This window comes from Streptomyces sp. NBC_01775 (assembly GCF_035917675.1).
In the GTDB taxonomy this organism is placed as follows: domain Bacteria; phylum Actinomycetota; class Actinomycetes; order Streptomycetales; family Streptomycetaceae; genus Streptomyces.
Genome location: NZ_CP109104.1, coordinates 4,489,177 through 4,545,192 on the forward strand (window position 1 = coordinate 4,489,177; position 56,016 = coordinate 4,545,192).

The following is a 56,016-nucleotide window of genomic DNA, read 5'->3' on the forward strand; positions in this document are numbered from 1 at the left end:
AGCAGGTACCCGGCGGCGCCCGTCACCACGGCCACCGCGAGGGCGAGCAGCAGCGGCCACCAGCGGTCGTCGACGAAGGGGTAGCTGCGCTGGGCCCAGCCGATGGGCGAGAGCCAGGAGATCGCGTCGGTGCCCACGTCGCCCGCGGCGCGCAGCGCGTAGGCGGCGCCGAGCACGCTCAGCGCCATCCCGGAGGCGGCCCTGGCGTGGGCGCTGAGCTGCACGGTGACGGCGGCGACGCCCGCGAAGACGAGGCCGACCGCGGTGTGGGCCGCGCCGTAGAGCAGCGCGCCGCCCGCCGTCGAACCGTCGAGCCCGGCGCCCGGCAGCGTGCCGGCGAGCAGCAGCCCGAGGACCACGTTGGCGCTCGCGACAGTGGTGAGGGCCGCGGTGAGCGTGGCGTGCCGGCCCACGACCCCGGAGCGGATCAGCTCGGCGATGCCGGTCTCCTCGTCGGCCCTGGTGTGCCGTACGACGGTGAGCACGCTCATCAGACCGGCCAGGATCGCGCCGTAGCCGAGCATTTGCAGGCTGAGGGCCGCGGCGGGCGTGAAGTCCGAAAGGTAGTGCTCGGGCCCCGTCATGGCGAGCATGGCCGGGCCGCTCAGCGTCTTGATCATGTCGGCGGCCTTGGCCGGGTCGTCGGGCGCCATGGTCTTGGCCTTGCTGATGCCCGACAGCGAGACGAGGAAGATCGCCAGAACCCATACGGGCAGGCGCACCCGGTCGCGCCGCAGCGCGAAGAGGACGAGGGTGCCGGTGCCCGCGAGGGCGTGCCTGCCGGAGGATTCCCGGCCGCGCACGGCCCCGGTGCGGGGTGCGGCGTCGGTGACGGTGCTCATCGCGAGGTGGCCTCCGCGTCCGGGCCGGTGTCCACGGAGGTGTCCGCTTCGATGCCGCCCATGCCGTGCCTGTTGGCCGACAGCTCGTCGCCGTAGTGGCGCAGCATCAGCTCCTCCAGAGTCGGCGGGTGGCTGACGAGGCTGCGTACGCCGAGACCGCTCAGGTGCCGTACGGCGGCGTCGAGGTGGGCCCCGTCGACGGCGAAGTGGACGCGGTCCCCGTCGGTGCGCAGGTTGTGGATGCCGGGCAGCGTGTCGAGCCCGGTCATGGGTGCGTCGGTCTCGGCCTCGATGGTGGTCCTGGTCAGGTGCCGCATCTCGCTGAGCGTCCCGGACTGGACGATCTTGCCGAGCCGGATGATGCTCACCCGGTCACAGAGCTTCTCGACCTGGGACAGGATGTGGCTGGAGAGCAGGACGGTCCGGCCCGCGGCCTTCGCCTGGAGGATCACGTCCTGGAAGATCACCTCCATCAGCGGGTCGAGGCCCGCCGTGGGCTCGTCCAGCAGCAGCAGCTCCGCGTCGGAGGCGAGCGCCGCGATGATGGCGACCTTCTGCCGGTTGCCCTTGGAGTAGGTGCGGCCCTTCTTGGTGGGGTCGAGGTCGAAGCGCTCGATCAGCTCGGCCCGCTTGCCCCCGTCGAGCCCACCCGTCACCCGCCGCCGCCCCGAGTGGAGACGCTTCGCGCCGCCGAATCCATTGCGTAGCCGGGCGAGGAGGTCGATGGCCTCGCCGCCGGTCAGGTTGGGCCACAGCTCGACATCGCCGGGGACGTAGGCGAGGCGCTGATGGAGGGCGACCGCGTCGTCCCAGGGGTCGGCGCCGAGCAGCCGGGCCGTGCCCGTGTCGGCGCGCAGGAGTCCGAGCAGGACGCGGAGGGTGGTCGACTTGCCCGCCCCGTTGGGGCCGAGGAAGCCGTGAACCTCACCGCTGGCGACGTCCAGGTCGAGCCCGTCCAGTGCGCGGGTCCTGCCGAAGGTCTTGACGAGTCCGGAGACGGAGATCGCCGTGGTCGTGGGGGCGGTCGCGGTGGTAGCGGCGTTCATGTTTGGGAAGCTACGCTAGTTTCACAAATTTGTGAAGTTAAGGAAGCGTTAGGGTCTGTGACGGGACCATCGAGCAGGGAGAAGCTGAACGACGTGGCAGATCAGAGGGCGGAGACCGGCACGAACGGTGGGACCGAACCGGGCGTAACGGATGACGAAGAAGCCCGGCGGCACTACGCCGAGAAGATCTCGCCCTTCGTCGAGCGCTTCGCCGCCGACCTCACCGAAGCGGGCATGCAGCGCATGGCGTCCCGCGTCTTCGCCTGCCTGCTCGCCTCCGAGGAGGGCGCCTTGACCTCGGCCGAGCTGAGCGAGCGCCTCCAGGCCAGCCCCGCCGCGATCTCCGGCGCCGTGCGCTATCTCGCGCAGGTCAACATGATCAGCCGGCAGCGCGATCCCGGCTCCCGGCGCGAGCGCTATCTGCTGCACCACGACGTCTGGTACAGCACCCTGCTCAACCGCGACAACGTCCTGACCCGCTGGACGGCCACCCTCCGCACCGGGGCCCGTGCCATCGGGGAGGCCACCCCCGGGGGGCGCCGCGTCAACGAGAGCGCCGAGTTCCTCCGTTTCATGCAGGTCGAGCTGGAGGCCCTGCTCAAGCGATGGCAGGAGACCCACGGCGCCTCCGACCACCACCCGCCGCCCCCCGGCACCGGCATGGACACCGGCACCGCTCCGGACACCGGCGAGAGCCCCGGCTGAGGCGCGCGAGAGCCCCGGCCGAGGCGGCGAGGGGCCCGGCTGAGGCGAGCGAGAGCCCCGGCCGAGGCGGCGAGGGGCCCGGCTGCGGCGAGCGAGAGCCCCGGCCGAGGGCTGAGTCCTCAGCCCCTCTCCGGCAGGACCAGCCGCCAGGCGTGGGGCAGGACCGTCCAGGTGCGGGTCCGCACCGGGCCGCCCACCCGGGTCGTATCGGCGCGGTAGCGGAACTCCCCGCCGGAGACCGTGACCGCCCGCGCCATCGCCCGCACCGGAGCGGGATCGGCACCCGGACCGGCAGCGGGACCCGCACCGGCACCAGGTCCGGCACCCGGCCGTACGGTCACCTCGGCGAGGCCCCCGTCGTCCGTCGTGCGGACCGAGACCTCCTCCACCGGCTCGTCCAGGTCGGCCAGCAGCTTGCCGTCCGCCTCCACCCGCAGCAGCTGCGCCGACGGCGGTACGGGCGCGGACCGCGGCGTCCCGGCCAGCGGCTCGGCCGCCGCACCCCGGCCCGCCACCGCGCCCCCGCCCCGCCCGGCGGCGGCGCGCATGCTCTGCGGCAGCACCGTCCGCACCAGCGAGTGGCACACCCGGCGCAGCGGGGAGCCGGGCTCGAACCCGGGCACCCGGCCTCTGAGGGAGTCCGGGACGTCCGGCCCGGGGCCGCTCCCCTCCCCGTCATGGCCGTATTCGTAGCCGCCGTACGCGTAGCCGTAGCCGTAGCCGTAGCCACTGCCGTCGCCGTTGCCGCTCACCGGGGGCGCGGCGAGGGGCGGGACAGCCGGGATGCGCAGGCCGCCCAGCACGACGCCGCCGCAGTCGTCCACCAGCAGGTCGAGCCGGTGCTCGGCCCCGTTGAACACGGTGCGCGCCGCCGAGACCGCGTCCAGCGGCAGCCCGAGCCCCCGGGCCAGCGCCACCGAGGGGCCGTTGCCGACCGGCACCACCGACAGCGCGGCCTCCTCCAGCTCGTGCTCACGGTGCAGCAGCTGCACGGCGCGCAGCAGGGCGCGGTCGTTGCCCACCAGCACCGGGCGCCGGCTGCCCCGTCTGGCCAGCGCGCGGGCCGTCTCCTCCGGGTCCTCGGGCAGGCACACCTTCACCCCGGGCGACCCGGCGCGCAGCACATCGCGCGCGATGCGTACGGACTCCCCGTCCGTGAGCCGGGCGACAGGGTCGATGACCACGAGGAGCGGGGCCGGGGCGATGCCGTTCGCCCTCGCGGGATCTGGAGCCGACACCTCGGTCCTTCCATGTGTCCACTGGTCTGGGCCGTACATCCGTCCGGCGCGAGGCACTCCCCTGTTCGTCACCCGAGAGAATTGTTGGGTAATCTCTCGGTGCAAGAGCCCCTGTCGCTGTTGCGCCAGGGGCTTCCTCTATCTGGGGCACCGGTCCACGGCTCTTGCGATGGCGAAAAGCGCCATGCACGTGGGACATGCCCCGCCCGGAAGGGGTGTACGCCTGTGCCCGCACTTGTGCTGCTCGGTGCTCAGTGGGGTGACGAAGGCAAGGGAAAGGCCACCGACCTGCTCGGCGGCTCGGTCGATTACGTGGTGCGCTACCAGGGCGGCAACAACGCCGGCCACACGGTCGTCGTCGGCGACCAGAAGTACGCGCTCCACCTTCTCCCTTCCGGAATTCTCTCCCCGGGATGTGTCCCGGTCATCGGCAACGGGGTCGTCGTCGACCCGTCGGTCCTGCTCTCCGAGCTGAGCGGACTGAACGAGCGCGGCGTCGACACCTCCAAGCTCCTGCTCAGCGGTAACGCTCACCTGATCACGCCGTATCACGCCACCCTCGACAAGGTGACGGAACGCTTCCTCGGCACGCGGAAGATCGGTACCACGGGCCGCGGCATCGGGCCCTCCTACGCCGACAAGATCAACCGGGTCGGCATCCGCGTCCAGGACCTCTTCGACGAGTCGATCCTGCTCCAGAAGGTCGAGGCGGCCCTCGACTTCAAGAACCAGATCCTCGCCAAGCTCTACAACCGCCGCGCGATCTCCCCGCAGCAGGTCGTGGAGGAGCTGCTGGGCTACGCGGACCAGATCAAGGGCTATGTCGCCGACACCACCTTGATCCTCAACAGGGCCATCGACGACGACAAGGTCGTCCTCTTCGAGGGCGGCCAGGGCACGCTGCTGGACGTCGACCACGGCACGTACCCCTTCGTCACCTCCTCCAACCCGACCGCGGGCGGCGCCTGCACGGGCTCGGGCGTGGGCCCGACGAAGATCAGCCGCGTGATCGGCATCCTCAAGGCGTACACCACGCGCGTGGGCGCCGGCCCCTTCCCGACCGAGCTGTTCGACGAGGACGGCGAGGCGCTGCGGACCATCGGCGGCGAGTTCGGCGTCACCACGGGCCGCAACCGCCGCTGCGGCTGGTTCGACGCGGTCATCGCCCGCTACGCGACCCGCGTCAACGGCCTCACCGACTTCTTCCTCACCAAGCTGGACGTGCTCACCGGCTGGGAGCAGATCCCGGTCTGCGTCGCCTACGAGGTCGACGGCGAGCGCACCACCGAACTCCCCTACAACCAGAGCGACTTCCACCACGCCAAGCCCGTCTACGAGTACCTCCCGGGCTGGAGCGAGGACATCACGAAGGCCAAGACCTTCGCCGACCTCCCGAAGAACGCCCAGGCGTACGTGAAGACCCTGGAAGAGATGTCCGGCGCCCCCATCTCCGCCATCGGCGTAGGACCGGGCCGCGACGAGACGATCGAGGTCAACTCCTTCCTGTAATTCCCGTAGCCCCCGTAATTCCAGGAGAAAGCCGCCGACCCGGTCCGGCACGGCGCGGCACGATGGCCGCCAGAGTTTTCAACAGCCTGTGGAAACCGCCGGCCGCCGTTCCGCGCCGGGCCGGCCGCTCCCCGCACTCCGGCTCTCACTCGCTCGGGTGTCCCGAGGCCGGAACACCGTTCGGGCCGGGGGACCGGCAGGAGAAGCCGGCCGCCTACGCCGCCGTGGGCATCCCCGTCCACCTCCTGATCGACCGGGACGTGTGCGAACTCGTCGTGCACACCAACCCCGATCCGAACACCGGCCGCTACCGCGATCTGCACACGGCCCCGTTCGGCGAGCAGGTGACCCTCCCCGACCCGGTCGGGATCACGCTGGAGACCGAGATCCTCAAGAACTACGTGCGCTGATCCGCCGCGCACCGGCCGCGCGCCGAGGGGCGGTCGTAGTCCGGTGGGTGGGGCGGCTCGCGGGCAGGGCTCTGTCATACCCGCCTGCGAGGATCCGGGCATGGACGACTGCGCGCCCGGCGAGCGGGCCGATGACGAGACCGTGATCCCCATTCTGCGGACGGCCGACGCGGCGCGGGCCGTGCGGTGGTACGCGCGGCTGGGGTTCGCTCCGTGCTGGGAGCACCGCTTCGCGCCGGGCCTTCCGGCGTTCGTCGAGATCGGGCGGGGCGCGGTGCGGCTGTTCCTGTCGGAGCACGAGGGGGACGCGCGGCCCGACACGCTGGTGTATCTGCGGGTGCGGGAAGTCGACCCGCTCGCCCGGGAGTTCGGCGTCGAGGTCGAGGAGGCCCCCTGGGCCCGCGAGATCGAGCTGCGCGACCCGGACGGCAACCGCCTCCGGGTCGGCACCCCGCGGGAGTAGCCCCGGGCCCGCGCGGTTCTCAGCGGTGGCGCAGCCGCCGGGCCACCGCGTGGGAGAGCCCGGTGGCGGCAGCGGCGAAGGCCAGGCCCAGGACGGCGTCGCGCGGACGGGTGGGGCGCAGGGCTCCGGCGTCGCGCAGCCGGCCGCGGGCCCAGGCCGTGAAGGGGATGACCAGCAGCGGGGAGGTGACCGAGCCGGGGGTGTAGCCCTGCACGGCCGCCGCCTGGGCGAGGTGCCCGAAGCCGTGCAGCCCGAAGCCGTTCAGTGCCGTCTGGTAGAAAGCGGAGCGCCCCCCGGTGCGCGCCCCCTCGGCCGCCGCCGCTGCCACCACAGCGCCCATCACGGCGACGGCGGTGGAGAACTCCGCGCCGTCCAGCGACTCCAGCCGGGCCCATATCCGCTCCGGCACCCACGGCAGCCGCTCCCGCAGCTCGGGCACGCGGGTGCGCGTCCAGTGCGGCATCGCCGCGACCTCTTCGGCGTCGTGGAGCGCCCACGCCGCGAACAGCCCCAAGGTGACACCGGCTCCGACCGTCCCGGTCGTACGCTTCGCTTCCATGCCCGCAGTCTGTCCTGGGCCCCGCCGCGGACGCGCACCGCCTCCCGCCAGGGGGAGGGAGGACGGCCCCGCCGTGCACGGCCGGGCCGGGCGGGACTCGACCGAGCGGAGTAGCGGCTCGACACGTGCGGACGAATACTGATCGTTTCCGTGTCCGGCGTGGAAGAGGTTCCGACGCAAGCGCAGACCGCGCGTTCGAACCTCCAAGGAGCACTCATGCGCATCCGCACCGCGACCGCAGCCGCCGTTCTGGCCACCGCCGCCCTTCTCGGCTCTGCGGGGACCGCCTTCGCCGGCGGCGGCGACCACTACTCCGAGACGAAGAACAGCAACAACCGCGTGCACTGGGAGAAGCGCGTCAACGACTTCACCCAGGCGGTCCTGTCGCGCCGCACCAGCGTCAGCGACAACGACACGGCGCACAGCCAGGACTGGCGGATCACCAACATCTCGGACAACTTCGTCGGCAACTTCAGCGGCGGTGTGCGACAGGGCGACTTCGTGCAGCGCTGAGGTCCGCCGCAGTAACGCCCCGGTCCGTCCGGCCCCGCACACGGGGGCCGGACGCCCGCGTCATAAACCTCGCGGGACCGCACGCCCCCGGTGTGGGCCCCGCGGAGCCGGACCTCAGCGCAGGGACGAGGCCAGCACGTCGAAGGCGGGGGTGCGCGGCGTCAACGGCGCGTAGTGGCCGACGCCGGGCAGCAGATGCAGCCGGCCGCCCCAGTTGTTCGCGTAACGCCGGGACAGCTCGATGGGCACGTCCAGGTCGGCCGTCCCGTGCAGGATCTCCACCGGGATACGCGGCAGCAGCCGCATCGGGTCCGCGTCCGGCATGGCCGCTGCGACCTTGTCCTCGCCGCCGAGGAACTCGGCCACCGAGCCCTCGCTCAGCGACAGATCGTGCGCCCGCTCCAGATCGGCGACCGGCGCCACGGCCACCACCCGGCCCGCGGCCCGCGCCCGCTTGGAGGCCGCCCACAGCGCCAGCTGGCCCCCCGAGGAGTGCCCCACCAGCACGCTCGGCGGCGCCCCCAGGTGTTCGAGCGCGGCGTCGACGTCCTCGACGGTCGAGGGCCAGCCCCCGTCGCCGCCCACCCGTCGGTACTCGACGAGCGCCACCGACATCCCCTGGCCCGCCAGCGCGGCGGCGAACGGCGACAGATGCGTCCTGTCCCACCCCTCACGCCAGAAGCCGCCGTGCAGGACCACGATCCGCTTGCCCGTGCCACCCACTCCGTACAGGTCGATGACCTGTGACGGGTGCGGTCCGTACCGCTCCTGGCTCTCCGGCCCCACCGGTTCGAGTGCCAGCAGCGCCTTGCACTCCGCGTCGCTCATCGTGGCCCCCCGGTCACTTCGCCCAGGACGCGAGCAGCCCGCTCGGCGTCCTCGAACGAAGTGTAGAGCGGGGTGAATCCGAAGCGGAGTACGCCCGGGTACCGGAAATCCCCGATCACCCCGCGTGCCGCCAGCTCCTCCATCACCCGCCCCGCCTCCTGCGCCGGGTCGCACAGCAGCGCGACCTGGCTGCCGCGCCGCGCGTGCTCCTCGGGGGTGAGCGACGTCAGCGAGACGGCGGCGTCCGCGGGTACCAGCTCGCGCACCCGGCGCAGGAAGTAGTCCGTCAGCGCCAGCGACTTGGCCCGTACGTCCTCGATGGCCACCCCCTCCCACACGCGCAGCGCCTCTTCCAGCGCGGACATGGACACGATGTCGGGCGTGCCGACGCGCCCGCGCCCGGCGCCGTCGACGGGCTCGTAGCCGGGGGCCATGGCGAACGGCTCGGCGTGCGAGTTCCAGCCGGGGAGCGGGGAGTCGAAGCGGGCTTGGAGGCCGCTTCGCACATACAGGTAGGCGGGCGAGCCGGGCCCGCCGTTGAGGTATTTGTACGTGCAGCCGACGGCGAGGTCGACGCCGTGCGCGTCCAGCCCCACGGGCAGGGCGCCCGCGCTGTGGCACAGGTCCCACACGGACACCGCGCCCGCCGCGCGGACGGCGGCCGTCAGCGCGGGCAGGTCGTGCAGTTCGCCGGTGCGGTAGTCGACGTGGTTGAGCAGCACCGCCGCCGTGCGCGGCCCCACGGCCGCGGGTACCTCCGCCGCCGCCACCGGCCGCAGGGTGCAGCCGGTGAGCCGGGCGGCGGCGGAGGCGATGTACCCGTCGGTGGGGAACGTCGCCCGGTCGACGAGCAGTTCGGTGCGCTGCTCAGCCTCCCCGGCGGCGCCCGCGTCCCCCGTCGCTCCCGCGTCCCCCGTGCTCCCCTCCTGAGCTATGCGGACGGCGCCCACGACGGCCTTGAAGATGTTCACGCTGGTGGAGTCGCCCACCACCACCTGCCCCGGCGCGGCGCCCAGGATCGGTGCCACCAGCTCGCCCACCCGCTCGGGGGCCGTCCACCAGCCGGACTCCGTCCAGGACCGGATCCGCAGCCGCCCCCATTCCCGGTTCACCACGTCCGCGACCCGCGCGGGCACGGAGCGGGGCAGGGCGCCGAGGGAGTTCCCGTCGAGGTAGACGGTGGCGGGGTCGAGGACGAACAGCTCACGGAGGGCGGCGAGGGGGTCACGGCGGTCGAGGGAGCGGGCGGGCTCGGTCCCGGCTGCCCGGTTCGGCTCAGACATGGCTGCGCGCCGTCCACAGCTCCGGGAAGACCTGCTTGGCGGCCCGCTTCTCCAGCCAGGCGACGCCCGAGGACCCGCCGGTCCCGGTCTTGGCGCCCATGGCCCGCCGCGTCGCCACCAGGTGGTCGTTGCGCCATCGCCACACCAGCTCGGCGACCTCGGTCAGCCCCTCCCCCAGGCGGTGGGCGAGATCCTGCGGGGCGCCCGCGTAGATCCCGGCCCAGACGGCCTCCACGCCCGCGTCCGGCTCGTACCGCCCGGAGACGTCGCGGTCCAGCACGGCCTGGGGGACGGGTGCGCCGTGCCGGGCGAGGAAGCGCAGGGCCTCGTCGTACAGGCTCGGCTCCTGGAGCGCCTTCTCCAGCTCGGCGTGCACCCGGGGAGAGCCCCGGTGCGGCACCAGCATCGAGGCGGACTTCTCACCCAGCAGGAACTCCATGCGCCGGTACATGGCCGACTGGAAGCCGGAGCCGTCACCGAGCGCCGAGCGGTAGGCGTTGAATTGCGCGGGCGTCAGGTGCGCCAGCGGCTCCCAGGAGGCGTTGAGGGCGCGCAGCTCGTACGTGGAGCGCGTCAGCGCGTCCAGTGCGCCGGGCACGTCGTCGTCGCGCAGACAGCCGCCCGCGGTCTGCCACTCGTGCACGATGACGGTGAACCACAGCTCCATGACCTGGGTCGTGACCAGGAACACCAGCTCGCCGGGGTCGTCGGAGAGCGGGTGCTGGAGGTGGGTGAGCAGATCCGCCTGTACGTAGTCCTCGTACGGCGTCGTGCCCGCGAAGTCGAGTTCGGGGAAATCGGTCGGCTCGTGCGGCATCGCTGTCTCCACTACATGAGCTTCCGGGTAGCGGTCCGCCCCTTCCCGATCGACGTCGGAGCCCCGGTCCCCTCGGGCCACCAGGTCATGCGGCCCACAGCGATGATGCGGGCAACGCGGCGGCGACGGCAAGGCCCCACGCCCTCCGGGGATCCTTACCGCCGCCGTACCGCGCTGACCGGCGAAAACGCTAGCCGAGAGTGGAGGCCGCCGTCGGCGAGCTGTCCTTCAGGAAGGCCGAGCACCGCTCGTACTCATCCTGCTCCCCGATGGCGCCGGCCGCACGCGCGAGCGCGTGCAGGGCCCGCAGGAAGCCGCGGTTCGGCTCGTGCTCGAAGGGCACGGGGCCGTGCCCCTTCCAGCCGCTGCGGCGCAGCGAGTCGAGCCCCCGGTGGTATCCGGTGCGCGCGTAGGCGTACGACTCGACGGTGCGGCCCGCCTCGAAGGCGTCGTCGGCGAGCTGCGCCCACGCCAGCGAGGACGTGGGGTACTTCGCGGCGACCTCCGCGGGTGCCGTCCCGGACGCGAGCAGGTCCCGCGGCTCCGGGTCTTCGGGGAGGTGGGTCGGGGTCGGTCCCCCGAGCAGGTTTTCGTGAATGCCCATGGGCTCCAGTGTGCCTCTTCCTGGCGGGGGCCTGTGCGGTGCGGCCCCGCGGGCCGGGACGGTGCTGCCCTGCGGGCCGGGACCGCCACGGCCTGGCCGGCGGATCTTTCTGCCGGCCTCTTTCCCGGTGCTGAGCAGGGGCTGCCCCTGCCCGTGCGTTGCGGAGGGCGGGTGTGTTCGGGGCTGGTCGCGCGGTTCCCCGCGCCCCTTCGGGACGGCCCCCGCCGCCGGAGGCACCCGCGGTACGGCGAACAGGCGCTGGAAGTACTGGATCAGCGGCCCGATGGCCAGCGCGTAGACCACCGTGCCGACGCCGACGGAGCCGCCGAGCAGGAACCCCGTCGCCAGCACCACGATCTCGATCGCCGTGCGCACCATCCGGGTGGAGCGGCCCGTCACCCGGCACAGGCCCGTCATCAGGCCGTCCCGTGGGCCGGGGCCGAAGCGGGCCGCGATGTAGAGGCCGGTCGCCGCGCCGTTGAGGACCACGGCCACCAGGAACAGCGGGACGCGCACCGCCAGCGGCTGCGGAGTGGGCGTCAGGCGCAGCGTCGCGTCCATGGCCAGCCCCACCAACAGCACGTTGGAGACGGTGCCGATGCCGGGCCTCTCGCGCAGCGGCACCCACAGCAGCAGTACGGCGGCGGAGGCCAGGATGACCACGGTGCCGATGCTCAGCCCGGAGTGCTCGGCCACGCCCTGGTGGAAGACGTCCCAGGAGTTGAGGCCCAGACCTGCGCGCAGTTGCAGGGCGACGCTGACGCCGAACAGCACGAGCCCGGCGTACAGCTGGAAGATCCGGCGCGGAAGGTTCGCGTGGGGCGGGCGGCCAGGGGAGAGGCGGGAAGAGGGCACCCGCCCATCCTGGGCCCGGCCCGTGCCGCCGGAAGGCCACTAGCGCCGGGCCCGCGAGCCCGCAAGCCCGCAAAAGCGGCCACCCCCCACCGTCCCGTCCCGGCACCCTTCGCCACGCCCGCCCCACGGTCCCCTGCTCACCTGGCCTCCCACCCGGTGGGCATGCCCCTGGCACCTCGCCACGATGACGGAGAACGGCCTGCCGGGGGCGCTTGTCATGCGGTGATTCTTGCGGCATGGACACACGGGGCAAGGACACACAAGGCGGGGGGCGGGCCTCGCCGCAGGGCCAGGCATGGCGTTGGTTCGAGGACTTCCTGTGCCGGCCGCACGGCGAGATCGGACGGGGCGGGCAGGTGTGCCCGTTCGTGGGCCCGGCCATCGGCGCCGGAACGCTGCGCGTCGAGCAGTGGGAGACGGCTCCCGAGCCCGGGGCCGACGAGCTGACGGCGCTGGTGCACCGCATGGTCGACACGTTCGAGCACACCGAATGGGCGGGCCGCAACCGCACCCTGCACGCGCTGGTCATCGTCCTCGACGGCCTGGACGCCGCGGCGCTCCCGCAGATGGACGAGGCGCACCGCAGAGCCAAACCGGAGCTGGTACACCGCTACCTGATGCTGGGTCAGTTCCATCCGGCGTGCGACGAGCGCGCGGCCCGCAACCCGAGCCTGCGGGTCTCGCGCGCTCCGGTCCCGCTGTTCGCGCTGCGCAACATGGCCTTCCACGACGTGCTGTTCCTCGATGAGAACCCGGAGTGGTTCGGCGCCTACGACGCGCGATTCGGCCGCCGGTACGCCTCCGCCTCGCTGCCCGACCCGCTGTTCGCCGACCGCTACGCGCGAGCGCGCCGGAAGTGGCTCGCGGGGTGCGGCGCGTGAAGGACCTGGGCCCGGGCAGCGACGCGGAACGCGCCCGCCTCGTCGCCAGGGGCGAGGGCTGCCCCCTGGTCGACTTCGACGGCGGCTCCACCCCCTACATCGACTACCAGAGCATCACCGTGTTGCTCTCCCTCCAGCAGCCGCGCTCCGAGGAGCCGGCCGAGCTGTCCTTCTACGTCCTCGGGCAGGTCAAGGAGCTGCTGTTCAAGCTCCTGTACGAGGAGTTGACGCGGGTCCGCTCGCTGCTGGACACGGACGAGGTGCCGCAGGCGATCTGGGTGCTGCGCCGGGTGCGCAAGGTGGCGGAGCTGCTGTGTTCGACGTGGGACGTGCTGGGCTCGCTGGCACCCACGGAATTCAACGCCTTCCGCGACAGCCTGGGGCAGGCATCGGGCCTCCAGTCGTACATGTACCGGATGGTGGAGTACGTCCTCGGCAACAAGGACCCCGTCCTCGCCCGCCCCCACCAGGGCGTCCCGGGCGTGGCCGAGCAGGTGCGCCGGGCGCTGGAGGAGCCCAGCGTGTACGACGCGGCGGTGGCGCTGCTCGCCCGGCGCGGAGCGCCGATCGGCACGGCGGCGCTGCGGCGCGACCCCGGACAGCCCTACGAGCCCAGCGACGAGGTCGAGCGCGCCTGGGCCGGGGTGTACGCCGCTGGAAAGGGCCCGGACGACGAGCTGTTCCGGCTGGCCGAGGCGCTGATGGACGTGGCCGAGGCGATGTGCCGCTGGCGGGCGCTGCACCTGCTCACGGTGGAACGGATCATCGGCACGAAGCCGGGCACCGGCGGCACCCACGGGGTGGCCTGGCTGCGCCGGGTCAGCGAGCACCGTTTCTTTCCCGAACTCTGGTCAGCGAGGGGGCGGCTATGACGACGACGGGGCACACCGGGCCGTACGGCACGGCACCCGTGGGCACTGAGCTCGACGAGGTGCGGAAGCTGGACGCGGACGATCCGCTGGCCGCCTTCCGGGCCCGCTTCGCGCCCGTACCGGAAGGGCTGATCTTCCTCAACGGCGCCTCGCTGGGCCGCCTGCCCGCCGACACGGCCGACGAGACCGACGCGCTGGTGCGCGGCCAGTGGGGCGAGCGGCTGGCGCAGGCCCGCACCCAGTGGCTGGACCTGCCGCAGCGCGTGGGCGACGAGCTGGCCGCCACGGTGCTGGGCGCCCGGCCGGGCGAGGTGGTGGCCTCCGACTGCACCAGCGTCAACCTCTACAAGCTCGGCGCCGCCGCCTTGCGCGAGCGGCCCGGCGCCGTGGTGATGGACGACGACAACTTCCCCACCGACCAGTACGTCCTGGCCGGGCTCGCCGAGGAGTACGGCCGCGAGCTGCGCTCGGTGCGCACCGACCCCGACCTGGGCCCACAGCCCGGACAGCTGCGCACGGCAGTCGAGGGCGGGGCGGCGCTGGTCTCCCTGTCGCTGGTCTCCCACCGCTCGGGCGCGCTCAAGGACATCCGCGCCGTCCAGGAGATCGCCCACGCGGCGGGCGCGCTGGTGCTGTGGGACTTGAGCCACGCGGTGGGCGCCGTGCCGCTCCGGCTCACCGACGACGGCGCCGACCTCGCGGTGGGCTCCACGTACAAGCACCTGTGCGGCGGGCCCGGCGCGCCCGCGCTCCTGTACGTCCGTGAGGGGCTCCAGGCCCGGCTCACCCAGCCCGTCCAGGGCTGGTACGGGCACCGCGAACAGCTCGCCATGCGCCACGACTTCGACCCCGACCCGAGCATCCGCCGCTTCTTGACCGGCTCCCCGCCGGTGCTGTCGCTGGCGGCCCTGCGGCCCGCGCTGCGCCTGCTGGGCGAGGCGGGCATGGAACGGGTCCGCGCCAAGAGCCTCGCCCTGACGGGCCTGTTCCAGCGCCTCGCCGCCGACCTGCTGGAGCCCCACGGCTTCCGCCTCGCGGGCCCGGCAGACCCGGCAGCGCGCGGCGGCCACCTCACCTACGCGCATCCGAGGGCCCGTGCGCTGGTGCCGCTGCTGGCCGAACGCGCTGGGGTGCTCGTGGACTACGGCGCCACGGACCGCCTGCGCGCCTCGCCCGCACCCCTGTCCACCCGCTTCGAGGACGTGTACGAGGCCGTGCACCGCATCCGGCACGTACTGGACCACCTACCGGACGAGGAGGAATCCGCGTGACCGCAACCACCGGTACGAGTACGGGCCCCCGCAGGAGAGTGCTGGTCACCGGCGCCTCCCGCGCCAAGGGCATCGGCGCGGCCGTCGCCGCCGTGCACGCCGAACGCGGTGACGCCGTCGCCGTGCACTGCCGGGCCGACACGGCGGCCGGCGAGGCCGTCGTCGCGAGCCTGCCGGGCGAGGGCCACGCGCTGGTCACCGGCGACCTGGGCGACCCGGAGTCGGTCGCCCGGATCTTCGACGAAGCCGTCACCGCACTCGGCGGCGTCGACATCCTCGTCAACAACGCGGCCGTGCACGTCGAGCACCCGATCGCCACCACCTCCTACGAGGAGTGGTGCGCCCTGTGGGAGCGCACCGTGAACGTGAACCTCCTGGGCGCCGCCCACCTCTCCTGGTGCTTCGCCCGCCACCTCCTGGACCGGCCCGAGGGCCCCGCGGGCGGACGCCTCGTCATGGTCGGCTCGCGCGGCGGCTACCGCGGCGAGCCGGAGGTACCCGCGTACGGCGCGAGCAAGGCCGGCATGCACGCCCTGTCCCAGTCCCTGGCCGTCGCCCTGGGCCCCCACCGCATCGCCGTAGCCGCCATCGCCCCCGGCTTCACCCGCACGGACCTGACGGAGGAGCTGCTGGAGAGCCCCGAGGGCAAACGCATCGTGGCCCAGCACCCCATCGGCCGCATCGCCGAGCCCCGGGACATCGCCGAGGCGGTGGCCTGGTTCACGACCGACTCCCCGGGCGCGGAGTGGGCAACGGGCGCCGTCCTCGACCTGAACGGCGCGTCGTACCTGCATTGAGCCCCGCCCCACCCCCGCCATGGGGGTGGGCCGCGAAGCCGACCGGAGGGGCTGTCCATAGCCACCTCCGAGGCTTGAGGAGCAGGAGCGGGGCCCCCGCAAGAAGCGGAAGTGGGGCCCGGCCGAAAGGTCAGTCATAGGGACCAGGTGAGAAGGATCAGGCGGCAAGCGGGGTGCCCAGGGCGGTGGCCAGGCGGCGGGCCTGGTCGTGGGCGTTGGCCATGGACGCCTCGTGCTTGGGCAGGAGCGAGGCGAGGGCGGGGGTGTGCGGGGCCGCGGTCAGCTCCGGTGTCACCGTGGTGAGGTCCAGGCCGAGCAGCTCGTCCCGACCGAGTATGGCCTCCAGAGGGGGGACAACGTAGTCCAGACCCTCCCGGGGCGCGCCGGGGCCGTAGGCGCCACCGCGGGCGGAGATCAGCACGGCCGGGCGACCGGCGGCGGGCGAGGGGCCGCCGTGGATCACGGTCCGGTCGAAGACGATGAGCTGATCCAGCCACGCCTTGAACACCGAGGGCATCGTGATGTTGTACATCGGCACGGTGAAAAGGTAGGCGCCGGCACCGAGGAACTCCTCGATGAGTTCGTCCTGAACAGCGGCGGCCGATGCCTGCTCCGGGGTGTGCTGGGCCGGGTCGGTGTCGCGGGCTGTGATGCCCGCGGCGCTCAGATGCGGCACGGGAGCGGCAGCCAGATCGCGGTGGACGACCTCGCCCTGCCAGGCGTCACGGAAGGACCGGGCGACCTGACGGGAGACGGACGCCTCGTCGAGCGAGGAGGAGTCGATGTGCAGCAGGTACGACATGGTGGAGCCTTTCGAAAGTTGATGTGCGTGATGGTGCGGTGATTCAGGGGCGGGTGGGGACGGCGCAGCCGTCGGGGCCGCAGGCCGGCGCGTCGCCGCCGGGTGCCACGGCGACCGGGCGGGTCTCGTTCCACGCGGTCCGTAGCAGCCCGAGCAGGGCGTCGGTGCCCTGAGCACCTGGCACGGCGTGCCGGCCGTCGATGACGGTGAAGGGGGCACCGGTTGCCCCGAGCCGCTGCGCCTGGTGTGCGTCTTCCTGTACCTGACGGCGGTAGCGCCGGTCGGCGAGCACCTGGCGAGTCTGTTCGCGGTCCAGGCCGAGCTTGTCGGAGAACCCGAGCAGGTCGTCGAGCGTGAAGATCGACTCGGCCTTGCCGAAGTAGGCGCGGAAGATCATGTTCCAGGCTTCGCCGTTCTTGCCTTCGGCGGAGGCGTGAGCCAGGAACTCGTGGGCCAGGTCGGTGTTCCCGACCCGGTTGTCCAGGACCCGGTAGGGGGCCAGGCCCTCGGCGGCGGCCATGCCTTCGATATCCGGTACGCCGGCCTGCCCGGGGAGGACGCCGTACTTGGCCAGCACGAATTCGCGGGCGCTGAGCGTGCGGTCCTCGGGGAGGCCACTGCCCAGAGGGAACGAGCGGTGGATCACTTCTACGTGGCCGCTGTGCTCGAATCGCTCCACGGCCCGGTCCAACCGATGGCTGCCCAGACCGCACCAGGGGCAGGCGATCTCAGACCAGATCTCTACCTTCATGGCCTGACCTCCAATTCCTACTCTTTGTTCGTAACGCCATGATGGGCCAGTATGGAAGGCGATACAAAAGGCACACCGGTGTGCGCGACGGAGAGGAACGGGCGCTATGCAGGACAGCGCGGATATCGGGATGGCGGCTGCGGTCGGGCCGTGCGCGAGCATCCCCGCCGATCACATGGACTTCATCCGCCAGGTGCTCGACCGGGTGGGCGACAAGTGGAGCATGTTGATCATCGCCGTCCTGGAGGGCGGCCCGATGCGCTACACCGACTTGCAGCGCCAGATCCCGGGCATCTCCCAGCGCATGCTGACCCACACCCTTCGCCAGCTCACAGAGGACGGGTTGATCAGCCGTACCGCCTACGCCGAGGTGCCACCGCGCGTCGAGTACGCGCTCGCCCCGCTCGGCGGCGGCCTGAACGAGATCGTCAAGCAGCTGATCGGTTGGGCGGCCGACCACCACGACGAGCTCCGCGCCAACCGTTCCCGTGCCGGCACCGCCGCCTCCTCCGCGTCCCGGTCCTGAACTGCGGCGGCCACCGATACTCGGGGGTGCTGGCCGAAAGCGCGACGGAACCCCGTCTCGCCACTCCATTGCACTCCCTCATTGAGCTGCGAGAAGGGGCGCAGTGAAAGCAGCGGAGCGTTGCAGCAGATGCGATTCCGCTCGTTTTTGATCTTCAGCCAATCTCCGGTGCCGGGGTGGCATGAACCCCGAGGGCTCTTGATCACCGGTCCTTCCACTGTGACCGCCTCTCGGGACGGAGCCCCGAGGAACCGGAAAGGGGTCCCTGGCCAAGCGGGAGAGGCCCCGGCCAAAGGGGGACGCGCCGGGGCGAGAACCACTCAGCGCAACCGGCGCAACGCCCGAACCAACGCCCCCACCCCGGCCACCGCCTTACTCCGCGGACACCCCACATTGAGCCGCACGAACCCCGCCTGGCCGTACGCGGTACCCGGCATGATCGCCACCCCCTCCTCCTCGATCAGCTCCCGCTGAAGCGCCTCGTCGTCCACACCCAGTGGACGAAGGTCGATCCACGCCAGGTACCCGGCCTCGGGCGGAGCCCAGCCGAGGCCGGGGAAGGCCGCGTCCAGCCGCTCGGCGACCATCTCCAAGTTGCCCCGCACATACGCGCGCAGCGCGTCGAGCCAGGGCCCGCCTTCCCGGTAGGCGGCGATGTGGGCGACGACCGAGAGCACGGCGGGGGAGGAGAGCCCGTCGGCCTCCTTCAGCGCACGCAGGTACGCGTCACGGGATACGGGGTCTCCGACAATCCCGTAACTCCCGGTCAGCGCGGGGATGTTGAAGGACTTCGACGCCGAGGTGACCACGGCCCAGCGTCCGTCCTGCGCGCCGTGGAGCGCCCACGGCCGGTGGACGTGCGGCGCGTGCGCCAAGTCCGCGTGGATCTCGTCGCTGATGACGGCGACCCCGTGCCGGGCGCACAGCGCAGCCGTCCGCGTCAGCTCGTCCCGCGTCCACACCTTGCCCGTGGGGTTGTGCGGCGAGCACAACAACAGCACCGACGTGTCGGGCAGCGCGAGCAGCCGCTCCAGTTCGCCGAAGTCGCCCACCGGGCAGCCGCGCAGCTCGCGCTCGTGCGCGGCGAGGACCTTCGGGAACGCGTCGTAGGCCGGCGTGTGCACGACGACCCCGTCCCCCGGCGCCGACCACAGCCGCAGCAGCTGCGACACCTGGTAGATCACCGAGGGTCCGTAGACCACGGAGCCGGGGTCCACGGCGGTCTCGTACCGGGCCACGTACCAGTCGGTGACGGCCGACAGGAAGTCCGCGTGACGCCAGCGCGAGTACCCCAGCACGCCGTGCTCCAGGCGGGCGCGCAGCGCGGCCAGCACCTCGGGCGCGGTCTCGAAGTCCATGTCCGAGATGGTGAAGGGCAGCAGGCCGGGGACACCGAAGCGGTCCTCGACGTAGTCCCACTGGGTGCACCAGGTGCCGTGCCGGTCCACGACCCGGTCGAAGTCGTAGCGCTGGACGTCATAGCGGTCGGCGTCGTCGCGGTCGGCGTCGTCGCGGTCGGCGTCGTCGCGGTCGGCGTCGTACGCCATGGTCACTTCACCTGGACGAGGGTGGCCAGCGCGTCCTTGACCGACTGCACCTGCGGTCCGATGACGACCTGGACGGTGTGCGCGTCGAGCGTGACGACGCCGACCGCGCCGAGCTTCTTCAGCCGGGCCTCATCCAGCCGCTCCGCGTCCTCGACGGTCATCCGGAGGCGGGTGATGCAGTTGTCGAGGGTGCGGATGTTGTCGGGGCCGCCGAGCGCTTCGAGGATGGCGACGGGGTCGTACTTGCCCGCGACCAGCTCCCTCTTGGGGGCGTCCGGCGCGGCGTCGGCGTCCCCCGGAGCGCCCTCGCCCCCGCCGGAGGCCGACTCCTTCTGCCCGGCCCCCTTCTGCTCGTCGCCTTCCTGCCCGTCCTCCGGGTCCTCGCGCCCGGGGGTCTTGAGGTCGAAGCGGCGGATCGCCCAGCGGAAGAGGAAGTAGTACACGGCGAACCAGACCGCCGCGATCACCGGCACCAGATACCACTTGGTGGTGGTGCCCTGGAGGATGCCGAAGACGAGCCAGTCGATGACGTTGCCGTCGGTGTTGCCGATGAACACGCCGAGTACGGCGGCGACCAGGAAGCCGAGGCCGACGAGGACCGCGTGGATCAGGTACAGCCAGGGCGCGATGAACAGGAACAGGAACTCCAGCGGCTCGGTGATGCCGCCGACCACACAGGCGACGACGCCGGAGACCAGCAGCGCCTTGATCTCGGGCCGCATCGCGCGCCGCGCGCAGTGGTACATCGCCAGCGCCGCGCCCGGCAGCCCGCCGAGGTAGGCGGCCATCTTGCCCTGGGACAGGAAGTGGGTGGCGCTGGTGACGTCGCTGTTGGCGGGAGCGTCGCAGTTGAGCTGGGCGTAGAACATGTTGAGCGCGCCGCTGACGTGCTCGCCGCACACCGTGCCCGCGCCGCCCACATCGGTGAAGCGGAACATCGCGACCAGCACGTGGTGCAGGCCGATGGGGCGCAGCAGCACCTCGCCCATGCCGAAGAAGAACGGGCCGAAGACCCCGGTGTGGCCGATGGCCTCGCCGATGTCCTTGATCCAGCCGTTGAACGTCGGCCACAGCAGCGGGATGACGAGCCCGACGACGCTCAGGGCCAGCGCGGAGATGATCGGCACGAAGCGCAGTCCGCCGAAGAAGGCGAGCGCGTCGGGCATCCGCTGGGTGCGGAAGCGGCGGTGCAGCAGGGAGACGATGATGCCGACGGCGACGGCGCCGAGCAGTCCGGTGTCGATGGACTGGATGCCCAGCACATCGGCGATGCCGTAGTGGGCGATCGCCTTCTTGTCCTCGAAGTCGACGTCCTTGGCGGTGAGGAAGAAGTTCACCGCGAGATTCATCGAGGCGAAGCCGACGAATCCGGAGAAGGCGGCGACGCCTTTGTCCTCGCGGGCGAGACCGAGCGGAATGGCCATCGCGAACAGGACGGGCAGGAAGGTGAAGGCGACCCCGCCCGTGTTGGCCATCCAGGTGAAGACCAGGTGGAAGGCCTCGCCCTTGAGAAAGGTGAGGTTGTCCGTGACGGCGTCGCTGGAGAGCGACGAGCCGATGCCCAGCATGATGCCGCAGAACGCCAGGAGGGCCACCGGGAGCATGAAGGTCTTGCCGAGGCCCTGGAAGAATTCCCAGAGGGAAGACTTGGCCTGCCGTATTCGCGCGCTGTTCCGCGACCCACTGTTCATCGGGCCAGTCTGCATGTCAGGACATGGATGTTTGCAGGGGGAACCGATCACGAATTCATAGCGAAAGGCCGCTCGGATCCCCCTCGGGCCGGCGTCGGACGCGGGAGTGGCCAGTGACCCACGGCCCTCCCTGGCCCCAACTGCCCCTCGCCGGACGGGCGGACGAGGCCGCGCTGTAGGTTGCGTTGCCATGGCTGACGACACGGTGGGCGCCCTCCTCGTCCAAGCGCGCCGCACGCTCGGCAAGTGCGAGGAACTGTTCAGGTACGACGGCGGGCCCGACGGGGACTTCCACCAGCTGACGGAGGCTCGGCGGTACTGCGACGAAGCCGAACGCCAAAGCTCCCCCGGCGACGCCGAGACCGCCGCGACGCTCGCCGTCCTCCGCTCGACGGCAGCGGCCTTCGCGCTGCGGCACTGCGCGCTGACCAAGGTCCGCAGCGATTTCGGCGAGGACGGCACGCTGTTCAACGGCATGGGCGAACACGACCCCGAAGGACTCAGCCATCCGGCCGCGGAGGAGGCTGTTCGCACGGCACGGGCGGCATTGCGGGTCGACGCCGAGGACGCCCTGGTGCCCCTGTACCTGGGGCACGCGCTCACCTGGACCGGCGATCGCGACGGCGCTGTCGCCGCCTACGAGGAGGCGCTGCGCCGCGACCCGTGGGAGGCCCCCGCCCGCCACTGCCTCGCGCAGTTCGACGCGCTGCCGACAGACCAGGCATGGCCGAACGAGATGTCATGGGACGAGGCGAGGAGCTTGGGCGAGGAGCCCGAATTCCCCGACCTGAGCCACGGACGTCACGGATTCGCGCTGCTCCGCGTCTTCTTCTGGGTCACCAACAACGAGGACGACCACAGGTTCCTCCTGTTCAGCTCCCTGGCCGACGCGCGCGCCTACGCCGATGAGGCACTGCGCGACGCCTACCCGCGCACGTCGGCGGAGGACGGTGAGGACGGGGAAGAGGACGAGGACGAGGACGAGGACGAGGAAGAAGACTACGAGTACGAGGACCCGGACGACGGGATCGTGCTCCAGATCCACCGGCCCGGCCAGCCGGTCGCCGAGTACGACCTCGGCGCACGAGTGCGTGCGGGAGTGGACGACGGGCCCTCCCGTGTCGACTGGTCGGGCATACCCGTGGACGAGCCGCTGGAGTCGCCGCTCCCGCCCGGACGCCCCCTCCGTATCGGCACCAGAAACTGCTTCTGAGAGGACGGATGCGGCGATTTCGCTCTGCCGCACTTCCCGAAACAGTGGATTCCCGAGCTCGCCGAGGTCATGAGGAATCAGTCGGCACTGCTCCACGGGCCGCACAGCGAAGTGCCCGGATCCTCCGCGGAGGATCCGGGCACTCGTCGTGCTGTGTGCCGCGCGGCGGACTACTTCAGCTTGGTGCCGGTCGAGCGCAGGTGGCCGCACGCGGCCTGGACCCGCGCCGCCATGCCCTTCTCGGCGGCCTTGCCCCAGCTGCGCGGGTCGTAGACCTTCTTGTTGCCGACCTCGCCGTCGACCTTCAGGACGCCGTCGTAGTTGCTGAACATGTGGTCGGCGACCGGGCGGGTGAAGGCGTACTGGGTGTCGGTGTCCAGGTTCATCTTCACGACGCCGTTGCCCAGCGCGGTGGCGATCTCTTCCTCGGTGGAGCCGGAGCCGCCGTGGAAGACGAAGTCGAAGGGCTGCGAGCCGGCCGCCTTGCCGAACTTCGCCGCCACGCCCTCCTGGAGGTCCTTGAGCAGCTCGGGGCGCAGCACGACATTGCCCGGCTTGTAGACGCCGTGGACGTTGCCGAAGGAGGCGGCGAGCAGGTAGCGGCCCTTGTCGCCGAGGCCGAGCGACTCGGCGGTGCGGATGGCGTCCTCGACGGTGGTGTACAGCTCGTCGTTGATCTCGTGGGTGACGCCGTCCTCCTCGCCGCCGGTCGGGGTGATCTCGACCTCAAGAATGATCTTGGCGGCGGCGGCCTGGGCGAGCAGTTCCTGGCCGAGCTCCAGGTTGTCCTTGAGGGTCTCGGCCGAGCCGTCCCACATGTGCGACTGGAAGAGCGGGTTCTCACCGCGCTGCACGCGCTCGCGGGAGACCGCGATCAGCGGGCGGACGTAGCCGTCGAGCTTGTCCTTGGGACAGTGGTCGGTGTGCAGCGCGACGTTCACCGGGTACTTCTTGGCGATGATGTGCGCGAACTCGGCGAGCGCCACGGAACCGCTGACCATGTCCTTGCTGTACTGGCCGCCCAGGAACTCCGCGCCGCCCGTGGAGATCTGAACGATCCCGTCGCTCTCCGCCTCGGCGAACCCGCGAAGCGCGGCGTGCAGCGTCTGCGACGAGGTGACATTGATGGCGGGGTAGGCGAACTTGCCTTCCTTCGCCCTGTCGAGCATCTCGTTGTAGACCTCGGGAGTTGCGATGGGCATCAGACCGCTCCTTGGGTGTGCGATTCGATCCGGCTCTGGTTCAGCTTCAGCTCATACGGCTCAACGGAACGACGTCATCGTCGCGCCTATCCTCCCAGAAGAAACCGGATGCTCCAGACTCGTGAATTCACAAATTCACGATCGTTTTTCGGGCGTGGTTTCACGTGAAACAAGGACCATTTGGCCCAGTTCGGGGCGACTCTCAGTCCAGCCCGAGGCCTGCCAGATCGAACGCGTGTACGTACGGCAGACCCGCGCGCTCCATGGCGGACGCGGCACCGCGCTCCACGATCGTCGCGACGGCGACCACCTCGGCGCCCGCCTGCCGTGCCGCCTCGACCGCCGTCAGCGGCGAGTTCCCCGTCGTCGAGGTGTCCTCGACGATCAGCACCCGGCGGCCCGCGACATCCGGCCCCTCGATCCGGCGCTGGAGACCGTGCGCCTTGCCCGCCTTGCGCACGACGAACGCGTCCAGCCTGCGGCCACGGGCGGCGGCGGCGTGCATCATCGACGTCGCCACCGGGTCGGCGCCCAGCGTCAGGCCGCCCACCGCGTCGAAGTCCAGGTGCTCGGTCGCGTCCAGCATCACCTGACCGGCCAGCGGTGCGGCCTCCCCGTCGAGGGTGATGCGCCGCAGGTCGATGTAGAAGTCGGCCTCCGCCCCCGAGGAGAGAGTCACCCTGCCGTGCACCACGGCCTTGTCCTGGATCTGCCGCAGCAGTGCGGCGCGCACGTCGTCAGTCATGAGACCCCAGCCTATGTTCCCGTGGGGCCCCGCCCGACTGTGCCCCGCTGCGGGGCGAGGCGCGAGCCTACAGGCGCTGCCAGCTCCACGTGGTGGTGATCTCCAGGGGGTCCAGGGGGGTTACCTGGCGGGGGTGGGAGTTGAGGCCGTTCGGCGGGCCGGACTGGGGCTCGACGCAGACCGCCTCGGGCTGCTCGTCGTACACCACGACGTACTCCCCGCGCGAGGTCACCCGCAGGGCGAGCTCGCCGGGCCACGTCAGCGTGACGTCGACGCCTTCCGGCATCCCGAAGCAGTCGTCCCACGGCCCGGAAAGCGGGGAGATCCGCTTGCCGGTGGGGATGTGGTCCGCGCCGCGCTCCTCCTGCCACTCGGGCGAGAAGTCGAGCGCGACGTCCTCGCCGCCCTGGCCGAGGTTGCGCAGGAACCACGGATGCCAGCCGGCCTGCGCGGGGAAGGAGACGTCGAAGGTCTCCACGGCGAGCTTGAGCGTGAGCGAGCCGCCGTCCCCGGCCAGCTCCACGACCTGGGTGACCCGGCCCTCCCAGGGCCAGGGATCGGTCAGGTCGTAGGTGAAGGACGCCTTGGTGTCCGAGCCACCGGGCGCCGTGCGCCAGACCCCGTCGCGAGCGGTGCCGTGCAGGGCGTGGGGGCCGTTGTTCAGGGGGAGTTGGTACATCTCCCCGCCGTTTCGGAAGCGTCCCTCCGCCGTACGGCCGCACCAGGGCACCATCACGAACGAGCCGTACTTCGGCCCCTGGCGCAGGAGTTCGGTGCCGCCCACCTGGAGGGAGGCGAGCCGGCATCCGTGCTGGGGCTCGACGGTTACCTCGGTGCCGCCGGCACCGAGCACGACGGTCGTGGCTTCTTCTGCGGGGGTGGGCAGATCAGTCATACAGCGACCATAACGGCGCCCTCAACGGCGCCGCCGCAGGACCCGGCCGAGGACCACGGCCCCGGCGACCACGACGGCCGCCGCGGGCGCCGCCCAGCGCAAGGTGGCGGTCGCCGTCGTGGGCTCGGGCGTGGGCACCGGCGCGTAACGCCCGCGCGGCGGCGCGTGGTCCACCTCTTCGGCGCTGCGCCCGATCATGGTGCGCCGCGCGTGCGCCGCCTCGGCGCCGAGCGGCCCCGAGCCGCCCTCGAAGGCACCGCTGTCGTACTCGCCGGGCGCGCCCTGGGAGCCCTCGGGACCCGCGGCGTCCGCCGGCTCGCCGGGGCCCAGGGACGAGGGCGGGACATCGGTCTCGAACAGGGGATTGCGGCCCTCCTCCGACTCCTCGGGCTCGGGGATGCCGGGGATGGCGCGCTCGTTGTCGCCGGGGGCGCCGATGCCGCCGGCGACCGGGCCCGCTGCCCCCTCACCGGTGCCGGCCGTGCCGTCGGTGCCCGCCTCGGCCTCGGGGGTGCCCGCGGGCGGCTCGTCGCGGATGCTGTCGGCGAGCGCTGCGGCGAAGCGGTCGAGGAGGCGTACGCCCGCCGAAGTGGCGGCCTTCTCCTCGATGTCGGCGAGCCGCCCCGTGCCGGTGACGGTGCCGGTGCACAGCAGGTCGGTGCCCTCGCCGTCGTCGGAGGAACGGGGCTCGACGGTCAGTGCCAGCTCGACGGCGCCGTCGCCGCGCGCCTCGCTGCCGGAGCCCGTCACCTCCAGCACCCCCGCCTCGCCCGCCGGTCCGCCGTCGGCGGGGCGCGGGGTGAGGGTGAGGGCGCCGCGATAGGTGATCGTCGATCCGGCGATACGGACCCGCAGCCGGCCCGTCAGCCGGTCCCCGGGCGAGGGAGCGGCCTGCCCCTCGCCCGCGTCCGTGGCCGTCTCGTCGCTCTCGGCCGTCTCGTCGTCGGACCGCTGCAACCCGGGGACGCAGCGCGCGACGCGCTCGCTGTCGGCAAGTGCGGCCCGCACAGAGCCGACGGAAAACGGAACGTACACCTCGTGCTCCATGGGGCGGAGCCTATTACCCATGAGTCCGCACACATATGACTGGGCCGGATCTTTCACTTCTCTGCCGGGTAGCGCGGGTGCGTCAGCGTGGAGGGCGGCAGCCCCTCGATCCGGCCGCGCTCGGCCCGGCGCGCCGCCCTGAAGGGCACGCTCGTCAACGAGCAGCGCGCCGCGTCCTGTCGGGCGAGCCCCCTGCCCCGATGGGCCAGCAGGAAGCCCCACTGGCGGCCGGTCCGTGAACCCGCGTTCAAGGTACGCGTCGAGGGGCCGGGGCCCGAGGCGGCGGGCTCGGCGGCGCCGTCCACCGCGTACGGACAAGTCCGCAGGCCCGCGGCCCGGAGCGTGGCCTCCACCGTCCAGAAGTCGCGCGGTCGGCCGCGGGGCGAGCCCGCCTGCACGGCCAGCCGCCCGTCGGGCGCCGTGACGCGGGCGACGAGCCCGTAGAACTCCTGCGAATACAGCTTGGCGCTGGGCGAGGTACCGGGGTCGGGGAGCCCGGAGAGGACCACGTCGTAGGGCTCGGCGCCCGCACCGGCGTGGACGCGGCGGCGCAGCCAGCTGAAGGCGTCCTCGGTCTCCACCCCGGCCCTCGGATCCTCCAGAGAGCCCCCGTTGAGCGCCCGCAGGCCGGGGTCCTCGCGCGCCAGGCGGACGACGCCCGGGTCGACCTCGACGACGGTGACCTCCCGCACGTCCGGATGGCGCAGGACCTCGCGCAGCGCCAGCCCGTCACCGCCGCCGAGGATCAGCACCCGGGAGTGGCGGCCCGCGGCCATGGCGGGGCCGACGAGGGCCTCGTTGTACGCGCGTTCGTCCGAGCCGCGCACCGCCAGCCGGCCGCCTCGGAAGAAGCGCAGCTCGCCGGTGCGCGGCCACTCCCGGCGCGCCACGCCGCCGGTCAGCACCAGTTCCTGCACCCCGGTCCGCACGGCGACCCGCACCTCGTCCCCGTATATCTGCTCCCGCGCCGCGCGTTCGAACGGGCCGACGAACACGGTGCCCGCCAGCAGCAGGAGCAGCGCCGAGCCGTTGGCCGCCAGCAGCCGCCGGCGCCCGCGCGCGGTCAGGTCCCCACGGAAGAGCCACAGCACGACGATGCCGCCCGCCAGCGCGTTGACGACCCCGGTGAGCAGCCCGCCGGTCAGCTGTCCGAACAGTGGCAGCAGAAGAAAAGGGAAGGTCAGCCCGCCCGCCAGCGCGCCCACGTAGTCCGCGGCGAACAGGTCGGCGAGCGCGCCGCCGGGATCCTGCTCGCGGATGCGCTGGATGAGGGTCATCAGCAGCGGCATCTCGGCGCCGATCAGCACGCCGATCGCGAACGACATGACCACGAGCGCGATCCGCGCCTCCCCCAGCCACGCGAAGGACGCGTACAGCGCCACCGCCGAGCCGCCGCCGACCAGCGCCAGCAGCGCCTCCACACAGCCGAACCCGGCGGCGGCGCAGCAGCGCAGCCGCTTGGCCAGCAGCGAGCCGACGCCCATCGCGAAGACCATCACGGACAGCACGACGGAGGCCTGGGTGACCGAATCCCCGATCAAGTAGGCGGCCAGCGCGACCAGTTCCAGCTCGTAGACGAGGCCGCAGGCCGCGCACATGAAGACCGACGCGAGGACGAACCCCCGCCCCAGCCCCGCCGGAACGGGCAGCCGTGCGATCTCCTCGCGGGGCTGGGAGTGTTCGATCATGCGGGGAACGGTACGTGACAGAGATAGCACCCTCGGTCACTCACATGGGTGGCTTCGTATGGCGCTTCAGGCCAAGGCGGGCCCGCGTGCGGAGGAACGGGTGGCACCCGGGAGAGGCTCCAACGGATCGCGCTGGCACCGGTTTCCGGCCGCCACCCGCGTGCGCGTGGAGACCAGACGGCCCTCCTGCGGATAGGAGTGCCAGGTACGCCAGCGCACCTGGCCCTCGTGTCTTTGGACCAGCAGCGCGGTGAAGGCATGGGGGGCGCCCGGGAAGGTGCCCGCGAGCCCGTTCGGATGGTCTGCCACCAGCGCGAGCAACTCTTGCGCGCGCCCCGTGAACGAGCCCGGCGAGAGCGTCTCGACGCGCGCCGCGAACTCGTACTCCCACGCGCCGAAGCGTTTGGAGACGCCCAGCGGCAGGGGGGTGCTGCTGCCCGGCATACAGGCGACCGTCTCCGAACAGCTTCCGTACCCCTCGTCCAGCAGCACCTGGTGCGAGGCGCCGAGCAGCCGCAACTGCACGTGAGCGCCGTCGAGTTCGAGGTCGCGACAGGCGAGCGCCGGGAGGGGCTCGCGGCCCAGGGCCCACGCGAGGTCACCCGCGCGGGTATCGGTGTAGGCGGTCTTCAGGATGGTGAGCATGGGTCGGCTCCGCAAACACGCAGGGAGGGTGGGCCGGCCCACCCCTCGATGTCCCGAGGCTCCGGGGGCGCTCGGGGACGCCAATTCACGATTCACCGAATCACGGAATGCTCTGCGTCCCCAGCGTTTTTACCCAACATCTCCAGATTTCCATCCCATAGGTATGGAAGAGGTCAGGTGTTCCCCTGTCCGCGAAGAAGAAGGGACAGCCGACGGGCGCACGCGCCGCCAACTGCCCCTTTCTGACGAGGAGTCAGGCCTCAGCCGCCCCCGCCGCCACCGCCACCGCCGCAGCCCCCGCCGCCGCCACCTCCGCCGCCGCACGAGGAGCCACCGCCGCAGGACGAGCCGCCGCTACAGCCGCTGCCTCCCCCGTGGTGGTGCCCGCCGCCCGAGTCGCCGCCGCCGGCCCACCAGGAACCGCGGGATCCGCCGCGCGAACCCATGCCCCCGCCGGACCCGCCGCCACTGACATTGCCGGCGATGATCAAGATCGCGAAGATCAAGAACACCCCCACGATGATCAGGGAAATTGCCATATCCGTATCCCCCTTGGAAGCGCTTGTGCTCTATCGCCAAGTACTGGCACGCCACTTGGACGTAGGCGGCTCCTGCCCGGCTCCGCGCGGGGCAAAGCCGAGTTGAGGAAGATTAGAGCTTGCCGGAGGATGACGGCCATGACTGCTGGCCAAGCTGCTGCCCCGGGCGCGCGGGGAGCCGGGGGTGCCTCCCGGACGGAGTCCGGGGCCGGGCGCCCGCTGCTCAACCGCCGCCTCGCCGAGTTCGGTACCACCATCTTCGCCGAGATGTCCGCGCTGGCCGTGAAGACCGGCGCCCTCAACCTCGGCCAGGGCTTCCCCGACACGGACGGCCCCGAACAGGTCCGCGAGGCCGCCGTGCGCGCCCTGCGGGACGGTCGCGGCAACCAGTACCCGCCGGGCCCCGGCGTCCCCGAGCTACGCGCCGCCATCGCCGACCACCAGCGGCGCTTCTACGGGATGACCTACGACCCGGACACCGAGGTCCTGGTCACCGCGGGCGCGACGGAGGCCATCGCCGCCTCCCTGCTCGCGCTGGTCGAGCCCGGCGACGAGGTGATCGCGCTGGAGCCGTACTACGACTCCTACGCCGCCTCCATCGCCATGGCCGGCGGCACGCGGGTCCCCGTCATGCTGCGCCCGGCCACCGGGGGAACGGCCGACGGCGGGGCGGTCGGCAACGAGTCAGCCGACGGCGGGGCGGCCGACGGCAGGGCGGCCGACCGCACCTACCGTCTCGACCTCGACGAACTGCGCGACGCGGTCACCGACCGCACCCGCCTCATCCTCCTCAACACCCCCCACAACCCCACGGGCACCGTACTGAGCCGCGCGGAGCTGGCCGCCGTCGCCGAGCTGTGCGTCGAGCGCGACCTGCTGGCCGTCACCGACGAGGTCTACGAACATCTCGTCTTCGACGGCGAGCACCTCCCCCTCGCCTCGTTCCCCGGCATGCGCGAGCGCACGGTCACCATCAGCTCCTCGGGCAAGACCTTCTCCTTCACCGGCTGGAAGGTCGGCTGGGTCACCGGCACCCCCGCCCTGGTGACCGCGGTGCGCTCCGCCAAGCAGTACCTGACGTACGTGTCCGCCGGGCCCTTCCAGTACGCCGTCGCGGAGGCGCTGGCGCTGCCCGACGACTACTACACCGCGCTGCGCGAGGACCTGCGCGCCAAGCGGGACCTCCTGGCGGAGGGGCTGCGCGCGGCGGGCTTCGGGGTCTTCCGCCCCGCGGGCACCTACTTCATCACCACCGACATCCGCCCCCTGGGCGCCACCGACGGCACCGCCTTCTGCCTGGACCTGCCGGGCCGCGCCGGAGTCGTCGCCGTCCCCACCCAGGTCTTCTACGACCACGAACCGGCCGGCGCCCCGTACGTCCGCTTCGCCTTCTGCAAGCGCCTTGAGGTCCTGGAGGAAGCGGCGGCACGGCTGCGTCACCTGTCCGGCAGGTGACGGGCCGGCCGGGAGCCGGGGGCGAACGCACAGAGCCGGGCAGCCCGTACGAGACGGCTGCCCGGCCTTGCTGGTGCTGCCCGGCTTCGTTCGTGCTGCCCGGCTTCGTTCGTGAGGGCCGCGAGCGGGACGAGTCAGGCGTTGTTGTTCTCGCCGTTGCCCTCGCCGTCGCCGCCCTCGGAGGAGTCGACGTCCTTCTCCAGGCCGAACTGCTCCACGAGCCACTTGTCGAACTCGATCGAGGCGCGGACCCAGCTGACCGTGCTGGAGACGAAGTGCTCCAGGGAGACACCGGTGCCGACCAGCATCTGGGCCTCGCCGATGAGGCGGACGCTGCCGTCGTCGTGGGTGTGGCTGTAGACCTTCGGCCACAGCGTGCGGCGGTTCCAGTCGTCGATGGCCTCGAGGAGCTTGGGCTTCTCCTCGATGGTGTGCGGCCGGTCGTAGAACGTCCGGACGGAGAAGACCTGCTGCTCCTCCTCCCCGCGGAACATGAAGTAGGTGCGGAACTCCTCCCACGGCGCCGCGAGGTCTCCCTCGTCGTCGACGACGTACTTCAGCTCCATCTGGTCGAGGAGCTGCTTGACGAGGTCCTGGTCCGGGATGACCGGACCGCTCGGGCCGGAGTCCTCCGGTTCGGGCTGGCCCCCGAAGTTCGGGATCGAGGACGGGTCGATGCTCACGTGGGTGTTCCCTTCATACGGATTCCGCTCATCCTCCCGCACGGGCCCCCGGCAATGGCAACCTCGGGGGTACCTCCCGACCGGACGGGCTACAAGCCGCCCGCCGCGGGCGTGTCCGCCGGGGAGCCGACCGTCAGGCCTTCCCACCCCTCGACGTGGTCCACCCGGACCACGTCACCGTCGCGGACCTCCGCCGCGAGGATCTCCCGCGCGAGCTGGTCCCCGATGGCGGTCTGCACAAGACGGCGCAGGGGCCGCGCCCCGTACGCGGGATCGTTGCCCTCGGCGGCGAGCCAGTCGAGCGCCGCCGGGGTGACGTCGAGCGTGAGGCGGCGTTCGGACAGGCGGCGCTGGAGCGCGTCGATCTGGAGCTGGGCGATCCGCCGCAGCTCGTCGCCCGCCAGCGCTGAGAAGATGACCAGGTCGTCCAGGCGGTTGAGGAATTCCGGGCGGAAGGCCGCCCGGACGGCCGCGAGGACCTGCTCGCGCTTCTCCTCCTCCTTCTCCAGCGGGTCGATCAGATGCTGGCTGCCCAGGTTGGAGGTCAGGATCAGGATCGTGTTGCGGAAGTCGACGGTGCGGCCCTGGCCGTCGGTGAGACGGCCGTCGTCGAGGACCTGGAGAAGGACGTCGAAGACGTCGTGGTGCGCCTTTTCGACCTCGTCCAGCAGGACGACGCTGTAGGGGCGGCGGCGTACGGCCTCGGTGAGCTGGCCGCCCTCCTCGTAGCCGACGTAGCCGGGGGGCGCGCCCACGAGGCGGGCCACCGAGTGCTTCTCGCCGTACTCGCTCATGTCGATGCGGACCATCGCCCGCTCGTCGTCGAACAGGAAGTCGGCCAGCGCCTTGGCCAGCTCGGTCTTGCCGACACCGGTGGGGCCGAGGAAGAGGAAGGAGCCGGTGGGGCGGTTGGGGTCGGCGATGCCGGCACGGGTGCGGCGTACGGCGTCGGAGACGGCGCGTACTGCCTCGGTCTGGCCGATCAGCCGTTGGCCCAGCTCGTCCTCCATACGCAGCAGCTTCTGCGTCTCGCCCTCCAGCAGGCGGCCGGCGGGGATGCCGGTCCAGGAGGCGACGACGTCCGCGATGTCGTCGGAGCCGACCTCCTCCTTGACCATCTTGTCCCGCTTGTCCGCCCGGCCCGCCGCCGTAGCGGCCTCGGCCTCCTTCTTGGCCTCTTCCTCCTCCTCGGAGGCCGCCTCCAGCTCCCGCTCCACGCCGGGGATCTCGCCGTAGAGCAGCTTGGAGGCGGTGTCGAAGTCGCCGTCGCGCTGGGCGCGCTCCGCCTGACCGCGCAGTTCGTCGAGCTGTTCCTTCAGCTCACCGACGCGGTTGAGGCCCTGCTTCTCCTTCTCCCAGCGGGCCGTGAGGCCGCGCAGCTCCTCCTCCTTGTCGGCCAGCTCGCGGCGCAGCCGCTCCAGACGCTCGACGGAGGCGGGGTCGGTCTCCTTGTCCAGGGCCAGCTCCTCCATTTTGAGCCGGTCGACCGCGCGCTGGAGCTCGTCGATCTCCAGCGGGGAGGAGTCGATCTCCATCCGGAGCCGGGAGGCCGCCTCGTCCACCAGGTCGATGGCCTTGTCGGGGAGGAAGCGGGAGGTGATGTAGCGGTCGGAGAGCGCGGCGGCGGCCACCAGGGCGCTGTCGGAGATCTGCACCTTGTGGTGCGCCTCGTAGCGCCCCTTGAGGCCGCGCAGGATCGCGATGGAGTCCTCGACGGTGGGCTCGGCGACCAGCACCTGCTGGAAGCGGCGCTCCAGCGCGGGGTCCTTCTCGATCCGCTCGCGGTACTCGTCCAGCGTGGTGGCGCCGACCATCCGCAGCTCGCCCCGGGCCAGCATCGGCTTGAGCATGTTGCCCGCGTCCATGGCCGAGTCGCCGCCGGCGCCCGCGCCGACGACGGTGTGCAGCTCGTCGATGAAGGTGATGACCTGGCCGTCGCTCTCCTTGATCTCGGAGAGCACGGTCTTGAGCCGCTCCTCGAACTCACCCCGGTACTTCGCCCCGGCCACCATCGCGCTCAGGTCGAGCGCGACGATCCGCTTGTCGCGCAGCGACTCGGGCACATCGCCCTTGATCACGCGCTGGGCCAGACCCTCGACGACGGCGGTCTTGCCGACGCCGGGCTCGCCGATGAGCACGGGGTTGTTCTTCGTGCGCCGCGAGAGGACCTGCACGACGCGGCGGATCTCGTGGTCGCGGCCGATGACCGGGTCGAGCTTGCCCTCGCGGGCCGCGCCCGTCAGGTCGGTGCCGAACTTCTCCAGCGCCTTGTAGGTGCCCTCGGGATCCGCGTTGGTCACGCGCTTGCTGCCGCGCTGCTCCTGGAAGGCCACCACCAGCTTCTTGTCGCCGGCGCCCTGCTCCTTGAGGAGGTCGGCGGTGCTGCCGCCCTTCGCGGCGATCCCGATCAGCAGGTGCTCGGTGGAGACGAAGCTGTCGCCCAGTTCCTTGGCGCGCTGCGAGGCGTCCGTGATGACGGCCAGCAGATCGCGGTCGGCCTGCGGCCTGCTGACGGTCGAGCCCTGGACGGTGGGGAGCGCGGCGAGCCGGCGCTCGGCGCCCGCGCGCAGCGCGGCCTGGTCGGCGCCGGCCGCCGCGACCAGGTCCTGGATGTTCTCGTTGTCCTCACCCGTGAGCAGGGCGAGAAGCAGATGCGCCGGGGTGATGTCGGGGTGTCCCTCGGTGACCGCACGGCTGTTCGCCCCGCTGATCGCGTCCCGGCTCTTGTTGGTCAGCTCCGCGTCCACGTCCTGCGCTCCTCCTCCGATGAGTTGCCTTCTTCAGTATGCAGCAAGTTGAGCCTACTCCGCTCAAGGCCGAGTACCCCGTACAACCGTCTACGATCCCGTTTCGTTCCCGGTATCCGCATCCGTCAGCAACCCGTTCGTAAAACCCTGACGAAAACAGCCCTGAGAGCGCATCCACCGGGCGTCCCCCGGAGTCTCACCAAGGGTGCGGCCCACTCAAGGAGCCCCAGCACAGGGGCATTTGGAGCAAACACAGTGAAAATCGGCATCAACGGCATCGGCCGGGTCTCCGCGGTGATGGTCACCGCCGGAGCCGTCCTGACGGCGGGGGCCCTGACCTCCCCGGCACTCGCAGCGGCACCGCAGGCAGCCGCCGCGGCCAAGAAGCCCTCGATCGTCGCCAAGAGCGGCTTCGTGATGAACAACGGCACCGCCAAGAGCCTCTACACCAAGGCCGCCGACACCCGGCGTTCCACCGGCTCGACCACCAAGATCATGACGGCCCGGGTGGTGCTCGCCCAGAAGAACCTCAACCTCAACAGCAAGGTCAAGATCCAGAAGGCGTACAGCGACTACATCGTCCGGAACACCGCCTCCTCGGCCCGGCTGATCGTCGGGGACAAGGTCACCGTCCGTCAGCTCCTGTACGGCCTGATGCTGCCCTCCGGCTGTGACGCGGCCTACGCGCTGGCCGACAAGTTCGGCAGCGGCTCCACCCGGGCCAAGCGGGTGAAGTCCTTCATCGGCAAGATGAACTCCACCGCCAAGAGCCTGGGCCTGAAGAACACGCACTTCGACTCGTTCGACGGCATCGGCCACGGCAAGAACTACTCGACCGCGCGGGACCTGACCAAGCTCGCCAGCAGCGCGATGAAGAACTCCACCTTCCGCTCGATCGTGAAGACCCGCTCGACCAAGCAGAAGACCGTCACCAAGAGCGGCGGCCACCGGACCATGTCCTGGTCCAACACGAACAACCTGCTGGGCAGCTACTCGGGCGCCATCGGCGTCAAGACCGGCTCGGGCCCCGAGGCCAAGTACTGCCTGGTGTTCGCCGCCACCCGCGGCGGCAAGACGGTCATCGGCACCGTCCTCACCTCCTCCTCCGTCGCCAAGCGCACGGCGGACGCGAAGAAGCTCCTGAACTACGGCTTCTCGAAGTGACCTCCTGGCGCCCCGGGCCCCGGGCTCACTCCCTGGGCCTGGGGCGCCAGACCACCAGCGCGCCCGACTGGTGCACGTCGTCGTACGGCACCAGGTCGCGCCGGTAGGAGGCGTGCACCTGCGCCTCGCGCTGCTGCATCGCCGCGGCGGCGCCCTCCACGGCGGCCGACAGCTCGGCGACCCGCGCCTTGAGCGCGCTCACCTGCTGCTCCAGCTCGATGATCCGCTTGATCCCCGCCAGGTTGATGCCCTCGTCCTGGCTGAGCCGCTGCACCTCGCGCAGCAGCTCGATGTCGCGCGCCGAGTAGCGCCGGCCGCGTCCGGGCGTGCGGTCCGGCGACACCAGGCCGAGACGGTCGTACTGCCGGAGCGTCTGCGGATGCAGGCCCGACAGCTGAGCGGCGACCGAGATGACGTAGACCGGAGATTCCTCGGTCAGCTCGTACGAAGCCGCATACCCTCTTCTGCGTCCGTCCCGGCCATCCACTTCAGTCTCCCTTCGCTGCCTTGAACAACGCAGCGCGCGGGTCCTCTCCCGCTGTCGCGTCCCGATAGGACTCCAGGGAATCCTTCGCCTTCTCACTCAGATCCTTGGGCACCGACACCTCCACTGTCACCAGCAGATCGCCGCGTGTCCCGTCCTTGCGGACCGCGCCCTTGCCCCTGGCCCGCATCGTGCGACCCGAGGGGATGCCGGGCGGGAGCTTCAGGGTGACGGGCGGGCCGCCCAGCGTGGGGACCTTCACCTCGCCGCCGAGGGCCGCCTCCGGGAAGGTGACCGGCACGGTGACGGTGAGGTTGTCCCCCTTACGGCCGAAGACCGGGTGCCTGTCGACGTGCACGACGACGTACAGGTCACCGCCTGGCCCGCCCCGCTCGCCCGGTGCGCCCTTGCCGCGCAGCCGGATGCGCTGGCCGTCGCTGACGCCCGCCGGGATGCGCACCTGCATCGTGCGCGAGCTGGTGGCGCGGCCCGAGCCCTTGCAGGTCTCGCAGGGGTCCTGCGCGATGAGGCCGCGGCCCCGGCAGTCCACGCACGGGTCGGTCAGCGAGAAGCCGCCGCCCCCGCCACGGGAGACCTGCCCGGTGCCCACACAGGTGGGGCACACCCGCGGGGTGCCGTTCTTGTCGCCCGTGCCCGCGCACTCCTTGCACGCGGCGCTGCTGGACATCCGCAGCGGGACCGTGGCCCCGTCCACCGCCTCGGTGAAGCTGAGCGTCACCTCGGATTCGATGTCCTGGCCGCGCCTCGGCTGGGTGCGGGTGCTGCCGCCGCCGCGGTTGAAGAGCCCGCCGAAGACATCGCCGAGCCCGCCGCCGAAGCCGCCGGCGGGACCGCCCGCGCCCCCGCCGCCCTGGCCGCCGCCGAACAGGTCGCCCAGGTCGAAGTTGAACGTTCCTCCGCCGGGGCCGCCCGCGCCCCCGGCCCCGCCGGGCCGGAAGCCGCCGCTGCCGAAGAGGGTGCGCGCCTCGTCGTACTCCTTGCGGCGCTTGGCGTCACCGAGGACGTCGTACGCCTCGGAGGCGTCCTTGAAGCGCTCTTCGGCCTTGGGGTCGCCTGCGTTGGCGTCCGGGTGGTTCTCCCGGGCGAGCTTGCGGTACGCCTTCTTGATCTCGGCTTCGGTGGCGTCCTTGGGGACGCCGAGGACCTTGTAGTAGTCCTTCTCGATGAAGTCCTTGGTACTCATCCTCGACGTCCCTCCTCCCGTCCGCGGTCAGCCCTCGTCCGGGCCACCGTTCTCCTCTTCCGGCGAGCCTGCGGCGTCGCCGCCCTCACCCTTGGTGCCGGGCTGCGGCTCGGCCACACCGACCCGCGCGGGGCGGATGGTCCGCTCGCCGATGCGGTACCCCGGCTGGAGGATCTGCACGCACGTCGTCTCCGTGACATCCGGGGAGTAGGAGTGCATCAGCGCCTCGTGGACCGTCGGGTCGAAGGGCTCGCCCTCCTTGCCGAACTGCATCAGACCCATCTTGGCCGCGACCATCTCCAGCGACTCGGCCACCGACTTGAAGCCGCCGACCAGCTCACCGTGATCACGCGCACGGCCGATGTCGTCCAGCACCGGCAGCAGCTCCGTCAGCAGGTTCGCGACGGCGATCTCCTTGACCGTGGCGCGGTCCCGCTCGACCCTGCGGCGGTAGTTCTGGAACTCCGCCTGGAGCCGCTGGAGGTCCTGCGTGCGCTCGTGGAGCGCGGTGCGCGTCTGGTCCAGCTCGGCGGTGCGGGCCACGTCGCCCTCGCCCGCCTCGCCGTCCGGGGCCGTGCCGTCGGCGGCTGCGCTGTCGACGATGTCGCTGCTGCCGTTGCTCTCGTTCATGTCCCGCGCCGCGTCCAGGTCTTGTTCGGAGTGGGGAGCCTGTTCGGAGTGCTGGGCGTCCCCGGCCGACTGCCCCGGGGCCGCCGCCTCCTTACCGGAGGCGGCGGTCTGTGCGGGGCCGGTGTCGGCGGGGACGTCGGGCTCCTTCGCGAAGCCCGGTGTCTCCTCCGTCACGCCGCACCGTCCTTGGGCTTCTGCTGGTCGTCGTCGACGATCTCGGCGTCGACGACGTCCTCGTCGCCGCCCTCGGGCTTGGCGCCGCCCGGCGCGTCGGCGCCGGCCTCGGCACCGCCGGCCGCCTGGTTCTGCTGCGCCTCGGCGTAGAGGGCCTGGCCCAGCTTCTGGCTGGTGGCGGCGACCTTCTCGGACGACTCGCGGATGGCCGCGGTGTCCTCGCCCTTCAGCTTCTCCTTGAGGTCCTCAAGGGCGGTCTCGACCTCCGACTTGGTGTCGGCCGGGACCTTCTCCTCGTTGTCCTTGAGGAACTTCTCGGTGGTGTAGACGAGCTGTTCGGCCTGGTTGCGGGTCTCGGCGGACTCGCGGCGCTTGGCGTCGTCGTCGGCGTACTGCTCGGCCTCGCGCATCATGCGCTCGATGTCGTCCTTGGGCAGGCTGGAGCCGCCCGTGACCTGCATCTTCTGTTCCTTGCCCGTGCCCAGGTCCTTCGCGGACACGTGCATGATGCCGTTCGCGTCGATGTCGAAGGTGACCTCGATCTGCGGCACGTTGCGCGGCGCAGGCGGCAGCCCCGTCAGCTCGAACATGCCCAGCTTCTTGTTGTACGCCGCGATCTCCCGCTCACCCTGGAAGACCTGGATCTGCACCGACGGCTGGTTGTCCTCCGCCGTCGTGAACGTCTCCGAACGCTTCGTCGGAATCGTCGTGTTCCGCTCGATCAGCTTCGTCATGATCCCGCCCTTGGTCTCGATACCAAGCGACAGCGGAGTGACGTCCAGCAGCAGGACGTCCTTGACCTCGCCCTTGAGGACACCGGCCTGGAGGCTGGCACCGATGGCCACGACCTCGTCCGGGTTCACACCCTTGTTGGCGTCCTTGCCGCCGGTCAGCTCCTTGACCAGCTCGGCGACGGCGGGCATACGGGTCGAGCCACCGACGAGAACGACGTGGTCGATCTCGGAGAGCTGGATGCCCGCGTCCTTCATGACGTTGTGGAACGGCGTCTTGGTGCGCTCCAGCAGGTCCTGGGTGAGCTGCTGGAACTGAGCGCGCGTCAGCTTCTCGTCCAGGTGCAGCGGGCCCTCGGCGGACGCCGTGATGTAGGGCAGGTTGATCGTCGTCTCGGTGGACGAGGACAGCTCGATCTTCGCCTTCTCCGCGGCCTCGCGGAGACGCTGGAGAGCCATCTTGTCCTTGCCCAGGTCCACGCCGTGGCCGGACTGGAACTGCTTGACCAGGTAGTCGACGACGCGCTGGTCCCAGTCGTCACCACCGAGGTGGTTGTCGCCGTTGGTCGCCTTCACCTCGACGACGCCGTCGCCGATCTCCAGCAGCGAGACGTCGAAGGTGCCGCCACCGAGGTCGAAGACCAGGATCGTCTGGTCTTCCTTCTCCAGGCCGTAGGCCAGCGCGGCGGCGGTCGGCTCGTTGACGATCCGCAGCACGTTGAGGCCCGCGATCTCGCCGGCCTCCTTGGTGGCCTGGCGCTCGGCGTCGTTGAAGTACGCCGGGACGGTCACGACGGCGTCGGCGACCTTCTCGCCCAGGTACGACTCCGCGTCCCGCTTCAGCTTCTGCAGGATGAAGGCGCTCATCTGCTGCGGGTTGAAGTCCTTGCCGTCCAGGTTGACCTTCCAGTCGGTGCCCATGTGGCGCTTGACCGACCGGATCGTCCTGTCCACGTTGGTGACCGCCTGACGCTTGGCCACCTCGCCGACGAGCACTTCGCCGTTCTTCGCGAAGGCCACGACGGACGGCGTGGTCCTGGCGCCCTCGGCGTTGGTGATGACGGTGGGCTCACCGCCTTCGAGAACACTGACGACGGAGTTCGTCGTACCCAGGTCGATGCCGACCGCACGAGCCATTTCGTTTTCCTCCAGCTATGTCTCTTGAGTGAGGCTGACTCAAGAGTGCATCACCTTCGCCGCCGCGTCAAAAAGCATGAGTGGAAGAGACTCAATCTGGCTGCTCGCCCCCTGCGCAGGGCGCCCGGACGGGCCGCCGGCAGCCCGTCCGAGGGGGCACTTCCCGGCCGAAGACCGGGGGAGACCGAGGGCCGGGGCGACGCAAATCACCGGCAGGGGCGGGTGCAGGCGCTCACGGCTAGTGGGTAGTCTCGTACGAACTGGATAAGTTACTGCTTAGTACACGACCTCCCCAGCCTCCGGCCAGGTGGTACCCCCACTCCGAGGAGCCGTTATGCAACTCGCCGCGATCGTCATCACGCTGGTACTCACAGCGGTCGGCGTGGCGCTTTTCGCCCGCGCCATCGCGCAGATCTACCGCTTCGTGAAGCTCGGTCAGCCGCTCCCCGCGGGCACGCGCAAGGACAGTCCCCAGCAGCGCACGGCCACCCTGATCAAGGAGTTCCTCGGGCATACGAGGATGAACAGGTGGGGCGTCGTCGGCGCCGCCCACTGGTTCGTGGCGATCGGCTTCCTCACGCTGCCACCGACGATCATCAACGCCTACGGCCAGCTCTTCAAGGCCGACTGGGTGCTGCCGGTCATCGGGGACTGGCTGCCCTACGAGCTCTACATCGAGTTCATCGGCCTCGCGACCACCGTCGGCATCGCGGTCCTCATGGTGATCCGGCTGCTGAGCCTGCCCTCCCGCGCGGGCCGCAAGTCCCGCTTCACCGGCTCCAAGGCCTGGCAGGGATACTTCGTCGAGTACGTCATCTTCGTCATCGGCCTGGCCATCCTCACGCTGCGCGGCCTGGAGGGCGCGCTGCACCACGTGGACAGCTACGAGGCGTCGTTCTTCCTCTCGTACCCCCTGGTCGCGGCCTTCCACGGGCTGAGCGTGAGCACCTTGCAAACGCTCGTCTACCTCGCGGCGCTGGTGAAGCTCGGCACCACCATGATCTGGATGATCACGGTCGGCCTGAACACCAACATGGGTGTGGCCTGGCACCGCTTCCTCGCCTTCTTCAACATCTGGTTCAAGCGGGAGGCCGACGGCGGCACCGCGCTGGGCGAGTTGCAGCCGATGATGTCCGGCGGCAAGGTCATCGACTTCGAGACCGCGCTGGACGACTCGGACGACGAGAACGCCCAAGAGGTCCGCTTCGGCGCCTCCCAGGTCGAGGACTTCTCCTGGAAGGGCATCCTCGACTTCTCCACCTGCACCGAGTGCGGGCGCTGCCAGTCGCAGTGCCCCGCCTGGAACACCGGCAAGCCGCTCTCCCCGAAGCTGCTGATCATGTCGCTGCGCGACCACGCGCACGCCAAGGCGCCGTACCTGCTGGCGGGCGGCGGCAAGACGATGGAGGGCGAGGAGAAGGCCACCGCCGAGCAGCTCAAGGACGTACCGCAGTCCGCGCTGGACGAGGCCGCACGCCCGCTGGTCGGCACCGCGGAAGAGGGGGGTGTGATCGACCCGGACGTGCTGTGGTCGTGCACCACCTGCGGCGCCTGCGTCGAGCAGTGCCCCGTCGACATCGAGCACATCGACCACATCGTCGACATGCGCCGCTACCAGGTGATGATCGAGAGCGCGTTCCCCTCCGAGGCCGGGACGATGCTCAAGAACCTGGAGAAGAAGGGCAACCCCTGGGGCCTGGCCAAGAAGCAGCGCCTCGAGTGGACCAAGGAGGTCGACTTCGAGGTCCCGGTCGTCGGCAAGACGGTGGAGGACCTGACCGAGGTCGAATACCTGTACTGGGTCGGCTGCGCCGGGGCCCTGGAGGACCGCGCGAAGAAGACGACCAAGGCGTTCGCGGAGCTGCTGCACATCGCGGGGGTCAAATTCGCGATCATGGGCGGCGACGAGAAGTGCACCGGGGATTCCGCCCGCCGCCTGGGCAACGAGTTCCTCTTCCAGCAGCTGGGCGAGGAGAACGTCGCCACGCTGAACGCCGCGTTCGGCGAGACCGATCCGGATGACGAGGGCGCGGAGGGGACCAAGAAGCCGAAGGCGTCGAAGAAGATCGTCTCGACCTGCCCCCACTGCTTCAACACGATCGCCAACGAGTACCCGCAACTCGGCGGCCACTACGAGGTCATCCACCACACCCAGCTGCTCCAGCACCTGATCGACGAGGGCAAGCTGGTGCCGGTCACCCCGGTCGAGGGTCTGATCACCTATCACGACCCGTGTTATCTGGGCCGGCACAACAAGGTCTACACACCCCCGCGCGAGATCATCGGCCGCGTTCCCGGGCTGCGGAACGAGGAGATGCACCGGCACAAGGAGCGCGGCTTCTGCTGCGGCGCGGGCGGCGCCCGGATGTGGATGGAAGAGCGCATCGGCAAGCGCATCAACAACGAACGTGTGGACGAGGCCCTCTCCCTCAACCCGGACATCATCTCCACCGCCTGCCCCTTCTGCCTCGTCATGCTCACCGACTCCGTCAACGGCAAGAAGGCCGCCGCTGGCAGTGGCTCCGCCACGGGCGGCCAGGCCAAGGAGAACCTCCAGGTCGTCGACGTGGCCCAGCTGCTGCTCGACTCCGTCAGGACGCCGGCCGATCCGGTGGACGACGGCGAGGAGACGAAGGAGCCCGAGCCGGAGCCCGCGCAGTAGCGTCCGCACCTGGGCAGTCGTTTCGTCGTAGGCCTATTACGGCCGTAAACCGACTGCCATGAACCGCTCAATGGCCGGTTCCGTAATCCACGGGACCGGCCATTGCGTGTTTCTCAACAAGTCATGGTCAAATGCGTTCACTTAATGCACCACACGAGCCAAACCACCGTCGCGGTATACCCATAGCGGTGCGCCCGTCCTAGCCTCCTAAACGCGCAGCGCAGGAACAGCCGCGACAGCAGCGCGCCAGCAGCCAGGAACGCGAGGAGGAGCAGCAGGTGTCGGACCGTGACGCCCCCGGTCGGACGGCCCCGGAAGGACCGGCCGGCCAAGACCGGCCCCCGGCCGGAGCGAGGCTCCGGTCGCCCGGCGCCGTGCGCCGCTCCTGCTCGTCCCCCCGCCTCCCGCACCACACCGGGGAGTGCCCGGCCGGGGCACACCGCGCCGGTGCGGATTCCATCCGTTCACCGACCCTCGCCGAGGAGGGCACCGGATGCTGACCCCCGAGCTTCTCTGCCGTCTCCGCTTCACCCTCAGAGACCTGCCCAGGCTGCGGATCGAGGTGGAGTCCTGCGCCGCCTGGGCGGGCCTGTGCGAGCCGCGAAGGGGTGAGTTCGTGGTCGCGGTCGACGCCGTGGCCACCAACGCCGTCGAGCACGCGGGCGGCGGCGGACAACTCCTGCTGCGGCACATCGGCGACGAGCTGGAGTGCCAGGTCGCCGACTCCGGCCCCGGCTTCACCGAGGACGTGATCCCCGAGCTCCTGCCGGGCCTGGACGGCGCCCCCACGGGCCGCGGCCTGTGGCTGGCCAAACTGGTCACCGACCGGCTGACGGTCGGTGACGCCGGGGGCCAGGGCTCCGTCGTCACCTTCGCGGTCCGCCTGCCCCGGGGCTGAGGCCTCACGCTACGGAAAACCGGCGCCGGGGGTGGCACTGGCTCCACCCCCGTACGGGGGCTGGCTCCACCGGGGGCCCCTAGGGGATGTCACAGGTCAGCAGCGATGTCCGGTCATCTCACTCGCCCATGGCACCGAGGTCCGCGCGACACGGTACGTTCGATTGCGTGGCTGGTTTCAGAAGCGGACGCGGCCGGGACTCCCGGGGCGCGCAGCAGCATGGGCATTCCCCTCAGCACCCGCAGGGTTCGCCGTACCCCCAGCAGGGCCGGGACCCGGGGCCCTGGCAGGGCGGTCGGGCGCCGGGAGGTGCCCCAGGACCGGGTCCGGGGCCGGGCCAGGGGCCTGGGCCTGGGCCGTACGGCCCTCGGGGCGGGCCGGATGAGCCCGAGTACTTCGGGGATCCACATCCCCCGCAGTACGGCGCGCCTCCGCACGGCCAGGGCCCGTACGGTCCTGGCGCGGGCGGTCACGACCCGTACGCCAACAACCCGGGCAGCACACAGTCGTTCAGCGTTCCGGACCCCTATGGCCCAGGCGGCCCGCAGGGCCCCGACCCGTACGGCGACGACGGGTACGGGGGCAACGCCCCGGCACCCCCCTCGGGCCCGCGGCTGCACTGGAAGGCGCTGCTGAGCGGGATCGTCCTGCACCCCAACGCCACGTTCTGGCAGATGCGGGACTACGCGGTGTGGGGCCCCGCGCTGATCGTCACCTTCCTCTACGGCCTGCTCGCGGTCTTCGGCCTCGACAAGGCCCGCGAGGACGTGATCAACACGACGATCGGGCAGGCCATCCCGTACGTGCTCACCACCGGCGTCGCCGTGGTGATCGCCGGGCTCATCCTGGGCGCGGTCACCCACACCCTGGCACGGCAGTTCGGCGGCAACGGCGCGTGGCAGCCCACGGTGGGGCTGGCCATGCTGATCATGTCCCTCACGGACGCGCCGAGGCTGCTGTTCGCGCTCTTCCTGGGCGGCAACGCCGGTCTGGTGCAGATCCTCGGGTGGGCGACGTGGGTGCTGTCCGGGGTGCTGTTCACCTCGATGGTCAGCCGCTCCCACGAGCTGCCGTGGCCCCGCGCGCTGGGGGCCTCCGCGATTCAGCTGCTGGCCCTGCTGTTCCTGATCAAGCTCGGCACGCTCTGAGCGGGGGGCTCTGCCGAGCCGGGGCGTCCGAGCGGTTTTCCGCGCGTCCCCTGTGTGACAGCCGGCCGCTTCCGGTTCAGCCCGGAAGCGGCCGGCTCTCTGTCACCAGGGTTCGCGCCTCCTCCTGAGCGGCCTCGCTGAAGTCCATGCGGTTCGGTCGTGCCCCGAAGGGGCGCGGGGAACTGCGCGACCAGCCACGACGCAGTCGCAGACGGCGTACCGGACTTCCAGCGGAACGCTCAGCTGAAGCGCTGTGCGGCCGATCCGTCACACGTCGCGAGGCGGGCCTGGGCCTCGGCCCCGGGGAGGCTCACACACAGGTTCCCGGAGGCGGCCTTCAGCGTGGCGCCGTCCTTCACGAACTGCTGGGCCGCGGCCCCCGAGCAGTTGCCGAGCGCCAGCGCCGCGCCCTCCTTCACTCCGCCCTCGCTCTCCACACAGCGGTCGTGGGTCTGCCCGGCGTACAGGGCGCGGCCCGCGGAGTCGTACCACCACAGCTGGTTGCGCTGGGAGCCGCACGCCCACCCGCGCACATCGGTGCCCACCGCGCTGTGCGCGCTGTCGGCGTCCAGGCAGGTACCCGTCGCCGCGTTCCGCAACGGCTTGAAGGAGTCGTCCCACGCCTGCTGGTACAGCTTCGGCGAGCCCTTGCCGTCCGGGTCAGCGCAGGAGGCTTCGCGTACGCCGTTCTGCCCGGCCTTGTACATCTCGGTGAAGCAGGAGGCGAAGGCGCCATGCCCTCGCTCGTTCGGGTGGAAGGACTGGCGTACGGAGTTGGCGTCGGGCGGGAAGGGATTGGCGATGTCCACGTACAGCCCGCGCGCCCAGGGGTTCTCCATGCAGACCTCGTGGCCGTGGAAGAGCCGGGAGGCGTCCAGGTAGCTGGCGCCGGAGCCCTGGGCGGCCTTGCGCACGCCCTTCTCGAAGGCGGGCACGGCGGTGTTGCGGCCCCAGGCGGCGTCGCTGGTGTGACCGACGCAGCCGCCGACGAGCTTGCCGGGGAACTTGGGGTTGTCCTTGATGTCGGGGCCGATGGGGCTGGGGTAGCCCATGACGACGAGTTGGTAGTCGCCGTCGGCGTAGCCCGCGTCGCGCATCACGGACTTCAGGTCGCTCACGGTCCGTTCGACCTTGGGCACGAGCCCGTCGATCCTGGCCTGCCATCCGGGGTCGTACTTCGGCTCGCAGGGCCCCTGAAGCGTGAGATAGCGGATGACGCAGTCCGTCATGACGGGCCCGAACTGGAGGTCGTCGTTGGCGCCGACGACCAGCATGATCTGCTTCAGCCGGGTGTTGCGCGCCTTGATGGCCAGACTGTCGCTCTGCACCAGTTCATCGGCGTACTGCTTGGTGCCGCCGACGCGGATGTTCTCCGTACTGGCCCCGGAGCAGGCGACGTTGTACGTCACGTCCGCCTGGATACCCGTGCGGTGCACGGCGGAGTCGGGCGACCTGTGGCACCAGTTGTCGGGTCCGTTGGTGCCCGGCTCGTACGTGCCGACGCCCTCGCCCGAGATCTCGCTGTCCCCGAGCGAGATGAGGCTGCTCTTGCGCTGTTCCACGGGCCGTTCACCGGGGCTGCCGTAGAGCTTCTGCGCCTCCTCGGCTCTGATCTTCTCCAGCTCCGGCGGCAGCGGCGTGCCCGCACGCACGCTCTGCCGGGCCTCGGCCTCGGCTCCCGGGGACGGCGGCGCCGACGCCGCGGTCGCCGCGCCCGCTCCCCCGAGGGCCATCACCAGCGCCGCCACTACCGCTGTCACGGGTCTCGCACGAGCCATGAGGTGGTCTCCCTTATCGCCGGCAACTGTTGTTACCAGCGGTACTTACCCGCAAGTACCGAAAAGGGGAACCACCCGTGCACGTCTCTTTACTCTCCGCAGCAGGCGCCGCGGCGAGTTCCGGCCGCGTGCGTCACGGTGTGGGCCCTGGTCCCTTGGTGGGCCGCAGTAGAGTGGAGATATAGGGGTGTAAGGGGGAAATCCTTACATAGGCACCATCAACGCTGTGAGCACTGTGAGCCCCGTGAGCCCCGTGGACTACGAGCTTGCGGGCTTGCGGGCTTGCGGTCTCGGTAATGGCGGGACCAGCGATCCGGTGCCGGCTCTTCGCGGACGGACGGCAGACGATGACGAATTCCCCTGACAGCACTCCCCGCACCGCACCCCCGGCACCGCCCGAGACGGCTGAGACGATAGGGCCGGCCGAGGCGACAGACCCGGTCGAGGTGACAGACCCGGTCGAGGTGACAGACCCGGTCGGCCCGGCTGAGATGAGGCGGGGGCATGTGGTGCTGGTGCCCGACCCGGAGCGGAGCCGCGAGGGCATTCTCGACGGCGCCTGGTGGCCGAGCTCCCGAGACGTGGGCGCCGAACTCCCCGGCCTGGTCGCGGCGCTGACGGAACTGCTGGGCCCCATCACGCGGGTAGGCGTGGACACGGAAGCGTGGGACGGGGTACAGAAGCCGCTGTTCGTCCGCGGACAGCTCATCCACATCGACTGGTTCCCGCTCGGTGACGACACCGTGATCGTCACGCGCGGCGAACACGACCACTTCTCGCTCCTCGCGATCCCGCCGGAGGCGACGTACGAGGAGGCGCAGGCGGCGTTCCACAGGGCGGTGCACCCGGACAACCAGAGGTCCGGCACACAGATCCTGGCGACCGGCGGACTCACGCGCGGCGCCTGAAGAGCGCGGCGCCTGATGAGGCGGCGCCGCAGGGGTCAGGCGTCGAGAACCTGCCCCTCGCGCTGCACCACGGGCGGCTCGACAGACCACGGGAAGTTGATCCACTGGTCCGTGCGCTTCCAGACGTAGTCGCACTTGACCAGCGAGTGCGACTTCTCGTAGATGACCGCGCTGCGCGCCTCGGCGACGTGCTCGGCGCAGAAGTCCTGCACGAGCTTGAGGGTCTTGCCGGTGTCGGCCACGTCGTCGGCGATGAGTACCTTCTTGCGGCTCAGGTCAACGAGGTTGGGCACCGGCGGCAGCATGACCGGCATGTCGAGGGTTTCCCCCACACCGGTATAAAACTCCACGTTCATGACATGCAGGTTCTTGACGTCCAGGGCGTAGCCGAGGCCGCCTGCGACGAAGAGGCCGCCCCGCGCGATCGACAAGATGATGTCCGGCTCGAACCCGTCGTCGGCCACGGACTGCGCCAGCTCGCGGGTGGCCTGCCCGAACAGGGAGTACGTCAGATTCTCGCGCTCGTCACTCATCTGGTGCTGCCCCTGGCCTCTCATATGTCGACGCGGTCATACGTGGGTGCGGTGCGGTCATGCATGGGCGCGGTGCGGTCACGCATAGGCGCGGGTGCGGTCATGCACGGGTGCGGTGCGGTCATACGTGGGTGCGGTGGAAGTTGAGGTACGAGCGCGACGGCGTCGGCCCGCGCTGCCCCTGGTAGCGGGAGCCGTAGCGTTCCGAGCCGTACGGGAACTCGGACGGCGAGGTCAGCCGGAACATGCACAGCTGGCCGATCTTCATCCCCGGCCACAGCTTCATGGGGAGCGTCGCGACGTTGGACAGCTCCAGCGTCACATGGCCGGAAAAGCCCGGGTCGATGAACCCGGCCGTCGAGTGCGTCAGCAGCCCCAGCCGCCCCAGCGAACTCTTGCCCTCCAGCCGCGAGGCCACATCCTCCGGCAGCGTGATCACCTCGTACGTCGAGGCCAGCACGAACTCCCCGGGGTGCAGGATGAACGGCTCGTCGCCCTCCGCCTCGATCAGCCGCGTCAGATCAGCCTGCTCGGCGGCCGGATCGATGTGCGGGTAACGGTGGTTCTCGAACACCCGGAAAAAACGGTCCAGGCGGACGTCGATGCTGGAGGGCTGCACCATCGCCGGATCGTAGGGGTCGATCCGCACCCGGCCTGCGGCGATCTCGGCCCGGATGTCCTTGTCTGAGAGAAGCACGGGCTGAGACTACGCGCACGAAGCGGGGCCGGCCCAATCGGACCGGCCCCGCTGGGCGGATCTGTACTGCCTTCCCTGACTTCTCCCCGGCTTCTGCTCTGCCGTCAGCTCTTCTCTGCCGTCAGCAGCTCCGCTCTACGGTCGGCTCCGATCCGATGTCGGCTCCGCCCTGCGGTCGGCCTCTGCCGTCAGCTCTCCTGCCGGGCGACAGGGACGGCCTGCCGCAGACGTCCGCAACGGGGGCAGCGCAGCAGCCGCCCAGGTCCGATCCGGGAGGCCCCGAGATTCTGCATCGGGAACTTCGAGGTGCTGAAAACGTGCCCTTCGGCACACTGGACGACGGTGGATTCCATCGCTTCCCTCTCCCCTGCTCACGTGGGTGCGTGGACGACAAAAGCCACGTTAGGGGATGAGTCCGACGCCCGACCGACCGGCACTCCGCGTCCCACCGTACGCCCCTCAACTCCCGCACGCCGACGCACGATGGGGCCTGCGCCGGCCCCCGGAAACTCCACCGAGTCCTCCCGAAAGCCCCCGAACAGCGAAGAGACCCCAAGCCGTATGTGCCTGGGGTCAGCCATGGGGTAGAGTGTCCGCGACGGGCCACCTTCATGTGGCTCCTCGCGGGCGTAGTTTAATGGTAGAACATGAGCTTCCCAAGCTCAGAGCGCGAGTTCGATTCTCGTCGCCCGCTCCGCAGTTAAGGCCCAGGTCAGAGACCTGGGCCTTCCTCGTTGTCGGCCCCCTTCAAGCCCTCCGTGCCCTCCGCGTGCCCGAACAGCCCTCTGACCTGCTGGGGAACGCCCGGACCGATCATCTCGGTTTGGGCGCTCCGCTGTTTTGAGTTTTCCGCCGGCACCGAGTCCGGGCAGATTCTCGTGAACAAATTCCGGCCCGGCGGCATCTCACCTGTAGCAGCGAGGCGACGGATCCGGTCGGCAGCGCTCTCATCGGCTATCACCCATCGCTGTCCTGGATGACCTGGATCTCCGTATCCGCCCCCCCCCATATGAGGAAGTGGCACATGAGTTTCGTAAGACGCCCGGTCGAAAGTGACGGGCCCCGCGCCCGCAAGGCCCCCGCCGCCCGCCTCGCGGCGTCCGCCGCCCTGGCGCTGGCGACCGTCGGCGGGGTGACCACCGCGCTGTTCGCCCAGCCCGAGGCGGCGAACGCCGCAGCGGAACAGCAGCAGCGGGCCACGCAGAAGGCGGACGCGGAGGAGGACTTCAACGGAGACGGCTACGCGGACCTGGTGAGCGGTGCTCCCGGTGGAACCATCAGTGGCAAGGCCAAGGCCGGGTACGTCGCAGTGACGTACGGGTCCGCCAAGGGGCTCGACACCGGCAGCAGGAAGCTGGTGAGCCGTTCGACGAGCGGCGTGCCCGGTTCGGCCACCGCGAAGCAGCAGTTCGGTGAGTCCTTCAGCAAGGGGGACCTGGACGGCGACGGCTACGCCGATGTGGTCATCGGCTCCGCGGACCCCGCGTCCGGCAGCGTCATCCTGTGGGGTTCGGCCAAGGGACTCACGGGCGGCACGGCCATACCCGGCTACGGAACCACACCCCAGATCGGTGACTTCGACGGCGACAAGAAGGCCGACCTCGCCCTGCTGGGGGACCCGGGATCCACCGGGGACGACCAGGTCAAGCAGCCCGCTGCCCTCTGGAAGGGGCCCCTCACCCGGTCCGGGACCCCGGCCAAGAAGCTCGACTTCCTGGACAAGTCCGAGTGGGACGAGCTCAACAGCGCCACCTCCGTCACCGGTCCCTCCACGATCCGCGGCGTGGCCGACGTCAATGGCGACGGCCGGCAGGACCTCACCTTCCGGCGCTACGCAGGAGACGGCGTCTACAGCAGTGACGCCCTTCTCGGCAGCCCCTCCGGCTTCAAGGTCTCCCGGGGGCCGGACGCCGGCAATGGGGACATGGACGCCGGTGACGTGGACGGAGACGGCTACGACGATCTCGTCGTGAGCGGCGGCAGTGACCTCTTCGACGAGGTGACGGTCGTCTTCGGCACGAAGGACGGTCTGTCCTCCAGCCGCAAGCAGAAGTTCGACCAGAGCATCGAGGGCTTCCCCGGTGAGCCGCCCTCGGACGGCGAGATGCTCGGCTCCTGCGTGTCGGTCGCGGACGTGACCGGCGACGGCCGTGCCGAGGTCGCGCTCGGCATCCGCTGGAAGGACAGCGGGGACAAGACCGACGCCGGCGCCGTCGCTCTGCTGCACGGCTCCGAATCGGGCGTCACCGGCACCGGCAGCCAACTGCTGGACCAGGACTCCGCGGGCGTCCCCGGAGTCGCCGAGGAGAACGACGAGTTCGGCGCGGGCTGCGCCCTCCTCGACGTCGACGGTGACGGGCACCGCGACCTCAATGTGTCCTCGACGCAGGAGAACGACTCCTCCGGAGCGGTGTGGTCGCTGCGCGGTACCGCCACCGGCATCACCACGGAGAACGCCACCTCCTTCGGGCCGAGCGACATCGGCGCTCCCGTGACGGACGCACAGCTCGGAAGCACGCTCCGCTGAATCTGCACGGCCGGACGGTTCCCCGTCCGGCCGTGACGCGGTCTGCCTGTCGGGCGCGGGGGATCAGACGCACACCAGCTTCGGCGCGGGCGTGCGCAATCTGGTCAGCCACGGGTGCCATAACCCCTGGAGCAGGAGCTGGGTGGTCGCCTCCCGATACTCCTCACATGCCGCCATGAGGTCGTCGAGAGAGTTGCCCAGGACCCCGCCGACCCGCAGGTCGACGAGCCGGATCACCTCGCACTGCAAGGCACGCACTTCACCACCTCCGGCGAAGTCCAGGACTCTGCGCGGTATACCGTCGGAAAGCGACGCCACCACAAGACCTGAGAGGGCGTCTCGCAGCCTGGGCTCCGCATCGCCGCCGTCCTCCACCACGGCCAAGAGCCCGAGCTCCCGTGTGACCAGCAACCGCCTCCCCACCATGTACCCGGCAGGGCGCCCGGTGTGGCGCGGCACGATTCACACACCCCGGCACGGACCACCCATACGTGCTGAAACTGATCCATGACAGCGGCACGAAGCTGGCGGGCGCCTCGGCAAGTGCCAGGCACGCTGCTGCAACCGGGCCCACGTCGGTGTTGCGGCACGACGTATCGCAAGCTCGTTGGTGGTCACCGGCCGATCCCCCTTGCGTCCCCGCCCGGCAGCTCATAGCAAGACGTCCTCCAGCCGATGCTGCTGGCGAACAAGTCGCCGTCGCTCATCTGCAACTGGAGCAGGCGAAGGCAGCCCACCGGGAGCAGAACGAGCCCTACGTCATCGTGGACATCCAGCCCCGGGACCCAGCCTCGGGTGTCCTCGTCGTAGTCGTCGAGAACATCGGGCCTACCGTCGCACGCGACGTACGAATCGCTGCCGATCCTCCACTGGTATCCGGCTGGGGCGATGATCTGACCCAGATGCTGCAACGTGCCATGTCCCGCACGATTCCCATGTTGCCGCCTGGTCGCCGACTGGAATACCTGCTCGACAACCACGCCCGGTTCGAGAGCGATCTGCCTACGGCCTACAACTTCACCGTCCTTTCCGAAGGGCCGTACGGACGGGTGGAGGACCTGGAGTACACGGTGGATTTCAGTACGTGGGCCGAGGCATTGAGAGGCCGGCAACCTACGAAGCACTTGGAGGACAAACTGGGCAAGATTCACTCTGAGCTGAAGAAACTGGCCGACCAGCACAAGATGGCCAACGCGCCGAGAATCCGTGATGAGCAGGAACGTAAAGTGCAGGCCCTGCGGGAACTGCGAGAGCAGCGCAGCAGATCAGATGGCTCCGACGCCGACTAGCAGTTGCCGATGCCTCCGGACCGAGGTTGAAGGGTCTCCTGGTGAAAGCCGCTCGGCTACGGAGGACGCGCCCGGCCGGGTCGCCCGCACGCACGCTCATCGGGCTCTTCATGGCGCAGCGGGGTACGACAGAAACCTCCCATGATAATCGATACCGGTCCGCAGGCGGGGTGCGACTGCGGCTTGCACGCGCAATGTGAGCCCGTGTACGCCCGAGGGAGCCTGTCGACTGGCCGCCTGGCCATGCCGCCATAACGCCCCAGCACGTCTATGGCCCGCTGTGCCCCATCCGTGCCCTTCAGCGCAGAGTTCGGCGGTCAACCACGGTCCAACCGAGCCCCTCGCCAGGACCGCCACCGGGCGCATTCCCGCAGGTCGGCTGTCCGATGCGCTTCAAAGCGCCGCTGATTCCCAAGCTCAGAGCGCGAGTTCGATTCTCGTCGCCCGCTCAGAGGTGAACCCCCAGGTCAGCGGCCTGGGGGTTGTTTGTTGTCTGGGCCAGTTCAGGCGTCCCGTGCCAGATCCGCGCCAGAAGACCCGTTGCCGTCTTCGCGCGCGGTGTTTCTGCGCTCGGTACGTACGAGCGCATCCGGTCCGGCGGCATCTAGGCCGAATGGTTCACCAGACGTCAGGGGTCGGTATCGCCTGAGTGAAGTCGCCGACGCGCAGCGCGTGGGTGGGAATCGACCAGTGCATCCAGCCGCCGTCGCCGTCGATGTGCCACTCGTGCTTGTCGGAGAGCTGGAGCAGGTGATGGTGGCCCTCCAAGTCCTCACCGTCGGGCAGCACGGGTCCGCCTCCCGTGGGGTAAACCGGCCGACCGAAGGCCATGTCCTCACTGAGCAGGCTGCCCGGGACCCAAAACTCAGTCAGCATCTCGTGCTTGAACACCTCCACATCGTCGTAGTCGGGCCCGAATTCGGGATCGATGGCGTCCCATGCGCTGTCGAAGAGGTCGGGAAAGACGAAGCCGGGCATGGCTGCCCAGGCAACGGGCGCGAAGACGCCGGCTGTGGCGGGTGGCTCGGTCTCGACGGCGAGGCCGGAACGGGCCGCCACGACCTGCCCCAACTCCGGGGCGCAATGGCCGGCGCGGCGCGTCACGTCCCAGGCGGCAGGGTCGGCCTGATCCGATTCGATGTCGAGGTGGAAGAAGTTGAGCAGGCCGGTGCCGGGCGGGAGGATGCCGTCAAGCCAAGGGGGCAGCGCGTCGGTGTCGAGGACGGCGAGCAGACTCAGCGGGAGGCCCTCACACCTCGGCCAGGGCACACCGGGCTCCAGCATGGCGTTGCCGCCAAAGCGGCTGTGACCGGCGGCCTGGCCCGATGCGGCGGGCACGAGTTCGAAACCCGGCCGGACCAGGCCCGCAACTCGCTCGGCTAGATCCGCGCGCAGGCGCTCCGCGCAAAAGTCGCGCAGCTCGGCCAGGGAAGTCTCGGGGTCCATACCTGGCAGTCAAGCATCCGCCTCCGACAGGGACCGCTCCGGCAGGTCAAGCACGGGCCCCCGGGGGGGGGCACAGAACAGCACTCACCACCCTGCGGTGAGCCGTTGGTACCGAGTGCCGATGCGACGTGTGGAAGCGGTCGCTCACCGGCGCGAGGTGCGTGACGGGCGCCTGCACGACGCCCTGCATGCAGCAGCCACGGCGCGCGGCCTCATCTGACGACGCGCACCCTCGAATGAAGGTGGCGCCGTCTCCACGCATGTGGCTTGGATGTACGGGCAGCACGGGCACTTGCGATCGGCACCATGTCGAACCTGATCTCCCCGCCCGGTGGCGACAGCTGGTCCAGCGTCTCGTCGATGAGCGTGCGGACGGCGACCTCCTCGTCGCGGCCGACCACCGCCCGTTGCTGTGAGCGGCCGACCACCGCCCGTTTTTGTGACCGGAAAGGTTAGCCGGGGTCGGGAGCGGTGAGGGACCGGGCGAGTGGTTCGAGGGCTCGGGCAGCCCGTGCGCTGAGCGTGAGAGGATCGCGCCCGTGACCATCAACCTGCATGACGTCGACGGCGAACACTCGCTGACGTGGGGTACCGGTGGCCTGGCTGCCGATGCCGCAGTAGCTGCCGCCGGGCACGAGCCGAACGGGTACTTCTGGGAAGGTCTCGTGCAGTTCGCCTGGCCGGACATTGCCGAGCGCCTCGATTTCGACAGCGAGGCTGGCATGTTCTGCGCGGTCGGGAGTTCGAGCGACCTCATGGAACTCAAGGCGGCCGTTGAACCCGTCATCACGAGCCCCGAGGCAGTCCGCGACATCATTGCCCGTGCGGAGACTTCGGGCTTCGAGTTCGACGACTAGCGCTGTGACCGGGAAGAGTTTCCGGGTTGGGTGTCAGGACCGCCCGTAAGACGCCTGAGCCACCTCACGTGAAGGGGCCCCGGACCAGTCGCGGTTCGGGGCCCATTTCACCATCTATACTCATTCCTCTCGCAGATAGATATTCGCGGTCGAGCCCTTGCCCGAGGAGTGAAACTCCTTCTTTTTCCCGTTCCCGCATGCCTTCGACGAGAAGTCAGTGGAACCAATGTTGCCGGAAACTATGGCGCACTGCCCGTCGCGATCGGTGTCCTCTACCCAACCGTCGACGTAGATCTTCCCGTTGGAGCACCACAGCGAGGCCGCGACTCGCCCCCCTGATGTCTGGATGTCGTAGTCGTCGCCGCACACGCCCTGAAGGCTGCTGCTCCTTGTCACGTCGGCCGTGCTCGCGGTCGTGCCGGCCGCGCTCGCGGTCGTAGCCCCCAGCGTGGCAATGGAAACGACCGCCAGTGCGACCGCAGCAAATCGCTTCATTTCTCCCCCTCTTGAAAATGACAACTCTCGCTGTTGTTGCGGGTCGGCCTCAGACCCCGCCGCCGGAGGAGCTTTGGTTCTCGTCCGGTCCGAATCCTCCGTTGCCGGGGCCGCCTTGGTCATCGCCCGCCATTGCGGCGCCGGTGGCCAGTCCCGCCCCCCCCTGTCCCATTCCTTGATGTTGCCTACCCTTCTGGCGAGCCGCGAGGTGTTTCGGTCCCAGGCGAAACGCCCTTCTCCTCGCCTGCATCGCAAACGAAGTTCGTCGACAGCCCCGCCTTCTCTCGCGCCTTCCGCCACTTCCGGCCGAAGGACGACCGGCGAAAGAGGGCCCGACCGGCGGAAGGGCGCCCGACCCGGGGGAAGGGCGCCTCTTCCTCCCCCACGGACAGCAACCCGTCGGATTCTTCTCGGCGAAGAGCCCCAAGTACGGCACAGCCGAGTGCATGGCAGCCGACCAGCCCCCTGCTCGGCCGGGCACCCCCGTGCCGACCCGGAGCCCGTGCCGGCCAGGCCCCTGCCGACCCAGAGCCCATGCCGGCCAGCCGTGGCGCAGGCGGGCCGGAGTCCGTGGGAGGTGCCGTCTCGGAGTACGGCGAAGAGCCGTGCGGACAGTTGGGCCGATGTTCCGGATGTCCGTGGGACGTTGTTCCGGGCGACCCCCCGCCCCCCACCGGACCGTGTCCGGTGGCCCCCGTCACCACCTGCCGACCCGGGCCGGAAGCGGCCGGCAAGGCCGGTCGCCCCTGCTCGACCTGTCTTCGCGGCGGCCTCGTAGGGTCTCGGCATGGCGAGTGAATTCAGCGACGCGTTCCTCCTGGAAGCCGAACGGCATGCCGCTTGGGGCGCAGTGCAACTTGAGGCCCTGACCGCGTTCTTGCCGGAAGGGCCTTGGGCCGCCGACCTGCCGTCGTGCCGGTACCAGCAAGGGGAGCTGGAGCTGCACGTGGCCGTGCTGGGGACGTACGACATGGACGAGCGGTCCTGGATGTGGGGTTGGGCGAACCCGGGGATGCGGGGCACCGAGGTGGTCGCCCTGACCGCCGCGATCCGGCGGTACGGGCAGGCGCACGGCATCGCGGAACTGACCGAGGAGGTCCTGGATCTCTCCGGCTTCGAAGATCCCCGACGCGCGGCGGAGATGGTCGCGTTCGCCGGGATGGGGGTGACCGAGGCCCCCGGGTACATCGGTGCTCCGGCGGGGCCCACCACGCAGGTGTACTTCCTGCCCGACGACGCGCGGATTCCACGCGTCGACCTGGATCCGGTCACGCTGCCGCGGACGCTGCTCACCGGTGCGGGACTGATCGGGCACTCGGCCCGGCAGGTCGTCGGCGGGTACTTCGACCACCATGGTGTGCCGCAGCGCGTCGAGGGCGACCGGATCGTCGCCGACCTGCCCGGCGGTAACAGGGCCGAGGTCGACTTCGATGCGTACGGGCGGATCGGCGGTGTCGGGGTCAAGGTCGTGCCCTGAGTGGGGTGTGGCCTGTGCCGAGTGGGGTGTGGTGCGGGGTGTGTCCTGAGTGCGGTGCGGGGTGCCCTGAGTGCGGTGCGGGTGCGCCGCTGGGGATCAGACGTCGGG

General features: G+C 70.6%; 52 protein-coding genes, 1 tRNA gene and 1 pseudogene (1 of these 54 only partly in view). 22 read left to right on the forward strand and 32 right to left on the reverse strand.

The window, feature by feature from the left end:
• Together OHB04_RS20000 and OHB04_RS20005 are read right to left on the reverse strand one after the other, a co-directional pair.
• Nucleotides 1-842: the 5' portion of an ABC transporter permease gene (locus tag OHB04_RS20000; RefSeq protein WP_326689065.1), read on the reverse strand. 826 nt of this gene lie to the left of the window's left edge; only the first 842 of its 1,668 coding nucleotides appear in the window; it begins with the start codon at nt 840-842; the stop codon falls past the left edge of the window.
• Nucleotides 839-1,888 (reverse strand): ABC transporter ATP-binding protein, encoded by a 1,050-nt coding sequence (locus OHB04_RS20005; protein ID WP_326807952.1) that lies wholly within the window; start codon nt 1,886-1,888, stop codon nt 839-841. The genes OHB04_RS20000 and OHB04_RS20005 overlap by 4 nt, the downstream gene beginning before the upstream one ends.
• A 93-nt stretch (nt 1,889-1,981) precedes the next feature.
• Here OHB04_RS20005 and OHB04_RS20010 point away from each other — a divergent pair, with 93 nt between their 5' ends.
• Nucleotides 1,982-2,593 (forward strand): GbsR/MarR family transcriptional regulator, encoded by a 612-nt coding sequence (locus OHB04_RS20010; protein ID WP_442814888.1) that lies wholly within the window; start codon nt 1,982-1,984, stop codon nt 2,591-2,593.
• Nucleotides 2,594-2,712: 119 nt separating this feature from the next.
• On the opposite strand, the gene OHB04_RS20015 is transcribed toward OHB04_RS20010, so the two are convergent.
• Complete coding sequence (locus tag OHB04_RS20015) at nt 2,713-3,831, reverse strand: hypothetical protein (RefSeq protein ID WP_326689067.1); 1,119 nt, start codon at nt 3,829-3,831, stop codon at nt 2,713-2,715.
• Nucleotides 3,832-4,056: 225 nt separating this feature from the next.
• Here OHB04_RS20015 and OHB04_RS20020 point away from each other — a divergent pair, with 225 nt between their 5' ends.
• The 3 genes from OHB04_RS20020 (at nt 4,057) to OHB04_RS20030 (ending at nt 6,213) form a co-directional block, all read left to right on the forward strand.
• On the forward strand, nt 4,057-5,340 hold the full coding sequence (locus tag OHB04_RS20020) for an adenylosuccinate synthase (protein WP_326689068.1): 1,284 nt from the start codon (nt 4,057-4,059) through the stop codon (nt 5,338-5,340).
• A 62-nt stretch (nt 5,341-5,402) separates the two neighbouring features.
• Nucleotides 5,403-5,750 (forward strand): hypothetical protein, encoded by a 348-nt coding sequence (locus OHB04_RS41875; RefSeq protein WP_442814889.1) that lies wholly within the window; start codon nt 5,403-5,405, stop codon nt 5,748-5,750.
• A gap of 100 nt (nt 5,751-5,850) precedes the next feature.
• Nucleotides 5,851-6,213 carry a glyoxalase superfamily protein gene (locus tag OHB04_RS20030; RefSeq protein WP_326689070.1) on the forward strand — a complete coding sequence of 121 codons (363 nt, stop codon included), beginning with the start codon at nt 5,851-5,853 and terminating at the stop codon, nt 6,211-6,213.
• A gap of 19 nt (nt 6,214-6,232) precedes the next feature.
• On the opposite strand, the gene OHB04_RS20035 is transcribed toward OHB04_RS20030, so the two are convergent.
• The gene (locus OHB04_RS20035) at nt 6,233-6,772 is read right to left on the reverse strand and encodes an HXXEE domain-containing protein (RefSeq protein WP_326807953.1); all 540 of its coding nucleotides are present in this window, start codon (nt 6,770-6,772) and stop codon (nt 6,233-6,235) included.
• A gap of 216 nt (nt 6,773-6,988) precedes the next feature.
• On the opposite strand from OHB04_RS20035, the gene OHB04_RS20040 reads away from it, so the two are divergent.
• A complete protein-coding gene (locus tag OHB04_RS20040; protein ID WP_326689072.1) occupies nt 6,989-7,285 on the forward strand; it encodes a hypothetical protein in 297 nt (98 codons plus the stop codon).
• Nucleotides 7,286-7,399: 114 nt separating this feature from the next.
• On the opposite strand, the gene OHB04_RS20045 is transcribed toward OHB04_RS20040, so the two are convergent.
• The 5 genes and pseudogenes from OHB04_RS20045 to yczE all read right to left on the reverse strand — a co-directional run.
• A complete protein-coding gene (locus OHB04_RS20045; RefSeq protein ID WP_326689073.1) occupies nt 7,400-8,113 on the reverse strand; it encodes an alpha/beta hydrolase family protein in 714 nt (237 codons plus the stop codon).
• Nucleotides 8,110-9,396 carry a kynureninase gene (gene kynU, locus OHB04_RS20050; RefSeq protein WP_326689074.1) on the reverse strand — a complete coding sequence of 429 codons (1,287 nt, stop codon included), beginning with the start codon at nt 9,394-9,396 and terminating at the stop codon, nt 8,110-8,112. Before kynU ends, OHB04_RS20045 begins: the two co-directional genes overlap by 4 nt.
• Nucleotides 9,389-10,213: a tryptophan 2,3-dioxygenase family protein gene (locus OHB04_RS20055; RefSeq protein ID WP_326689075.1), complete on the reverse strand. Its 825-nt coding sequence runs from the start codon at nt 10,211-10,213 to the stop codon at nt 9,389-9,391. The genes kynU and OHB04_RS20055 overlap by 8 nt, the downstream gene beginning before the upstream one ends.
• Before the next feature lie 190 nt (nt 10,214-10,403).
• Nucleotides 10,404-10,817, reverse strand: coding sequence for a DUF3151 domain-containing protein (locus tag OHB04_RS20060; protein ID WP_326692818.1), 414 nt, complete (start codon nt 10,815-10,817; stop codon nt 10,404-10,406).
• 204 nt (nt 10,818-11,021) lie between these two features.
• Nucleotides 11,022-11,672, reverse strand: a pseudogene (gene yczE / locus OHB04_RS20065) (membrane protein YczE); the annotation flags it as partial.
• 236 nt (nt 11,673-11,908) lie between these two features.
• Between yczE and OHB04_RS20070 the strand changes: the two are divergent.
• Genes OHB04_RS20070 through OHB04_RS20085 form a run of 4 tightly spaced genes read left to right on the forward strand, consistent with a single transcriptional unit; the run spans nt 11,909 to nt 15,493 of the window.
• Entirely contained in the window at nt 11,909-12,553 is a 645-nt protein-coding gene (locus OHB04_RS20070) for a DUF6875 domain-containing protein (RefSeq protein WP_326689076.1), read from the forward strand.
• On the forward strand, nt 12,550-13,425 hold the full coding sequence (locus OHB04_RS20075) for a tryptophan 2,3-dioxygenase (protein ID WP_326807954.1): 876 nt from the start codon (nt 12,550-12,552) through the stop codon (nt 13,423-13,425). The genes OHB04_RS20070 and OHB04_RS20075 overlap by 4 nt, the downstream gene beginning before the upstream one ends.
• A complete protein-coding gene (locus OHB04_RS20080; protein ID WP_326689078.1) occupies nt 13,422-14,696 on the forward strand; it encodes a kynureninase in 1,275 nt (424 codons plus the stop codon). Before OHB04_RS20075 ends, OHB04_RS20080 begins: the two co-directional genes overlap by 4 nt.
• Nucleotides 14,693-15,493 carry an SDR family NAD(P)-dependent oxidoreductase gene (locus tag OHB04_RS20085; protein ID WP_326689079.1) on the forward strand — a complete coding sequence of 267 codons (801 nt, stop codon included), beginning with the start codon at nt 14,693-14,695 and terminating at the stop codon, nt 15,491-15,493. Before OHB04_RS20080 ends, OHB04_RS20085 begins: the two co-directional genes overlap by 4 nt.
• Nucleotides 15,494-15,650: 157 nt before the next feature.
• On the opposite strand, the gene OHB04_RS20090 is transcribed toward OHB04_RS20085, so the two are convergent.
• Nucleotides 15,651-16,295, reverse strand: coding sequence for an FMN-dependent NADH-azoreductase (locus tag OHB04_RS20090; RefSeq protein WP_326807955.1), 645 nt, complete (start codon nt 16,293-16,295; stop codon nt 15,651-15,653).
• A 43-nt stretch (nt 16,296-16,338) separates the two neighbouring features.
• Nucleotides 16,339-17,046: a DsbA family oxidoreductase gene (locus OHB04_RS20095; RefSeq protein ID WP_326807956.1), complete on the reverse strand. Its 708-nt coding sequence runs from the start codon at nt 17,044-17,046 to the stop codon at nt 16,339-16,341.
• A gap of 106 nt (nt 17,047-17,152) precedes the next feature.
• On the opposite strand from OHB04_RS20095, the gene OHB04_RS20100 reads away from it, so the two are divergent.
• Entirely contained in the window at nt 17,153-17,572 is a 420-nt protein-coding gene (locus OHB04_RS20100) for a winged helix-turn-helix transcriptional regulator (protein WP_326689082.1), read from the forward strand.
• 320 nt (nt 17,573-17,892) lie between these two features.
• On the opposite strand, the gene OHB04_RS20105 is transcribed toward OHB04_RS20100, so the two are convergent.
• Nucleotides 17,893-19,119, reverse strand: coding sequence for a MalY/PatB family protein (locus OHB04_RS20105; RefSeq protein ID WP_326807957.1), 1,227 nt, complete (start codon nt 19,117-19,119; stop codon nt 17,893-17,895).
• A gap of 2 nt (nt 19,120-19,121) precedes the next feature.
• Nucleotides 19,122-20,810, reverse strand: a complete 1,689-nt coding sequence (gene malX, locus OHB04_RS20110; RefSeq protein WP_326689084.1) for a maltose/glucose-specific PTS transporter subunit IIBC — start codon at nt 20,808-20,810, stop codon at nt 19,122-19,124.
• Nucleotides 20,811-21,000: 190 nt separating this feature from the next.
• Here malX and OHB04_RS20115 point away from each other — a divergent pair, with 190 nt between their 5' ends.
• Complete coding sequence (locus OHB04_RS20115; RefSeq protein WP_326807958.1) at nt 21,001-22,023, forward strand: tetratricopeptide repeat protein; 1,023 nt, start codon at nt 21,001-21,003, stop codon at nt 22,021-22,023.
• Nucleotides 22,024-22,193: 170 nt separating this feature from the next.
• On the opposite strand, the gene fbaA is transcribed toward OHB04_RS20115, so the two are convergent.
• The 7 genes from fbaA to OHB04_RS20150 form a co-directional block, all read right to left on the reverse strand.
• Entirely contained in the window at nt 22,194-23,225 is a 1,032-nt protein-coding gene (gene fbaA / locus OHB04_RS20120; RefSeq protein ID WP_326689086.1) for a class II fructose-bisphosphate aldolase, read from the reverse strand.
• A gap of 202 nt (nt 23,226-23,427) precedes the next feature.
• Entirely contained in the window at nt 23,428-23,970 is a 543-nt protein-coding gene (gene pyrE / locus OHB04_RS20125; RefSeq protein ID WP_326807959.1) for an orotate phosphoribosyltransferase, read from the reverse strand.
• A gap of 67 nt (nt 23,971-24,037) precedes the next feature.
• Complete coding sequence (locus tag OHB04_RS20130) at nt 24,038-24,865, reverse strand: aldose epimerase family protein (RefSeq protein WP_326689088.1); 828 nt, start codon at nt 24,863-24,865, stop codon at nt 24,038-24,040.
• A 21-nt stretch (nt 24,866-24,886) separates the two neighbouring features.
• A complete protein-coding gene (locus OHB04_RS20135; RefSeq protein ID WP_326689089.1) occupies nt 24,887-25,912 on the reverse strand; it encodes a hypothetical protein in 1,026 nt (341 codons plus the stop codon).
• A gap of 53 nt (nt 25,913-25,965) precedes the next feature.
• Complete coding sequence (locus OHB04_RS20140; protein WP_326689090.1) at nt 25,966-27,600, reverse strand: polyamine aminopropyltransferase; 1,635 nt, start codon at nt 27,598-27,600, stop codon at nt 25,966-25,968.
• Between the two features lie 66 nt (nt 27,601-27,666).
• Nucleotides 27,667-28,245 (reverse strand): DUF2617 family protein, encoded by a 579-nt coding sequence (locus OHB04_RS20145; protein WP_326689091.1) that lies wholly within the window; start codon nt 28,243-28,245, stop codon nt 27,667-27,669.
• Nucleotides 28,246-28,505: 260 nt separating this feature from the next.
• Nucleotides 28,506-28,784 carry a hypothetical protein gene (locus OHB04_RS20150; protein WP_326689092.1) on the reverse strand — a complete coding sequence of 93 codons (279 nt, stop codon included), beginning with the start codon at nt 28,782-28,784 and terminating at the stop codon, nt 28,506-28,508.
• A 129-nt stretch (nt 28,785-28,913) separates the two neighbouring features.
• Between OHB04_RS20150 and OHB04_RS20155 the strand changes: the two genes are divergently transcribed.
• Complete coding sequence (locus OHB04_RS20155; protein WP_326807960.1) at nt 28,914-30,239, forward strand: pyridoxal phosphate-dependent aminotransferase; 1,326 nt, start codon at nt 28,914-28,916, stop codon at nt 30,237-30,239.
• A gap of 134 nt (nt 30,240-30,373) precedes the next feature.
• Here the strand turns inward: OHB04_RS20155 and OHB04_RS20160 are convergent, their stop codons facing one another.
• Together OHB04_RS20160 and clpB are read right to left on the reverse strand one after the other, a co-directional pair.
• Entirely contained in the window at nt 30,374-30,922 is a 549-nt protein-coding gene (locus OHB04_RS20160) for a YbjN domain-containing protein (protein WP_326689094.1), read from the reverse strand.
• An 89-nt stretch (nt 30,923-31,011) separates the two neighbouring features.
• Complete coding sequence (gene clpB, locus OHB04_RS20165; RefSeq protein ID WP_326807961.1) at nt 31,012-33,669, reverse strand: ATP-dependent chaperone ClpB; 2,658 nt, start codon at nt 33,667-33,669, stop codon at nt 31,012-31,014.
• 255 nt (nt 33,670-33,924) lie between these two features.
• Between clpB and OHB04_RS20170 the strand changes: the two genes are divergently transcribed.
• Nucleotides 33,925-34,833, forward strand: coding sequence for a D-alanyl-D-alanine carboxypeptidase family protein (locus tag OHB04_RS20170; protein ID WP_326689096.1), 909 nt, complete (start codon nt 33,925-33,927; stop codon nt 34,831-34,833).
• Nucleotides 34,834-34,858: 25 nt separating this feature from the next.
• On the opposite strand, the gene OHB04_RS20175 is transcribed toward OHB04_RS20170, so the two are convergent.
• The 4 genes from OHB04_RS20175 to dnaK are packed head-to-tail and all read right to left on the reverse strand — an operon-like array spanning nt 34,859 to nt 39,193.
• The gene (locus OHB04_RS20175; RefSeq protein WP_326689097.1) at nt 34,859-35,320 is read right to left on the reverse strand and encodes a heat shock protein transcriptional repressor HspR; all 462 of its coding nucleotides are present in this window, start codon (nt 35,318-35,320) and stop codon (nt 34,859-34,861) included.
• 1 nt (nt 35,321) lies between these two features.
• The gene (gene dnaJ, locus OHB04_RS20180; protein ID WP_326807962.1) at nt 35,322-36,521 is read right to left on the reverse strand and encodes a molecular chaperone DnaJ; all 1,200 of its coding nucleotides are present in this window, start codon (nt 36,519-36,521) and stop codon (nt 35,322-35,324) included.
• Nucleotides 36,522-36,548: 27 nt separating this feature from the next.
• Complete coding sequence (grpE, locus tag OHB04_RS20185; protein ID WP_326807963.1) at nt 36,549-37,325, reverse strand: nucleotide exchange factor GrpE; 777 nt, start codon at nt 37,323-37,325, stop codon at nt 36,549-36,551.
• Nucleotides 37,322-39,193 carry a molecular chaperone DnaK gene (gene dnaK, locus OHB04_RS20190; RefSeq protein WP_326689099.1) on the reverse strand — a complete coding sequence of 624 codons (1,872 nt, stop codon included), beginning with the start codon at nt 39,191-39,193 and terminating at the stop codon, nt 37,322-37,324. Before dnaK ends, grpE begins: the two co-directional genes overlap by 4 nt.
• A 334-nt stretch (nt 39,194-39,527) precedes the next feature.
• Between dnaK and OHB04_RS20195 the strand changes: the two genes are divergently transcribed.
• The 3 genes from OHB04_RS20195 (at nt 39,528) to OHB04_RS20205 (ending at nt 43,901) form a co-directional block, all read left to right on the forward strand.
• Entirely contained in the window at nt 39,528-41,855 is a 2,328-nt protein-coding gene (locus tag OHB04_RS20195; RefSeq protein WP_326689100.1) for a (Fe-S)-binding protein, read from the forward strand.
• A 493-nt stretch (nt 41,856-42,348) separates the two neighbouring features.
• Nucleotides 42,349-42,753, forward strand: coding sequence for an ATP-binding protein (locus OHB04_RS20200; RefSeq protein WP_326689101.1), 405 nt, complete (start codon nt 42,349-42,351; stop codon nt 42,751-42,753).
• A gap of 167 nt (nt 42,754-42,920) precedes the next feature.
• Nucleotides 42,921-43,901 carry a Yip1 family protein gene (locus OHB04_RS20205; protein ID WP_326689102.1) on the forward strand — a complete coding sequence of 327 codons (981 nt, stop codon included), beginning with the start codon at nt 42,921-42,923 and terminating at the stop codon, nt 43,899-43,901.
• Between the two features lie 239 nt (nt 43,902-44,140).
• On the opposite strand, the gene OHB04_RS20210 is transcribed toward OHB04_RS20205, so the two are convergent.
• The gene (locus OHB04_RS20210) at nt 44,141-45,679 is read right to left on the reverse strand and encodes a ricin-type beta-trefoil lectin domain protein (protein ID WP_326689103.1); all 1,539 of its coding nucleotides are present in this window, start codon (nt 45,677-45,679) and stop codon (nt 44,141-44,143) included.
• Between the two features lie 347 nt (nt 45,680-46,026).
• On the opposite strand from OHB04_RS20210, the gene OHB04_RS20215 reads away from it, so the two are divergent.
• On the forward strand, nt 46,027-46,587 hold the full coding sequence (locus OHB04_RS20215; RefSeq protein ID WP_326807964.1) for a DUF5994 family protein: 561 nt from the start codon (nt 46,027-46,029) through the stop codon (nt 46,585-46,587).
• Between the two features lie 35 nt (nt 46,588-46,622).
• Here OHB04_RS20215 and OHB04_RS20220 read toward each other — a convergent pair whose 3' ends face one another.
• Both OHB04_RS20220 and dcd read right to left on the reverse strand, forming a co-directional pair.
• Nucleotides 46,623-47,120, reverse strand: coding sequence for a phosphoribosyltransferase (locus OHB04_RS20220; RefSeq protein WP_326807965.1), 498 nt, complete (start codon nt 47,118-47,120; stop codon nt 46,623-46,625).
• A 121-nt stretch (nt 47,121-47,241) separates the two neighbouring features.
• A complete protein-coding gene (gene dcd, locus OHB04_RS20225; RefSeq protein WP_326689106.1) occupies nt 47,242-47,817 on the reverse strand; it encodes a dCTP deaminase in 576 nt (191 codons plus the stop codon).
• A 623-nt stretch (nt 47,818-48,440) separates the two neighbouring features.
• Between dcd and OHB04_RS20230 the strand changes: the two genes are divergently transcribed.
• A tRNA-Gly gene (locus OHB04_RS20230) sits at nt 48,441-48,511 on the forward strand.
• A 330-nt stretch (nt 48,512-48,841) separates the two neighbouring features.
• Nucleotides 48,842-50,344: an FG-GAP-like repeat-containing protein gene (locus OHB04_RS20235; protein ID WP_326689107.1), complete on the forward strand. Its 1,503-nt coding sequence runs from the start codon at nt 48,842-48,844 to the stop codon at nt 50,342-50,344.
• Between the two features lie 63 nt (nt 50,345-50,407).
• On the opposite strand, the gene OHB04_RS20240 is transcribed toward OHB04_RS20235, so the two are convergent.
• A complete protein-coding gene (locus OHB04_RS20240) occupies nt 50,408-50,602 on the reverse strand; it encodes a hypothetical protein (RefSeq protein ID WP_326689108.1) in 195 nt (64 codons plus the stop codon).
• 233 nt (nt 50,603-50,835) lie between these two features.
• On the opposite strand from OHB04_RS20240, the gene OHB04_RS20245 reads away from it, so the two are divergent.
• Nucleotides 50,836-51,633 (forward strand): hypothetical protein, encoded by a 798-nt coding sequence (locus tag OHB04_RS20245; RefSeq protein ID WP_326807966.1) that lies wholly within the window; start codon nt 50,836-50,838, stop codon nt 51,631-51,633.
• Between the two features lie 618 nt (nt 51,634-52,251).
• Here the strand turns inward: OHB04_RS20245 and OHB04_RS20250 are convergent.
• The gene (locus OHB04_RS20250; RefSeq protein WP_326807967.1) at nt 52,252-53,079 is read right to left on the reverse strand and encodes a DUF1963 domain-containing protein; all 828 of its coding nucleotides are present in this window, start codon (nt 53,077-53,079) and stop codon (nt 52,252-52,254) included.
• 539 nt (nt 53,080-53,618) lie between these two features.
• Between OHB04_RS20250 and OHB04_RS20255 the strand changes: the two genes are divergently transcribed.
• Complete coding sequence (locus OHB04_RS20255; protein WP_326689111.1) at nt 53,619-53,936, forward strand: Imm51 family immunity protein; 318 nt, start codon at nt 53,619-53,621, stop codon at nt 53,934-53,936.
• 120 nt (nt 53,937-54,056) lie between these two features.
• Here OHB04_RS20255 and OHB04_RS20260 read toward each other — a convergent pair whose 3' ends face one another.
• Nucleotides 54,057-54,431 carry a hypothetical protein gene (locus tag OHB04_RS20260; protein ID WP_326807968.1) on the reverse strand — a complete coding sequence of 125 codons (375 nt, stop codon included), beginning with the start codon at nt 54,429-54,431 and terminating at the stop codon, nt 54,057-54,059.
• Between the two features lie 787 nt (nt 54,432-55,218).
• On the opposite strand from OHB04_RS20260, the gene OHB04_RS20265 reads away from it, so the two are divergent.
• Entirely contained in the window at nt 55,219-55,908 is a 690-nt protein-coding gene (locus OHB04_RS20265; RefSeq protein ID WP_326807969.1) for a DUF6882 domain-containing protein, read from the forward strand.
• The last annotated feature ends 108 nt before the right edge of the window (nt 55,909-56,016 follow it).

Bases quoted from the DNA above. Each gene is read 5' to 3' on its own strand.
- OHB04_RS20260 (WP_326807968.1), bottom strand. From the start codon at position 54,431: ATGAAGCGATTTGCTGCGGTCGCACTGGCGGTCGTTTCCATTGCCACG.
- kynU (WP_326689074.1), bottom strand. From the start codon at position 9,396: ATGTCTGAGCCGAACCGGGCAGCCGGGACCGAGCCCGCCCGCTCCCTC.
- OHB04_RS20200 (WP_326689101.1), top strand. From the start codon at position 42,349: ATGCTGACCCCCGAGCTTCTCTGCCGTCTCCGCTTCACCCTCAGAGAC.
- OHB04_RS20045 (WP_326689073.1), bottom strand. From the start codon at position 8,113: ATGAGCGACGCGGAGTGCAAGGCGCTGCTGGCACTCGAACCGGTGGGG.
- OHB04_RS20060 (WP_326692818.1), bottom strand. From the start codon at position 10,817: ATGGGCATTCACGAAAACCTGCTCGGGGGACCGACCCCGACCCACCTC.
- dnaJ (WP_326807962.1), bottom strand. From the start codon at position 36,521: ATGAGTACCAAGGACTTCATCGAGAAGGACTACTACAAGGTCCTCGGC.
- OHB04_RS20040 (WP_326689072.1), top strand. From the start codon at position 6,989: ATGCGCATCCGCACCGCGACCGCAGCCGCCGTTCTGGCCACCGCCGCC.
- OHB04_RS20145 (WP_326689091.1), bottom strand. From the start codon at position 28,245: ATGCTCACCATCCTGAAGACCGCCTACACCGATACCCGCGCGGGTGAC.
- OHB04_RS20220 (WP_326807965.1), bottom strand. From the start codon at position 47,120: ATGAGTGACGAGCGCGAGAATCTGACGTACTCCCTGTTCGGGCAGGCC.
- OHB04_RS20155 (WP_326807960.1), top strand. From the start codon at position 28,914: ATGACGGCCATGACTGCTGGCCAAGCTGCTGCCCCGGGCGCGCGGGGA.
- dnaK (WP_326689099.1), bottom strand. From the start codon at position 39,193: ATGGCTCGTGCGGTCGGCATCGACCTGGGTACGACGAACTCCGTCGTC.
- OHB04_RS20210 (WP_326689103.1), bottom strand. From the start codon at position 45,679: ATGGCTCGTGCGAGACCCGTGACAGCGGTAGTGGCGGCGCTGGTGATG.
- OHB04_RS20215 (WP_326807964.1), top strand. From the start codon at position 46,027: ATGACGAATTCCCCTGACAGCACTCCCCGCACCGCACCCCCGGCACCG.
- OHB04_RS20030 (WP_326689070.1), top strand. From the start codon at position 5,851: ATGGACGACTGCGCGCCCGGCGAGCGGGCCGATGACGAGACCGTGATC.
- OHB04_RS20100 (WP_326689082.1), top strand. From the start codon at position 17,153: ATGCAGGACAGCGCGGATATCGGGATGGCGGCTGCGGTCGGGCCGTGC.
- OHB04_RS20140 (WP_326689090.1), bottom strand. From the start codon at position 27,600: ATGATCGAACACTCCCAGCCCCGCGAGGAGATCGCACGGCTGCCCGTT.
- fbaA (WP_326689086.1), bottom strand. From the start codon at position 23,225: ATGCCCATCGCAACTCCCGAGGTCTACAACGAGATGCTCGACAGGGCG.
- OHB04_RS41875 (WP_442814889.1), top strand. From the start codon at position 5,403: ATGGCCGCCAGAGTTTTCAACAGCCTGTGGAAACCGCCGGCCGCCGTT.
- OHB04_RS20235 (WP_326689107.1), top strand. From the start codon at position 48,842: ATGAGTTTCGTAAGACGCCCGGTCGAAAGTGACGGGCCCCGCGCCCGC.
- pyrE (WP_326807959.1), bottom strand. From the start codon at position 23,970: ATGACTGACGACGTGCGCGCCGCACTGCTGCGGCAGATCCAGGACAAG.
- OHB04_RS20250 (WP_326807967.1), bottom strand. From the start codon at position 53,079: ATGGACCCCGAGACTTCCCTGGCCGAGCTGCGCGACTTTTGCGCGGAG.
- OHB04_RS20005 (WP_326807952.1), bottom strand. From the start codon at position 1,888: ATGAACGCCGCTACCACCGCGACCGCCCCCACGACCACGGCGATCTCC.
- OHB04_RS20265 (WP_326807969.1), top strand. From the start codon at position 55,219: ATGGCGAGTGAATTCAGCGACGCGTTCCTCCTGGAAGCCGAACGGCAT.
- OHB04_RS20115 (WP_326807958.1), top strand. From the start codon at position 21,001: ATGGCTGACGACACGGTGGGCGCCCTCCTCGTCCAAGCGCGCCGCACG.
- OHB04_RS20135 (WP_326689089.1), bottom strand. From the start codon at position 25,912: ATGGAGCACGAGGTGTACGTTCCGTTTTCCGTCGGCTCTGTGCGGGCC.
- OHB04_RS20105 (WP_326807957.1), bottom strand. From the start codon at position 19,119: ATGGCGTACGACGCCGACCGCGACGACGCCGACCGCGACGACGCCGAC.
- OHB04_RS20150 (WP_326689092.1), bottom strand. From the start codon at position 28,784: ATGGCAATTTCCCTGATCATCGTGGGGGTGTTCTTGATCTTCGCGATC.
- OHB04_RS20095 (WP_326807956.1), bottom strand. From the start codon at position 17,046: ATGAAGGTAGAGATCTGGTCTGAGATCGCCTGCCCCTGGTGCGGTCTG.
- OHB04_RS20055 (WP_326689075.1), bottom strand. From the start codon at position 10,213: ATGCCGCACGAGCCGACCGATTTCCCCGAACTCGACTTCGCGGGCACG.
- OHB04_RS20090 (WP_326807955.1), bottom strand. From the start codon at position 16,295: ATGTCGTACCTGCTGCACATCGACTCCTCCTCGCTCGACGAGGCGTCC.
- OHB04_RS20080 (WP_326689078.1), top strand. From the start codon at position 13,422: ATGACGACGACGGGGCACACCGGGCCGTACGGCACGGCACCCGTGGGC.
- OHB04_RS20130 (WP_326689088.1), bottom strand. From the start codon at position 24,865: ATGACTGATCTGCCCACCCCCGCAGAAGAAGCCACGACCGTCGTGCTC.
- OHB04_RS20195 (WP_326689100.1), top strand. From the start codon at position 39,528: ATGCAACTCGCCGCGATCGTCATCACGCTGGTACTCACAGCGGTCGGC.
- OHB04_RS20070 (WP_326689076.1), top strand. From the start codon at position 11,909: ATGGACACACGGGGCAAGGACACACAAGGCGGGGGGCGGGCCTCGCCG.
- OHB04_RS20035 (WP_326807953.1), bottom strand. From the start codon at position 6,772: ATGGAAGCGAAGCGTACGACCGGGACGGTCGGAGCCGGTGTCACCTTG.
- malX (WP_326689084.1), bottom strand. From the start codon at position 20,810: ATGAACAGTGGGTCGCGGAACAGCGCGCGAATACGGCAGGCCAAGTCT.